We start from the raw sequence: 55578 nt of genomic DNA on the forward strand, positions 1-55578 counted from the left end.
TCATGGCGGTCAGATCCTCTCTCTCAGGTCGGCGAGGATCTCTTCCGCCGGCGTGCCGTAGGACCAGGAGTTCGCAAAGCCTGCCTCCGGATCAAACAAGAAAAGATGCGACGTGTGACCCATCGTATAGCCACCCGGTGCGGCGGCTTGCTCGATCCGCTCATAAAAGATCGGAAAGGTCTCGGATGTCTCGACGATCTGGTCCGGTGTGCCGGTGAGCCCGATGATGCCCGCGTCGAACAGCGGCACATAGTCTGCAAGGGCCATCGGCGTATCCCGTTCGGGATCGATCGTGATGAAGATCGGTTGCACCATTGCCGCATCGTCTCCCAAACCCTCCATCACGGCAGCGACTTCGGACAGCGTTGTCGGGCAGACGTCGGGACAGTTGGTGAAGCCGAAGAAGACCAGCATCCACCGTCCCGCGAAATCCTCCTCTGTCCGGACCATGCCTTGATGATCGGTCAGCTCGAAGTCAGCAGAAAATGGCGGTTCATTCTCGGCTCGGGCTCGGTCGGCGCGGTAGTCGGACCATAGCAGTAGCCAGATGAAAACGAACGCCGCCGCGCCCGCCAAAATCCACAAAATCTTCTGAAGACCTGAAAGTCTCACGCCATCCCGCCCGATATCGATTCTATATTTTGAGCGCGTTTACATCCTCTAGCTACTGTAGGTTCAAGCCTCATTGTCATCGATCGGCCAACAATCACCGATCTGTGAAAGCAAAATGCAGATTGTAGTGCGAGCCGTCAAAAGCTACACCGACTGTAGAATATGTAGAGGGCCTTAAATGCTGACGATTGGGACGCTGGCGAAGAAGACCGGAACGAAAGTTCAGACCATTCGGTATTACGAGCAGATCGGGCTCATGCCGGAACCGGGGAGGACCGAAGGTGGACAGCGGCGCTATGGTGACGCCGAACTCGATCGCTTGTCATTCGTCCGGCACGCGCGCCAACTCGGATTTTCGCTTGATGCGATCCGTGAACTGCTCGACCTCAGCGATCATCCTGACAAGTCTTGCGCCGAGGCGGATGCAATCGCCCGTCGACAACTCAAACAGGTCGAGCAACGATTGGCCCGGCTCGAAGCGTTGCGCACAGAATTAAAGCGAATGGTGCGTGAGTGCAGCGGCGGACAGACTTCCGATTGCCGCGTGCTGGAGGTGCTGCGAGATCATTCCGAATGCCTGACTGAGCACCAGGACATTGGCGCCTGAGATGCCCGCTGCGCTTGTCTATCCGCTTGCGGCGCTGGCTGAAATTGCGGGGTGCTTCGCCATCTGGGCCTGGTGGCGTCTCGGTGCCTCCGCACTTTGGATCGTACCGGGCGTTGCTACCCTCGTGGTGTTCGCCTGGTTGCTGGCGCAAGTCGAAACAGGTGCCGCCGGCCGCGCGTTCGCCGCCTATGGCGGGGTCTATATTGCGGCCTCGGTGCTTTGGATGTGGCTGGCAGAGGGACACCGACCGGATCGGTGGGACATACTTGGCACCGCTGTCTGTCTGTTAGGAGCCGCAATTATTCTTGCCGCTCCGCGCGGTACATAAGAAAATATTCTTTAGACTATGATTGTAGCTGCAAAATTGACAAGTCTCGCGCCGAATTGGATTCCCTTCGCCCACAGGCAAAACAAATTAATCGAGGAACTACCGGAACAAGAGCCATTGGCTCGAGGTTTGTCTGCGATAAACCAATCGGATTGAATATAGTTTATGACAGACCAACAGAACGCATCAGAAAAACGCACACTCTGGATCGTTCTCGGCCTCAATGCAGGACTTGCCATTGCGTTCTTCGCTTCGGGTGCATTCGGCGATTCCAGTGCGCTTATCGCCAATGGACTCGACAATCTTTCCGACAGTTTTGTCTATGCGATCAGCCTGTTCGCGCTATCCCGTTCCGCCAAATGGAAGCGGGGCGCGGCTAACGTTTCCGGTGGCCTGCTGATCCTCTTTGCCCTTGGCATTCTCTATGACGCCTGGCGCCGCTATGTTGGTGGATCGGATCCTCTCGGTACGATCATGATCGTCATGGCTCTTGCGGCCGCAGCCATCAACACGGTTTGCGTTTGGTTGCTGTCCCGCCTTCGCGACCCGGATGTGAACATCCGTGCGGCGAATACGTTCAGCTGGAACGACTTCGCCGCCAATCTCGGGATCGTCGTCGCAGGCGGACTCGTGGCTTGGCTAGGAACGAACTGGCCTGACCTCGTTGTTGGCGTAATCGTCGCCGGCATCGCGGCCTGGGGCGGTGTAGGAATCCTGAAAGACGCACATGGCGAACATCACAAGGCGGTGCACGACGACGATCAGGAAAAGGGAGACACCGCTTGAAATCAGGGCTTGAAGCTACAGTCACTATAGATACTACATTTCCCCGTAACTGATACGAGGAAAGAGCCTATGGCCCCAGCCATCCGCTACGAAAAAATTGGTGCCGCCTACGACTTCGTCCGAAACGAGATCGCCTTTGACTACAACCGCGCCGACGACATTCCGGCCTCTAAGGTGCCTGCCGATTGGTATGGTGCCGGGACCGATTGCCTGAGCGCACTGCCGATCAGGTGGACGGGGGAGAGCACGTATGTCCGGATCTGCGTCGGCCGGGTCCCACACATTCCCGAAACCGAGCGACCAAATAACATCTACAAGGAGGCTTCTCGTGCCGCATGATCACGGCCATGCTCATATCGACCCCGAGTCCGGAGATCGCCGCGTCTCTATCGCGATCTGGGCAAACGGACTTCTCACAGTCGCGCAGATCGTCGGTGGCATCCTCTCCGGCAGTCTCGCGCTGATCGCCGACGCGCTGCACAACTTCTCCGACATGGCATCGCTGGTCATTGCATTCGCCGCGCGCAAGATCGCGCGGCGACCGGCGGACGAGCGCATGACCTTCGGTTACGGCCGGGTCGAGATCGTCGCCGCGCTCATCAACTACACCACGCTGATCCTGATCGGCTTCTACCTGATCTACGAGGGCGGGATGCGGATGATCGACCCGCCCGAGGTAGCCGGATGGACGGTCGTGATTCTCGGCGGGGTGGCGCTGGTCGTGGACACGCTGACGGCGCTACTCACCTACTCAATGCAGAAGGGCAGCGTGAACATTCGCGCGCTCTTTCTGCATAACCTATCGGACGCGTTGGCATCTGTCGCCGTGATTGTCGCCGGAACGCTCATCATCCTCTACAATATGTGGTGGGTCGATCCGGCGATCACAATCGGCATCGCGCTCTACATTCTCTATCTCGCCTTCACCGAGATCGGTGGGCCCATACGGACGCTAATGCTGGGCAGCCCGCCGGACATGGACAACGAGGCCGTCGTCGAAGCGATGCGCGGCGTGGAAGGGGTCAGCGACGTCCATCATGTGCATCTTTGGCAGATGCAAGAGCACGAGGCCGCGCTCGATTGCCACGTCGTCCTGACGACGGACGGCTGGGACCGTATCGAAGACATCAAGGCCGCGATCAAGGACCGGCTGAAGGATGATTTCGGGATCGGCCATTCCAGCCTCGAGTTCGAGCACATGGACCGCGCGCACGCAAACGCCGACCTCTATGGCCACGGCAAACCCGAAGGAAAGGAAGAGACTCATGTTCACCGAGACACAGACAACGCATGACGACGTGATCGGCCTCGCTTGCGAGGGCAAGCTGAGCGAGAGCGATCTGAAGCGGATGCACGCCTTGCTCCACGAGCGGCTGCAAGGGGCGAGCAAGCCCGGCCTCGTCCTCGATCTCACGAGGTTCGAAGGCTACGAGGGGCCGTCAGCGCTGCTGGAGGATTTGAAGATCGACACTGCCCATACAAACGGCTTCCATCGCGTCGCCGTGGTGGGCGAGGGAGCTCTCATGGATTGGGGCACCAAGCTCGCCAATTTTCTGACCAAAGCGGAGCTTGGTCAGTTCGACCCGGAGGAAATGGAGGCCGCGGTCGCCTGGGTGCGTGAAATGTGAGCGATACCTGAACCGCGACTCCTATTGGCGTTGAGGGTAGGGCGCTTTGGCTGGCGGGCCGAGACCGCATACACTCTGTGGGGCGTCCCGCTGGTGTCGATCGACGAATGCGGCATCTTTCGGATCGAGGAAAGCCGGCGAGGCAACGGCTTTCGGGTCTCACACCGGGTCTGGGGCGACTTCCCGGCCACACTTTATGGCCGGGTGCTCAGCTGGATCGCGGTCGCCCTGCTCGACATGGAAACCGACGCAGAGCGACACACGCGCGTGGAGCTCGAATATTTCGAACGACGTCTGGACGACGATCAGGATGGCTGAAGGTGGCACCTTTGCGGTCCTCGGCGGCTATGGGCAACTGGGGCGGGCGGTGGCAGAGTTGCTCGTTCGCGAGGGTGATGCACAAGTCGCAATCGTCGGGCGTGATATGAAGAAGGCGCACGGTGTCGCGCAGGACCTTGCTCGAACTTCAGCCTCGGCTTCGGTGAGGCCGATGCGCGCCGATGTGAACGACGCCGTCACGCTGGAGCGGTTGCTTGCCGAACATGATGTACTGATCCATGCCGCGCCTCTGGCGAAACCGGCTACGGAAGCCCTGCTCTCTGCGCTCTTACGGACAGGCGGACGGACAGTTCTCATCAGTCATGATGTCACCGCGACCAACACCCTTCAAGCGGCACAGGACGAATTGATCGGTGCCGATGCCTCAGTCATTTTAGACGCTGGGGCTGATCCGGGGCTGCCCGGCCTTGTCGGCCATTTGGCAGCTACAACCCACGGCACCGCGAAAGATGTGGAGCTCGTCGCCCGCTATCGGGCCAAAAGCGTTGGCTGCGCAGGGCTTGCCGACATTCTCGACGGTGCCTCGGATGCGGCGTGGCTCTTCGAGAACACGTGGCGTCGCGCCGGATATTTCGAACTGCAGCGCAAGAGTTTTCCCGGTAAGCTCGAACCTTCGCTGACAATGCCCGTTTATTTGCCGGAACTCGACGCTCTTGTAGATCGGCATGGTCTCAGCCGGCTTGCGCTCTGGCACGGTGGGCTGAACGGACTTGCTGATCTTGCGGTTTCCGTTCGACGACTGACAGGCAAGCTGCTGCCGCGCCACCTTTTCCTTGAGGCTCTCCGGATATCAGTCAACCATTTCAATCCGCCTCCATATGGACTGGGAGTCTCGGCCACCGCGACCGGAGACGAAAAGGCATCCACGGTAAAGGTAAAGTTGACGCATGTGGATTGCTTCACCCCGATAGGTCAGCGACATTGCCAGAAAAAGTCAATCTATCTGTCAAAAAGGGACAAAGTACTGGCCATAAAGGTCAAACTATGTGGCCACCAAGATGCAACAGCGCATACTCGCAGAACAAGTTTGGCGTTCTGCATCGCGGCAAAGCACGTGAGAAATCGCGAATCTCAATAATTGAATTTGCTAAGGCGTTGACAACGCTTCAGGACCGGTCGCAACAATGAGGCCATCGGACATTCAATATAGAAAGTGTGGGTCAAAGAAGTCCAAACCCCAGTTGCATCACCGCATGTTTGAGTTGGCCGATGAGACCATCAGAGCAATAGTTCTCGGTACGGTCATTCATAAACAACATCACTATGCGGTGCCGCTGACCACCTCGGAGTAATATCTCCGGTGTTCCATTCGTAGAGCCAGCCAACAAGCTCGCCGGTTTGGCGGTCATAGATGCGTTTGACCGCCTGAGCATGGAGACGCTCTTCGCAGTCGCACTTCTTAACCCTGCGTGCAGCGAAAATCGGCTTTGTCTTGATCTTGACGACTGAAGTCACGTCGCACCCTCCGGTTCATGAAAACGAATACCTGTGAGTCTCGAAACCGAGACCGCCCTGAGGCAGTGGCCAGTTTCAGCCAAAATCCGCCACTCGGAATAGTTGAGCTTACCTGTCTGCTGTGATCACGATAAAATATGCAGCGGGGCGCAAAAGAACGAAAACTTGGCGCGGAAGCTTTTGATCAGAAATGGAAAATATTTTGTTGCACCGCAGGAAACGGACGAGGATTTCAAGCGGCTTTTTGCTCGTCTAGCGTCAGCAGGTGCGGGTAGACCGGTTGATCTTCACGGCTTCCCTGACGGACCGTGGACACCGGAAACCTTGGCCAACGCAATTTCCTCGATCGAGGCCAATCGCAACGGAATCGAACTCCGGACCGTCCAGGTCTGGTTTCAAGACAATGACAATGGGATCAGCAGCGATAACATCAGATGGCTGGCACGAATCTTTGGTTGTGGTGATCCCGAGGCGGTGAGCGAGTGGCAGACAGCGCTCAGCGCCGCTCGATCCAGGCTGGATGCCAAACGGCGCGAGAAGCGCGGAGCGAAGGATGCGCCAACCACGTCCGCTACGGAATTGGACCAGAGCAGCCCCGCTGGCGAAATCAGGCCAGAAGGTATACCGTCCGCAGTGCCGAAGCCGAAGATGGCCGCCCGCCAGACACCGCGTTCGGGGCTTGCTCGGGCAACGGAGGCAGTGTTTAGCGGATCACCACTGAACCTGCCGGCCTCGGTCTTCGCAGGCGCCGTGGCGCTGCAGTTTACCTCCTACTTCCTCGGTATACACGAAGTGACTTTCGAGGCCCCCGACGGTCTCACCAAGCAAGTCGGATTCCTCTGGGCCCCCAACTGGACGTTCCTGTTTCTCGCGTTCATGCCCCTGTTCTTTGCGGCTACCGCTGAATTGCTCCTATTCTGGAAAGAGACAGGCCGACCAAAGATCGCGAACGAGGTATCTCTTGCAGAGAGCCATCGCGACTGGTCGCGCAATCTGGACGCCTCGTCTTACACATTTTGGGCCGTATTTCTCATATGCGTTCTGTTCGCGGGAGTCTTCCAGTGGATCAGCGTCCGGCTGCTCCCGCTGTTGCGCGGCGGAGGGGACTTCGCGATCGATTGGGGCTCGCTGGCGATCATTAGTCCGGAGATCATTACGGTGCCCGAAACGATGGCCTTCACGGGCTTTGCGTATCTCTACATGTGCATTTCCTTCTACCTGTTCTTCGCGGCCCTCATTCTGCTCTACTGCGTTGCGCAGGACTTTGGAAATATCCAGAAGACCAACCCCGGCAACGGCGATGCGGCCAACAACGAGGTGATCAGCGTGGTCGGCGCCAGAGTGATAGGGGCGATTTTCCGCTGTGCTGTACTGGCGATCTTCGTCGCGGTCTGTATGAAACTGCAAAGTGCCTACCTGACATCTAGCGGCACGAACATCGCTCGCTGGTTGATGAACGACATGTGGGCGGTTTTCTCTTCAGGCGACCGGCCGCAAAGCTTGGGAGAGTACAGCGCGCCCAATCACTTCACCAGCCTGCTGATCGTCCTGTCTTCGATTTTTGTGTTCCTTCATGGCGCGTCTCGGGTGGCCGGTGGGGGTCGCGTGAATAGCAGACTTGGGATGATGGTTGCAACCGTGGGACTTCTGAGCACGGCCTATCTGTTAATCGGCGCGTTCGCGGGTTTCTCGGTTTTGCTGTTTGCCGCGGTGTTACTTGCAACCTTCGCACTCTATGATCCGGACTTCGGTTTTGGGAGCGCGAGCGAAGAGCGGAGAGATTAGCGTGTATCTGAGTTGGCTGGATCGGTGGGATGAGAAGCGCGTTCAAAGAGGAAATGCGCTGAAGGCACGATCTGAACTCATCCTTGACGCCGACCGGGCTTTCCCGGGGACGGAGCACGATGTCACGCTCGCGGACTTCTGTACCCTTGCGGAACACGCGTCCGACGATCCGACATTCTTTGAGCGCCCTGCGACGCCAACTCTCGACGTTGAGCAGGTGGAAGATCGCCTGACGTTTCCGTCAGACATTCAAACCGACATCGATGAGAACAACACGGTTTGGGCCCGCGCGACGGAAAGCGGAACGTTGGAGCAGGCGCTGATCGTCTTTCATCACTGGAATGCTCAAAAGCATCAGCGCCACCTCGCGAACTACTTCTCGAAACGCGGTATCACCGTGATCGAGATGGCAATGCCCTATCATTTCGAGCGCCGTCGATCAGGCTCGGTCTATGCGGACTACATGCTCAGCGCCAATATCGGTCGAACCGTCCAGTCTGTCAGGCAAGCTGTTCTCGATGGCCGAAAGCTCGTCGCGTGGCTGAAAGGTGAAGGCTATGGGGAAGTATCCGTCCTCGGGATGAGCCTAGGATCATGGGTGGCCGGCTTGGTCGCGGCCCATGATGAAAACGTCTCGAAAGCCTCGCTCTTTCTGACGGCCGGCAGCCTTGCGGATATGGTCTGGACCGGACGGGCAACGGAGGCGATCCGGCAAAGCCTTCAGCCCGGCATGGAGCTCGCAGACCTGAGGATGGCGTGGAGTCCGATCAACCAGGAGACCTACGCCCGACAACTCGCTCGGCCAGGGCTGGACCTGCAGCTTGTTCTGGCGAAACGGGATACAGTTGTTGTCCCGGAGCTGTCACACAAGTTCATTCAGAAATTGCGGGCCTCGGGCGCGCATCCCGACGTATTGGAGCTTAACTGCGGCCACTACTCGCTGGCCCTGCCGCCGCACGTCCTATTTGCCGGACTTCGATTGCGCGGGTTGCTCAAAGGTCGTCCGACATCCCGTCAGAATGTGTAGCTGACCTGCAGGCCCGCCGAGACGCCATCATTCCCTGAAAATGCGGTGACGGAGGAGTCCGCACTGCCAAGTTCGAAATACGTAAGACCGGTTGTCACTTGCCAGCTTTGGACCTCATAGGACACGGCCACGCTATAGCTGACGTAGCCGTCCGTGCCCGAGAAGTTCCCGACGGTGTCACCAAGATCGCGCTCATAGCCTATGGCCATGGCCCCACTCCAGTTCTCGGTGAATTGGCGTCCTATCCCAAGCTCATAGGTCCAGATATCGCTCGTCCCACTGGCGATCGGAGTATTGACGGGGCCGACGCCCGGAACCAGGGAAAAGAAATCGGCGGGCTGAACCTTGAACTCGGACCACTCGCGCCACCGGATCGATCCGAAGAGGAGCGTGTCAGCGGCGATCCCGGTTTGCGCATGAACAGTGACGACCTGCGGGATTTCAACCTCGAATGGCGACCCGCCATTGTCGCGAAACTCGTGCCTTGTCCGCGACTCGTAGGTGGCGGCGGTCCGAAAAGCGATGTCCGGGATCTCATAGGCCACGCCAGCAAGATAACCGAACTGATAGTCTCTGCTGACGCTCAGGCTGTAGGGGCTCGGCATGGATGCGGGCGAAACAACAGTGATGGTCCCATCGACACCGATCAGTCGCAGACCGCCGTAGACGCTGATCCTGTCGCTGATTTCATACCTGGCGAGCGCGGTGTAGGCGATCGACGAAACCTCTGCGCTGGAGCCGCCGAAGAATGCGAGCGCATTTGAATAGGCCAATGACGCTCCTACTGGCTCATCGATAACAAACGCCAGTGTCATCCGGTCGCTCAAATCGCGTTTGTACCCAAGGGCATATGACTGGTAGCTGTTGGCGATGTTACCCGTTGGCCCTGCCGGGATGCCAGACAGAGGAACCCCCGACACCGTTGGCTTCACCGTTCCGACGGAAAACTCGAGATAGTCCCGTCCCTCCTCGAACAGGATCTGCGATGGGTCGCCGCGCCGCTCGATGCCACCAGCAAAGGCAGTGGAAGAAACAACGAAAATCAGGCCCGTCAACAATGCTGCGTTCTTCAGTTCATTGGGAATCATCTGAACCTCGAAATCTGCTTTCCAATGTTTCGAAACATAGCTCTTGAGAATGCGACCGTGGCGGGATCGGCCATTTCACGCTGATTGCAAGCTGAGATACCCGCGCCGACGCTACGCTTGGACGCTCCAGCCCATCTGACCCTGCCCGCAATGCAGGGACAGCCGCATGGGTGCAGGACAAAGCATTTGTCAAAACCGTAGGATAATGTCAATACTGTGCTATTGATTCATCATCATGTGTGCATCGAGGAGGTTTCATGTTGAATGCCCTCAGAACGACCGCCTTGACCGTAGCAACGCTGACGGTTGTCGCGTTTGCCATGACCTCCGAACGAGCCAGAGCCCAATCCTATCAGATCGACTGCGCAATCCTTCTCTGCCTGTCGGGCGGATGGCCAGCGTCCGTCCCCTGCGCCCGCGCGCGTGCCGAGTTCATCCGCCGCATCACACCCTGGCCCGTGGAGCCTCCACTGCAAATCTGGCGCTGTCCAATGGGCGCGGCCTATCCGGTTGATCCGGATGCTCTCACCAGCGAACGTATCTACGAGATCCTCTTGGAGCTCGATCAGACAGCCCCGCTTCAGTCCTTCCCGGTCGATGACGCCGGAAACCTAGTCACGGGACTCGACGGAAGCCTTGCGGGCACCCCTGCTACAACATTTCCGAAACCACAACCTGCTGTCCTCCAGGTTGCGGATAGCGACACGACTCCACTGTCAGAAAGGTTTTCACTGCAGCTCGCGCAGGATCGCGCCGATATCGACATCAGCGGTCCGGAGTTCAACTTCGTCCGCTCGATCCGCGTCTTTCAGACTCAGGCACGTCAATGGGAAAGTGGCGGAGAGGACGGTGGCGAGTGCAATCGCTACGCGAGCGTGCGACTCGGCAGCTACGGCACGCAGGGCGACTACGGTTGGAGGCGGAGCAGCATCGGTGCTCTTCCCGACGCCCATATCGGCGTCGAGCGCTACGGCGATAGTTGTCCGGGTATCTGGCATCGTTCGGTTTTCGTGGAGTGGCACGACTACGAAGGCGACTACGGTTACGAACAGGTCAACTACTAAGCAACAGGTGGAACTCGCGGACCGGAGCTTGCACAAAGTGCGCGAAATCCCTTTTCACTGATCCAGCCACCCAACCGCGCACTTTTCATTCTCCCGAATGTATCGAGGTTCCCTACCCGTCTTGCCCCTGCAGAGTGGCACGCAGAACGTTACAGGCATACATGCCAATCTCGCTGCCCGTTTCGTCGTAGGCGATCATCGTGCCGTCGAGTACTTCCTGCCCAGACGGCACGTCCATCGCACGGATTTCAGCGTTCTTATCTACCGCTTGGAAGGCGTCCAACGCCGCTGCATGGCAGGCTGCATCACCCTTGAAGTCCATGCGAGTCTCCACTTCAGAACCGGTTTCGAAGTTGAAGACTACGATGATCAGCAAGACCTTCATGATCATCCCCCCACGGAAAATCGTGATCCGAAACCAAGCGATAATTCCGCAACCTGCGATCTCCACATTGCTAGGCATCACTCAACGCAGCTGTTTGCCCGGCTAGCCGTCTGTGTGTCACTGACCCAACACTTGCAGAAACCGCCCGTAATCCTCACTGACCTCGCGTGCCTCCTCGAAGGCCCGCGCTCGCTCCTCCTCGAGGCAGCGGAAATATGCCTGGATGTCCTGGATGTAGAGCTCAAAGTCAGACCGAATCAGGTCTCCATACTCGCGAATGTCTTCGGCGTCGGTCGGCACGAAGGGCCGCTCCGGTGCGTAGCAGGTTTGTGCCATCGCAACCCCCGGAAGCCATAATAACAATAATACAGCGACAGAGCAGATACAGGTGATCTGTTTGCGCATGAGAACAGGCCCTCGATGCTTGAGGAAAGCGACCAGCCATGCGTAATAATGGCGTCGAGCGAAAGCTTGCGCAAGACAAAACCGCATCTTGCACACAAAACAGTATAATTGTAATCATGGCTCATCGGAACCAATGGCTCCGGTGCGCCCAGAGACGAAAGAGCGCGCCGTGGCGATAGATTTGCAAAAAGAAGCGCCGAATGTGGTTACAGAAGCGGGATTCAAGATGCTCGTTGAATCCGGATACAGCGTCGAAGTCGTCTGCAAGCAGGATGCCTACCGGAAAAACTCCGTGTGGCATGGCATCTGGCTCTTGCGCGCCGTTGACGACGACGGCGTCGAGAAGGAACTTGTCACCGCCCGGGCGCGTCCCGATGGGGAATTTATCCAGCTCCGGACCTTCAAGACGGTCACCGGACTCGTCTCCTTCCTTATCGATCTCGGCTTTTCGGTGGTGGCCTTCCCGGTCTACGAAGGCCAGCGCTGGACATACACCTTGGCGGATACGCCAGACGACGACAGCGACAGCTAGCGCCGTCCTGCTGCTCGCGGCCCATGCCGCGTCGGCGCAAATGGTCTACACGATAGAAAGCGACGGATCGCTTTCCCCCTCGAACTCCCAAGACGCCTTCGCACGCAACTACAATGACGGGATCGGTCAAGGCGATCCCGACGCACCGCTAAATATCTTTGGGAGCGACCGCGAGGCTGAGACAGAAGGCGACGATGGCACGTTCCGCGTCGCAGCGGTCGCCCCACGCATCGCGGTCCCGCGCCCGGATATCCTCGCCGCCATAGACGAGACGGCGCTCCGTTATGCCGCGCATCAGGGTTTGCGTACTTCCGGCCTCTCGGTGACAGAGTGGCGTCTCCTCTTTCGCGCCAATATCGAAATCGAAAGTGCCTACAATCCGAACGCCCGGTCGCGGGTCGGCGCCATTGGCCTTGGTCAGCTTATGCCGGGAACCGCCGACATCCTCGGCGTTGATGCCTCTGACTGGCGGGCCAATCTCGATGGCTCGGCACGCTATCTCGCCGCACAGCTCGAGACTTTCCGGGACACGCGGCTGGCGCTTGCCGCTTACAATGCCGGGCCGGAGGCGGTCCGAGAGCATGGCGGTATTCCCCCTTACCGAGAGACGCAAACCCACGTTCAGCGGGTGCTGGCCGTGTTCAACAGGCTGGAAGGAGAGAATTCATGAGGCCCCTACCCCTATTACTGACCGTTCTGACGGTCTTCGTTGCCTTGGGCGAACCCGCCATGGCGCAGAGCATCGACCTGTCGCCTATTCAGGACCTTCTGCAAGGTATTGTCGATGCGCTCACCGGCCCGCTTGGTGTGGTGATCGCAACCCTCGCGGTGATCGGCGTGTTCCTGAGCTGGTTCTTCAACATCATCGACTTGCGGCAGGCCCTCTGGGTCTTGGTCGGTATCGCCGGTGTCGCTGCCGCACCCACGATCGTGGCCGCGGTCTTCAGTTGAGGAGTTTGGCGTGGCGGAACGGTCCCCCCTTTTTCTTGGCCTCGTACGCCCGCCGAAACTCTTCGGTCTGCCGATCATGTATGCCGTGGTCTGGCTCTTCGGCTCCGTCCTTCTCTTCGTCTGGATCCAGAGCTTTGTCGTCCTGGGCATCGCAGCCGTTCTCTATCCTCTGCTTTGGAAAGCCGCAGATTGGGATCCGCGCTTCATCGATGTGGCGATGACCACGCTTCAGGAAACACCTCCGACCCGAAACCGCAAAATCCACTTAGGCGACAGCTATGCCCCGTGATGATGTGAAGGAACGTGACGAGCGCACGCTGATGCCCAACTGGTTTCAGCATGAGAAGCATCTGGCACATATGCTGCCCTACGTGAGTCTCGTCGATGATCGCACGGTCCGCACGCGGGTGAACGAACTCTTCCAATCCATCCGGATCACAGGGGTCAACAGCTACACGACAGATCATGAATACCTCGATAAAGTCCGCGCGCTCTTCGCGCGGATCGTGGCGCAGCTTGGTGAAGAATTCAGTTACTACGTCCACAAGGTCTCGAAGGGCATCAAGGTGGACCTCGAGCCCGTCGACGGCGACAGTTTCGCCGCCATGGTGGACGCGCAATGGTGCGACAACATGAATACCAGGGGGCTTCGGGACAAGACGCTCACACTGACAGTCATCCACCGCCCGCCAAACAAAAGCTTCCTGAGCTTCATGCGCAGCCCTTCGCCCGAGCGCCTGAAGGATGAGACGGTCAAGCGGCTGCGGCGATTGAATGAAGCCGTCGGCATATTCACCTCCGGTCTGGCGGAGCTGAAGCCGTCCGTGCTCTCAGCTGAGACCGGGGACCTGGTCGGCTTCCTCGGTGCCCTGAACACCGGCCAGGAGCGCCCGCTCTACCATACCTCGCAGTTCGGATTTCTGGCCTCCTCGGCCGCGAACACCCGCGTGACGTTCTTCGGGGATCATTTCGAGCTGAGCGAGGGCGTAGCAGGTCGCCGTTTTGGCAAGAGCTACTCCATCAAGGATTACTCCGAACAGACAAGCTGCACCATGTTCGATACGCTCAACCTGCCCGTCGATATGATCGTCACGCATTCCTTCACACCCGTAAACACGAACATGACGATCTCGCGGATCAAGCGGCAGGTGAAGCAGATGCAGGCCGCCGATGATGCCGCAGTCTCGCTCCGCGAACACCTTTCCTTCCTGGCCGACGATCTCGAAGCCAAGCGCGCCAGCATGGGCGATCACCATATGGTGGTCACTGTCTTCGCCGAAACGCTCGATGGGCTCGAAACCCTCGGCGCCGAGATCGTGAACGCCGCCGCCTCCGAAGGCGTGACGATGGTCAGCGATCGGTTCGGGGCAAACACGCATTTCTTCAGCCAGCACCCCGGCAACCAGCCAAAGCGTTTGCGCCCCAGCACGGTCACCAATCGCAACTTTGCCGATTTCGCTGCCTTCCACCGGACGCAGCTCGGCAAGCGAGCCGACGAAGTATCCTGGGGCAAGGTCATCTCGCTTTTTCCCACGCCAGAAAAGAGCGCCTACCGCTTCTCCTTCCACGAGGCCGGGTCTCCTGGGAAGGAACCCACGAGTGGTCACACGCTCATCATGGGTCGCCCCGGTTCAGGCAAGTCGGTCCTTGCCGCCTTTCTGATGACCCAGGCCAAACGCGCGGGGGCGCGGGTCTTTGTCTTCGACTATCGCCAGGGGATGGAAATGGCCGTCCGCGCCAATGGCGGGCGCTACACCACCATCCAGGGCGGCATGCCCACGGGTCTCAATCCCCTCTGGACCGAGACCGACAGCCGCGGCATTGCCTGGCTGGCCGACTGGTTCGGCACCCTGCTCCACCGCGAAGACAAGCCCCTCACCCCGGCGCAAACCAACCGCATCATGGAGTGTGTGCGCCAGAACGCCCAGGCCACCGACCCGGGCCTTCGCGACTGGCAAAACTTCGCATCGCTCTTCATGTCGATGGATGATGACGGGGATCTGAACCAGCGGGTTCTCGAATGGGCCGAGAAGGGCCGGTTCGGATGGATCTTCGGCCACAGCCTCGAGGACACGTTCTCGCTCGATGGCGACATGGTTGGTTTTGATCTGACGGGCATTCTAGACAGTGAAAGCGACAAGGAGCGCATGGCGGTCCTGAGCTATCTCTTCCGCCGGATCGAGCGGAAGATCGAGGACCGCCGCCCGACGATCATCATCATCGACGAGGCCTGGAAGGCGCTCGACAACGCGTATTTCGCGGAGCGATTGTCGCAATGGCTCGTCACGGCCCGGAAACAGAACACCGTGGCCGTGATGATGACGCAATATGCCAGCCAGCTCGAGCGGACCCGCACCGGCAAGACCATCGTCGAGGCGGTCCCGACACAAGTGCTTCTCCCAAACATCCGGGCCAATGCCTCGGACTACGCGATGCTCAATCTCTTCCAGAAAGAGCTCGATACGCTCCTGAACACAGGCACGAACTCCCGGCTCGCGCTCATTCGCGATGACCAGGGATCGGTGGTCGTCGACGCCGATCTGAGCGCCCTCGGACACAACCTGACCATCCTCGGCGGCATGGAGGCCGGCGAAAAACTCGTCGGCCAGGATTACCGCGCCCGTCCCGATTTCTGGAGACTACAGCCATGAAAACATTCTCGCTCGCTTTACTGATCTGCACTCTCGCTGCTTGCTCCAACTACCGCGAACCTGAGGCGAACTGCTTCAGCTTCGTCGCGCGTGGCGATGCGCCAATTGATTGCCACTTTGACACGCTCGGTGGTGCTGACTTCGAGGACCTCGCCTATGAGTAGGCCGCTTTTCGCCACGTTGCTTTTGATCGGCGCGGCTTCGACCGCGCTGGCACAAGGCGTGCCGGTGAATGACAGCGGCTTGACCGCACGCGATCTGATCGAGACTGCGGACCGCGAAGCTGATCTTGCGGTGCAACGGGAAACGCTCACGGTCCAGGAACAGATTTCTGCGATCGAACGCGAACAGCTCGCCGTCCTCGATGCGATCCTCGACGCACAGACCAGTTTCGACAGCGCGGCCATCACCGGCATGGTCACGGACCTTGAGGGCGGTAACGGCGACACAGACCGCTCCGCCGAAGCCGTCTACGGAACAGCCGACATTGATCCAAACCCCGCCGGAGTTCAGATGTTCGGGGACGCGGCGGAGAATATCGAGCAGCTGATCATCCGGGTTGCCCAGGAAACCCACGGGCGGCCCGGGGTCTCTGCCGCCGGTCTCTCGGTTGTCCAGTGGCGCGCGCTCCTTCAGGCTCTGATCTGGCAGGAGAGTCGCTTCGTGATCCGCGCGGAAAGCCCCGTGGGTGCCTACGGGCTCACACAGATCATGCCCGGGACCGCCAACGATCTCGGGATCAACCCGGAATACCGCACGAGCCCCTATCTGCAGGTCGATGGCGGCGCGCGCTATCTCTCGGACCAACTGGCGCGCTTTGATGGCAACATCATCTTCGGGCTTGCGGCCTACAACGCAGGCCCTGGCCGCGTCATCGAGTATGGCGGCGTGCCGCCCTTCCAGGAAACCCAGCACTACGTCACCGTCATCCCGCAGCAATACAATGCGTACCTTGCGCGGATCGGCGGGATCGAGGCGCTCGGCACCATCGACCCGGCGCTTCTCGCGAACTCGAACCTTTCGCTGACCGGCGCGGGCGCGGCCTTCTACGGCAGCAATTCCCCGACCGCGATCCGGCAAGCCACCCTCCGCGTCCGCGATATCGTAACCCGTATCGGGACCACGTCGGATGTGCAGGAATCGATGGCGCTCAACACCTACGCTAGGGCCGAGCTGGTCCGGCTCATCGCGGCCATGACCAGGCTCCAGGCCGCGCGCACCCAGCCATTCAGCGCCGAACAGATGCGTCTCGCCGCTGCGCGCATGCAGGAACAAGACTTCATGACATTCATCATAGAGGAGCTGGACTGATGCCCGCCCAACTGCTTTGCAAATCGCTGCGCGCTCTCACCCTGTCAACCCTACTGACGCTTGGTGGCATCGCCGCGCCGGTCGCACTTCTGCCGGTAGCCGCAGCGGCCCAAGGCGTGCCTGTTATCGACACCCAAAACATCGCCCAAAACATCCAGCAATTGCGCCAGATGATCGAGGATGAACTCCTGCAGAACGAACAGCTTCTGCAGCTGCGCGAACAACTCACTACACTCACGGACCAACTGGCCGAATTGCAGCGGACCTATGAGGCCCTGACGCGGCTTGCGGAACTCCCCGAAATCATCGCCACGGAAATGGAGGCCGAGTTGAACGGCATCCTCGATCAGGAATTCGGCGATATCCAGGCGACTATTCAGGCCATCCGTACCGGCGACTTCTCGGGCCTCAGCGGCTCCGGCGCCGCCGAGATCGAAACCCAAATGGACCGCGTGTTGGCCGAGCTTGGCTTTGATGACGATACGCTCCGCGAGATGGCAACCAGCGGCAATGCCGGGGCGGAACGGATCGCCACCCAAGCGACCACAGGTGCGCTTGTCTCGGCCGCCGCACAGAACAGCTACGACGATGCGGGCCAGTCCCTCGAACGGGTGGAGCGCCTCGTCGGTCTTATCGACGACATGGATGAGCTCAAGGAGAGCGTCGATCTCAACACGCGTGTGACCGCCGAACTCGCCATCGCGCTTGTCGCCATGTGGCAGCTCGAGGCCGTCCAGACGGTGGGCGATGGCACCGGTGGCGTGATCGATGCCGCTACCATCGCCGAAGAACAGAACTTCATGGAGTTCACCATTCCGGATTTGGGCGACTGAGTTTCGAGGCATATGACGTTGAACAGTGAACGCGAAATCATCGAGGAGGAACTGGTCTACGGGGCGCTCCGCCGGGAGCGGCTCTGGCAACGGCTTGGTCTCCTCGGGATGATTTTCGGGTTGATCGGCTCCCTTGGTGCGGTGATGGTTGCCATCCTCGATGTCGACCCGCCGCCGGTGGTTGTCCCCTACGATCCAGAGACCGGATTTGCCCTGCCCGAAGCCTCGGTCGGCGCCACGCACGTCACCGGGAATCAGGCCGTCATCGAGGCGGAGATCTTCCGCTATGTAACGGACCGCGAGGTTTACAATCAGCTCGACAATGACGTGCGTATCCGCAGCGTTCTTCAGCGTTCCGATGGCCGGGCGGAAGCCTCCGTCACGGCGCAGTGGAACAGCGCAAACCCTGAGTACCCTCCGACCGTCTACGGGGCCAACTCCACACTCGATGTCGAAGTCCTCAGCATCAACCTGATCGGTGAGAACCGCGCCACGGTGCGTCTTCGCAAGCGCCTCACCTCCATCCAGGGCATCCAGGCGGGCCTCTTCACCGCGACGCTGCTTTTCGAGTTCCGACCCGAGGAAGCGCGCACGATCGATCAGGTCTGGACCAACCCCTTCGGCTTCACCGTGCTCGAGTATTCGATCCGGTCCGACAGATTGGAGAACTGATATGCAGCGGCTTGGACCTGGCATTCTGATCCTGATCTTCACGGCCTCGAACGTCCTCGCGGAAGCAACGCCAAGGCGCGGCCCCAACGATGCTCGGGTCCGGATCGCAACCTATCAGGAAGGCCAGGTCTTCCGCCTTAACGTCTCGCTCACCCATGTGACGACCATCGAGTTCGGGACAGGCGAAACCATCCGCTCGATCCTGGCCGGAGACACCGAAGGCTTCGAGCTCGACGGCGTCCCCGGCGGCCAGGCCTTCGCGATCAAGCCGCTGGCCCGCGGCGTCCATACCAACGTCACCGTCTATACCAACCGGCGCAGCTACTATTTCAACGTCCAGGAGGTCTCGACGCCGACCTTCTACGTGGTGCAATTCCATTATCCCGATGAAGAGCGTCGCCCCCGGAACGCCGTCGCGGCCCAGGCCCCGAACTACAACTACGGGGCCAGCGACCGCACGGAAATCACCCCCGCGCGCGTCTGGGATGACGGGACCTTCACCTATTTCCAGTTCGCCCGCAACGCGCCGGTCCCCGCGATCTTCCGCTATTCGAACGGGCGCGAGCGCACCGTCAATACGCAAGCCACCGAACCCGGCGTGATCCGGCTCTCGGGCGTGAATGCCCAGTGGGTGCTGCGCCTCGGCGATACCGTTGTCTGCATTCAAGCCAATTCGCTGACGGGAGGCACGTGATGAGCGACAAGCCGAACCAACCTGACATGTCCGAACGCCTCGCCCGGCTTGAGGCGAGCGCCTCGGGCAGCCCGGGGACCACAACCCGCCGCTCGCCTCTGACGGCCCTTCTTGTCGTCGCGCTCGTCGGTCTCGGCGGCACCGTCCTGTACCTGTTGAACCAGCCAGAAGAAGAAGTGGCCCTCCCCACGGCGACACCGGATGAATTCCAACCCGAAGGCGACGGGTTCGGCACTATCGAGCCCTTCGTACCCCCTGCCCCGCCGGAACCGGAAGTCGTGGAGGTCCCCGCCCCGGCACCGGAACCCAACGCCGAACTGCTCGCCCAGATCGCGGCGCTCCAAGCGCAGATCGAAGCCATTCAGAACGCCCCGGACCCGATGGTTGAAGAAGACACGGCGGCGGCGGAGGCCATTAACGCGTTGACCGCCAAGCTCACCGAGTTGCAAGCGGCCTCCGAAGCCGCGCAACAGCAATTTACCGAAGAACTGCAAGCCCGCGACCGCGAACTGCAACAGCTGCGCATGGACCTCGATCTGGCGCGTCTTGAGGCCCAACAGCCCACCCCTGCTCCGACGGGTCCGACCGACGAAGAGCTTCGGCGCATGGAGGAGGAACGGCGGCGGCAAGAGGAAGAAGCGCGCCGTCTCGCCGAGTTGCAACGCCGTGCCGAGGAAGAGCGCGCCTTCCAGGAACGTCGCATCCTCTCTTCCGTCATTGCCTTCGGGGGGGCCACAGGCGACTCGGAAGGAACGGAACTCGCGGAGCGCACCTTGAGTGATGCGGCCGACTTCGTCCTGAATGGGGCCTTCCCAAGCCCCGTCACCCAATCCGAGGTCATCGCGAACCCTGCGAACACTGTCATCCAGGGTACGGTCATCCAAGCCGCTCTGGAAACGGCGATCACGAGCGAACTGGCCGGCCAGGTCCGCGCGATTACCTCGGAGAATGTCTACAGCTATGATGGCACGCGGCTTCTGATCCCCGCCGGGTCCCGGCTGATCGGGCGATACCGCTCAGGTGCGGATATCGCGCAGCGACGGCTCACGATCACCTGGGACCGGATCATCCTGCCGAACGATCAGACGGTCCAGATCAGCGCGTTTGGGGCCGATGAGCTTGGCCGTTCCGGCACCACGGGTTTCGTCGACACCCGCTTTACCGAACGCTTCGGCTCGGCCGCGCTCATCTCGCTGATTTCGGCCGCGCCGACCGTCGCGGCGAATGAGACGCAGGATGAACTCGCAGAGGATGTCCTGGAAGACATTGGAGATGATCTCGCCGACGCCACCGACAGCGTGATCGGAGAATATCTTTCCATCGGCCCAGTCATCTATGTCGATCAGGGCGCGCGGATTACCGTCATGGTGGACCGGGATCTGGAGATCTTCTGAACTCATGACGCTCAGCTATCTCCAGGCCTCCATCGACAAACTGGAAGACGCCAAACGCGAGGAGGTCATCGAGATCTGCATCAACCCGGACGGGTCCTGCTGGGGGGAGTTTCAGGGGGACCATTTCATGCATCGTCTCAATCAGACGCTTACCGAGGATCAGATCAAGGATCTCGGAAACCAGATCGCTTCGGATGCAGCGACCCCTCTCTCAAAGGACCGGCCCATCGTGTCGGTCTCGATCACCTATCGTGAACGGCCGATCCGGGCTCAGGTCATCACACCGCCTGCGGTCAACCGCGGCATGTCGATCAGTCTGCGCTTCTTCTCCAGCCTTCCGATTGAATCCATCGAATTGGGCTTCCTCTATGGGAAAGAGCGCAAGCTGGAAGAGCTTCGACAGGAGAAGAACCGCCAGCTTCGTGAGGTGGTGGCCAGCGGCGACATCGACGCCGCGATCCGGCATTGCGTCGAGCACAAGCTCAACATGATCGTCTCCGGCGGCACCTCCACCGGGAAGACCGTCGCCGCTCGGAAGATCCTTTCCTACGTCAGCGACGGGGAACGGATTCTGACCATCGAAGAGGCATCCGAGCTTCTCCCGAAACAGCCGAATGCCGTCACCCTGATCTCAAACAGGGATGCCTTGAACCAGACAGCCGACGTCCTGTTGACCGCGAGCCTGCGCATGCGGCCCGACCGCATCATTCTGGGCGAGGTTCGCGGGAAAGAGGCCATGACCTTCCTTGAGGCCATCAATACCGGCCACGGTGGCTCGATGACCACGCTGCACGCCGAAACGCCCCAGTTGGCGGTTCAGCGCCTAGCCATCGCTGCGCTCAAGACCGAAGTCCCGATCCCCTACCGCGATATGATAGACTACATCGAAAGCTCCATTGACGTGATCATACAAGCCGGCCGCGAAGACGGGAAACGCGGAATTACGGAGTTCTATTTGCCCGGCACCGAATTGGAAATGGAGGCAAGCCAATGAAACGGTATTCGCCCAAGATCCTGACCTTCTCTCCCAACAAGAAAAATGACTATCGAGACATGGAAGATGTAATTGCTTCCTACACATTGGAAGGCTGGGAAATCGTCTCAATGACACATCTACAGGGAATGCAACCCGTCTACACCGTTCTCTTGCAGTATGAAATTACTGAAGAGGAGTATCAGAAATCGACGGAGAAAAGCGCGTGAAGATACCCATGTCAGTCTTCATCTTCGCTATTGCGATGGCCCCAACTCTGGCGTCGCCACAAAGTCCATCGATAACGCTGGACAACGGCTTTGACATTTGTCCGGATCGGCCATCACAACCTGAATGGATAGACAGACTGCCGTCTCGCGATGCATTCCAGGGCGCGGTGATCCAAATGATCTATCGGGCGCAAAGCTACAAGAATGTGATTGAGGCCGGCGAATGTTCGTGTGCGATCCGTTTCCCAAGTTGGAAGCGTTCGGTTCAACAGTTCAACGATAATTATCTAGGCGCTGATCGGAACGGCCTCCGGGACGCGAGGAATGAGTATCGAGCGCAAGCCAATGAGACGCGGGAGGCCGCTAAAGCATTGTGTGAAGACGCGGGCAACTGGTGATATAGGAGCGGAGAATGAGCGTTGTTTCTTGGATCGTGGACGACGCCCAGGGGTTTTTAGACGAGGCAGCGGAGACACAGTTTGGAGCGGTGGCCGCTACAGTTGGAACAATTACGACGCTCGGTGCGACGTTGGTCCTAGTCCTCGTGGCAATAAACATGGTCTATCAGTATCGAGCTATGGATGGGCGGACTGCGTTTTGGCTAGGTGTCAAATTCGTTCTGATTGGCATTTTCGCACAAAACTGGACCCAGTTTAACGCTTTGTCCGCTTCCATTCTGAACGGGATCGATAGCATTGCCGGTTCACTCATCGCCGCAGTTGGGGGAGGGACACCGGGGCCTTCAGGCACCTACGCGGAGGAATTCGACAGTATGATCGCCGATTTTGGTGATTACCTTAACGCCGCCGGTGAAGAACTGAACTGGATGGCCGGGGCGATTCTTTCCAATCTTGGCGTGTTCCTTCTTTCGCTACTCGGCGCGCTTGCCGCTTTCTTGATGGTCGCTTCGCGCTTGATGATCGCACTCCTACTCGGGCTCGCCCCGATCATGATCTTCCTGACACTCTTCGATGTCACCAAAGACTATTTTGCACGGTGGCTTTCGGCGGTAGTCTCGTTTGCAATGTATCCGATTATAATTGCTGGGATTTTTTCAACCATAACCGGCATATCCGGCTCTTTGATCACTGAGCTCGGAGATCCGGAAGGCGCGCCGAACATTGGTGCACTTCTGCCTTTCTTCATGATGGTTCTTATGGCGAAAGGTTTCATCATCGCAACACCGTTCATCGTGCGGGCGATTTCCGGTAATATAATGATGCCGGCACTTTCCGGAGGACTTGGCGGTACGTATACGTTCGGACGGGCTGTCTTCGGCTCACAACAAGCGCAAAATCGTTACCTGATGGGCTCAGCAACCGGTGCGGAGTACGCGGCTTTACGCGCAAGGGCCTTGTTGGGTATCGCTCCGATGCCGGTTCGCGGCAGCTACGCGCAACCACGACCGGTGAAGGCAACCCAAGGCGCTACGGCAAAAGACGCTGGCACGGCGCCGGATTATCAGGCGCAGATTGACCGAAATCGACGCATTGGTCGGTAAGCCATGAAACATCCCGACGCTTGATGCCGGTACTCAAAATGCTTGGGTGTGTCTATAAAGCTGCATAGTTCTGTGATGTCCGGCTGGGTCAGCGCGCCCTTGTGATCAACGCGCTACCAGACGTCCACCGGACGCCGATTCTTCGGCGATCTGCCCCTCGAGACGATCTAAATCACTGAGCGCATCCTGAACCATGGCCATGTCATCTTCGCTAGCAGCCTCGACATCAAGCTCCGCCCGTGCCCCGAAATCCATCTCGAACTGGCCCTGATCATCCACGATGGCTGCGGCGCGTACCCGCCGCGCATCCGAAGCAGTGCCGGGGTTGACACGCGAGTTTCCGCTGTGCTCGCCAAACCCCATCCTGGCCTCGAAATCGCGTTCCGTCAGACCTGACCCGCGCGGGGCCGTCGGCATTGCCCGGACGCTCAACGGCAGTTCGCCCATTGGTGCAACAGGGCCGTCCGGAAACGGCAGATCGCCTTCCTGCGCCGCGTGGATGCCCTTGAAGAACGGGTCCTCGAAATACACCACCCGCTTCGCCCGGACCGGCATCTGCGCATCGACCACGACGACGATCTCGTCGAGCGGCAGGCGCCGCGCCTCGTCTTCGGGCAGGAGCGAGACCTCTTCGGTCCGTTCCGACTGGCTACGCCCCTCGAAGGGGTTCTTGCCGATGGCGCGGGAGCGCGTCACGACGGTCTTCGTGGTCTTGCCGACAGCCTTGCTCAGCTCTTCGACCGTCTTTTCGTCCGAAGGCGTCAGGTAGAGCTTGATGCCGGCATTACCTTGCAGAGCGCGCCGCGTGTTCTCGCCGTAGATCTCGTCGATGGCCGGAATGGTTTGGGTGACGATCGCGAGATGCCCGCGATATTGGCGCAGGATCTCGATGCTCTCGGCCACGATGGGCATCTTGCCGAGGCGGTTGAATTCGTCGAGCAGGATCATCACGGGCCAGGGCTCGTCCGGGCCCGGCTCCTTTTCCTGCATCGCCGAGAGCAGGTCCGAGAAGAAGAGCCGGATCAGGGGCGCCAGGGGTTTTACCATGAGCGGCTGGACCACGAGATAGACGCTGAACGGCTTCTTGCGGATCGTCCGGAAGTCGAAATCCGACACCGACGTGGCCTCGTCGATCGCCGGGTTCTGCCATTGATCGAGCCCAGACGTCATCAGCAGCGACACATAGGAGGTCAAGGTGTCGTTGTTGGTCGACGCGAGCCGGGTGAATATCAGCCGTGCGGCCGGGTTCCAGACTTCGTGAGCGCGCGCGAGATATTCTCTCTGCTTATGCCCGCCCGATGCGGCGATGCGGTAAATCTCCCCAAGCGTTGGTCGCTGCCGTTGGAAGGCCAGGAGCCCCGCGGCGACGAAGAGATCGATGCCGCCCTTCAGGAGGCCTTGCACCCGGTCGTTGTCGTTCTGAAGGAAGAGCGTCGCGAGGAGCAGCAGCTCCATCTGCTGGCGTGCCGAGTCTTTCAACTCGTAGATGCGCAGAAGCGGATTGTAGCGATGGGTGCGTTTGGTCTCCCAATCGGTTGGCGCGAAGCGGTAGACCGTATCGCCAGCCGCGGCGCGGTGGCGGGCCGAGGCCTCGTAGCATTCACCCTTCACGTCGAGGACGACAGCCGAACCCTGCCAGGTAAGCAGGTTCGGAATGACGAAGCCGGTTGTCTTTCCGCGCCCAGTGGGCGCCACGATGAGAGCGTGCGGAAAGGTCTTCGAGCAGAGGAATGGCGCGCGCGACGTCGGCTTGCCGAGCTTGCCGAGCACGAAGCCCGTGCCCGGGGCGCCGAAGAACCCGTTCCGCTTCATCTCCCGGCGGGTCTGCCAGTGGGTGTAGCCGAAGCTGGTGAGCGCCGAGCCGGACATCGCGAGGCTCATCAGGAGACCCAGGACCCCTGCCCCGCACATGATCAGGTTGATCAGTCGGAAGTCGTCCGGCCTGGCATGTCGAAACGCGAGGTAGTTCTCGGCAATGTAGAAGAAGTCGATATCCGCCTGGAACCCCAGATCGCGAAAGGTCAGAACGGCAGAGGCGATCACATAGCCGATGGCGACGGCGACGAGGGTCACCAGCACCACACCGACAGCGAGCCGACCTCTCCCCATGCCGCCCATCAGTGAGTCTCCCCGCGCTCTTTGTCGCCGTCGGTGAGATCGGCCCTCTGGAGCTCGTATTCGCGGTCGGCGATCTCCGCGACGACAGCGCGGGCCGCCTCGCTGTTGGCTGTCGCCTCGTCGGACTGAAGGTAAACTTTCGCCGCATAGAGCCGGTCGAGACGATCCGAGATCTGCTCCCGGAGGACGTCCGTGTCGCCGTCCCGCAGCCGCTCGATCTGCTCCGCATCGAGTTCCCGCTCGACGGCCTCCCGATAGGCCAGCCGCTGTTCTGCATCTGCGAAGGGCGCGGTCATCTCGCCGGCCCGCTCATGGTACAGAACCCGTCGCAGCTCCGGGTCGAGACTGGGTCCCGGGGCGATTTCCGCCGCCCCGCGCGCCTCCGTCCGGGACACCGCGTGGTCGGCCAACCGCGCGTCAGGCTCCGCCTCAATCACACCGTCCTGGCGGAGCACCTCGTTACGTTCGAGCGTGATGCCAAGCTGGACATGAGCCCGGTTCAGCGCCTCGCGCGCGGTCTCAAGATCGGCGCGGCGCTCGAGGTTGAGCCCGTCGGTCTCCGCCACCCGCGCCAGATCGTCTGCGATCCACTGCCGCTCGAGGGCGGCATTCTGCGCGCCGGTCTCCATTCGCGCGATCACAACTGACGACCGGATCCCGGTGCCTCTGAGCGCCGTGTCGATCTGCGCCCGGACATCCGGTTCCTGCAGCCGCATGAGCTGGTCCCGGTCGATATTCGCATCGGAATAAACCCCACCGTCCGACGGCCGCTCGGTCAGCGTCACGGATCGCAGCCCGAGGGGCTGCATGTGGGCGAGCCGCGCCTGGATCTCGTTGAGGCTGCGCTCGAGGCGCGGACGTTCGGCCTCGGGTTTCTCGGCGATCATGCCCTGGACGCGCGCGACCTGATCAGCATAGCGGGTCCTCAACTCATCGAACGATTGTTCCTCGGCCATGTAGACGTCTCCTTGAAGGGTGAGTTTGCCGCCCTGCGCCAGAAGTTCACCGGCCCGGAACAGGGCGTCCGAGATGTCTACCCGGGCCTCACGAGAAGCCTCCGAGGCGAGAGCATGGAACACGGTTCGCGTGTTGGCGATCTCCGCGAGCGCGCGCTCCAGATCGGCGCCGACGCGGGGCCTCGGCTCCGGTACCCGGCCCTCGTCCTTCGCTGCATAGACCTCACGGGTCCGCGGTGGATAATGCACCACCCCCCGGTCAAGCCGCCGGGTGGCTTCCAGCCGCACCCCGAACCTCTCTGCCTCCTCCACCATGGCGAGGCGGAAGTCGTCGTAGTTGAACCGGTGATCCCGACCAAGGAAGAAGAACTCGCCTTCCTGGGACCGGCGGTTCAGAACGATGTGGGCATGCGGGTGCGCGCGGTCCTCGTGAACCGCGATGATGTAGTCGAAGTGGCTCGCATCGGTCTGGAAGAACCGCTCGGCAACATTCGCAGTGATGTCGCGGACGTCCTCACCCCGCGTGCCGATCGGAAAGGACATGAGCATGTGTGTCGTCTGCCCGAGCTTCGGCTTGAACCCGGCACTCCAGCGCTTCGCAAAGCGCTCGGTGAGGTCCTTGATCTCCTTGCTGTCGAGCTTCGCCTTGCCGTCCAGGAATCCGGAACTGTCCACGATATGGGTGGACTTCGTGGTGAGGTAGCCGAGCTGGTTCGAGAGCTCGGATTTGGAATGGGTGCCCCCGCCCCGGATGGCCTTGAAGACCGCCGCGCGGTGACCTGCCGCCGCGCGGATCAGCTGCCTCTGTTTTGCGACGTGAAGCCCCTGCATGGAGCCCCGGATCCGGCTCCAGCCGTCCCGGAAGACCTCGCCGGTCACGTCATGGACGGCATCATTCAGCCGCATGGGCGAACTCCCTCAAGGCGGCGGTGGCCGCGAGTTGCATCGCGTCCCGGCGGCGGCGGACCAGCAGGTCGATCTCATCGGCAGAGTCCAGTACGAACCGCGCCAGTCCCCGCATCTGCGCCAACCTGAGATCGGAGAACTCGGCCGCCGCTTGCCCCGTCCGGTTGGCCTCAGCCATGCGCTTCGTGAGCTGCGCAACCCCGTTCCCGACCTCGTTCAACAACGCCCTGTAGCGCGCCATCTCGGCTGCCAGCGCCACGTCCGGAACGAAGGTCCCGCCGGCGGCCTGGATGAGCCGTCTCAGCCCCTCTGTCCGGGTCTCGATCCCCGCCGCGGAGAACACCGCATCCAGCGCCTCGAGCTCCTCCGGCGTCAGCTTCACGGTCACGGCTGCCGTCGCCACGGCGGTGTCCTTCTGCCGCTCCGCATCGGCTTTGAGTGTGTACTGGATGGCCCTCTGGGAGACACCAAACCGCTCGGCCAGGTCCGACGTCGAGACGCTCTCTGCGGCCTCGCGCACGATCTCCATCTTCTCGGTAGCGGTCAGTCGTTTCATCTGGGACACGCGAAGAAAGCCCCCCTATTTCCTGCCACCTTCAGCAGCGACCCCTTCACATTCACAAAGCTAATGGTCTTTGTCAATGCCGTATTATTGATCCTCAACAGGATTTCTGTTTCTGAGCTGGTTCTCGCCGAGTGCCCAAGGGGTGAAGCCGTCATCGGAAAGACGAGCTTCAAACCGTCTCATGTCCGCGACGCTGCCTTCCGCGCCTCAGGACCACCGCCCGGCCTTCCTCCTGCCCGCGCCAGAGGTTCTGACCGAACACGCATGTGTTCGGACGGAAGCGAGGGGGCGGCGCAAACCCTCTCCGATGGGGCGGTCCGGCGGGGTCAAGGAGGGCCAGATTTGGTCCCCAAATCTCTGCCGGAAAAACCCGGCAGGCGTAGCCGAAGGGTTATTCCGGATGGCCCCCTTGAGGCCGCCGGACCGCCCTGTCACGGACCAACTCGTCCGTCGACCGGGACCGCAAGCGGTCCCGGTCCACCATGACTTGAGCCGGGCCACCGGCCCGGCTCTCCTTCCCTCGCGCAGCGGTCCTGGCAACGGGCCAGGGCCGCCCGTGGGCGGCCCATCCTCGTGAGAAAATTACTCTTGCGGTTCCTTCGAGCTCGGCGGAAACATCACGACCTCCTGGACCGCGACCGGGAAGTCGAGCTTGAGGCTGAAGAACTCCGAGCCGTCCCCGTTGCGGGTGTTGCGGAACATCGCGCCGACGCGCTGGAAGCGGGTGCGTTCCTGGCCGTCACTGTCGGTGAACTTGACGGGGACGGTGGCGACGTAGTGGTTGGTCATTTGGGTCTCTCCTTTTTTGCGATGGGGATCTCACAGCACGGGGGCAAGAGGATCGGTCGCAAGCGCAAATGCGGAGGGTCCGCGGCCCCCGGCGTGGAAGCCGTATTTGTGCTTGCCGGAGCGCAAGCGGAGGGCACGGACGGGCCGACCCCGTGCGATCCACACTAGGGTGGCCACTGAGACCATGCAAACGCCATCGGTCCTGTCGAAGTTTGTGAGATATGGCGAGGTCCGGGCCGCGCTCATCCAAAGAGCCGGTGAGATGGTGCGCCCGCGCCCCATCGGCACAGCGGGGCTCTTCAGCCCCGAGCGCATCCCCGATGTTGCGATCCGGTGCGGATGATGCAGGTCTGGCTTGAGCAGCAGAGGGCCCCCCAGGATGGTCCCCCATCTCCGGGCAGCGCGGTCGATGCGCTGCGCCCGCCCCAGCGATCTGCACCCGAACGGGCGGATCGCGGGATGACTGGCGCGCATGAGGGCAACTCCGCCGGCTGGCTCCGGAGGAGACGGCCGCCGGGGTATGCCGCTCAGCGTGCCCAGGGAGCCCCGTGTTCCGAGTGGAGGCCGGCACGGCCGGAACTTGCGAGCGCGGTGACGGCGGTGCAACCGCCGGCAGGGGCCCATCATGACGCAGACCGAACACGGTTGATCGTGGGGATCTGGCGAACTTGTCTCGGTCGGTTGAAACGCAGAGCAGCCCCGCCCGGCCGCCGGCCGGGCGGGGCTGCTCATGTGTGTGTGTGTTTTGACGGCAGGTTCGCCCGGGCAAACGCCGCGACCGGACGCGGAAGACGGATGAAGCAGCGGGATCGTTTTGCCTCTCAGCAAAACAGACCAAAGCGCAATCCGGCGGAGCGGCCAGGGAACGACATGCTCGCAAGACGGGCAAACCGGGATGCCGGGTGCTGCGCCGCGGTGAGGCCGCATGGGAGAAAGCGCGATCGACCAGGGGCCGGTATCTTACCTGCGAGTAAGCTACCAAGCGGGCACGACCGTCAGGCGCGCATATGGCCGATGGGAAACAACGAAAGGGCCGCCCGAAGGCGACCCTCTCAGTTCATGTCTCTGCGGTCTTCTTCGCCGGGTCGTCCACCCGCATAACCGTCAGGCCTTTTGCTTCCGCCTTCTGCCCGAGGTTCAGCGCGACCCCGTTGCCACCGAAGAGGACAACCCCCGTCGCCGCGAACTTGTCGTCCAGCATCTCGTCGTTGCACTTGAACGGTGCCGCCCGCCCGTGCGCGGACCAGCGCGGATCGAAGCGCGCCTGCGCGACACCCCTTGCCCGGGCCCACCGGGCCGCGATCATCTCCGCCCCGCGCTTGCCACCCTTGTGGCAGAGGAAGATCTCCTGATTGCGGTTCTGTTTGATCCGCTCGCGAACCTTGTCCAGCGTGTTGAAGATCACATCGACATCGGTCCAGTCGGTGGCGCCCGAGACGATCAGAGGCACGCCCTCAACTTTCGACTTCTCGGCGGTCTCGCGGTCATGCTGCTCCAGCAGTTGCCGTGCTTCAAAGACAGCACCTGTCTCCTGGGCCCGGACGCTCGCGCGCGACCCGGATGCCGGGATGAAGGCGTGACCCGTCTCGATCTCGTAGCATTCCGCCGCTGCCTCGCTCATCACCTCGATGGCGCCGACGATCTCGCGCAAGTGCAGAAAACGGGCCTGCGCCTCTTCCAAGGCGGTCTCCGCGATCTCCGATCCGTCATGGGATTTCGCCAGCGCGCCGATTTTGTCGGCGGTGCGGTCGACTTCCTTGCCGAGCGCCACCTTGCGGCGCTGCAGGATCGTGGCGAGGCCATGGGCCAGCGGTTCTATTTCTGCTTCAAGCCCGGTCCCGCGCAGCGGACCGAGCAGAGCCTCGAAGCTCTCGCGGATGATGCGACCGGTCAGGATGTGATCCTCCGGGATCGGAAGCTCAGCGCCCTTCTCCGTCAGCCCGAAAAGCTCGATGGTCTCGTAGGTGTTTGCAGTGTCGTAAGCCATGTCTGGTCTCCAGTGTTCGGTTCCAAGGCCACCACGTGAGTGTGGGGGCATGGCCGAATGCCTGGTTTCCGAATCTGCCCGGGTCAGGGACGGCGCAGCCGCCGGCTTGCCGGGCGCAAAAGTTTTCTGCGCGCAACACCTGCGGCATGCGCGCCATTTCGCTCGGGTCCGCCCCACGCCACGGGCCCCGCGCTCGCCGAAAAGTTTTGCGATCCTTGAGGCGGGCTGATTTGGGGGCCATCCGGAGGATATGCTTCCACGCTCATGTGTGTGTGTTTTGACGGTAGGTTTGCCCGACACGAGCAGGCAAACGGACCGATCGGACGCGGGAGACGGATGAAGCGGCGGGATCGTTTTGCCCCGCAAAACAGACCAGAGCGCAATCCGGCGGAGCGGCCGGGGAGGGGCGTGCTCGCGAGGCGGGCAAACCGGGATGCGGGGCGCAACGCCGCGGTGAGGCCGCATGGCCGAATGCGCGACGGACCGAAGGTCCGTTCTCGCCTGCGACTTGGCTGCCGAGTAGGGGAGGCCGAAGGCAAAGAACGCTCCGGGCCAATTGATGCCGTGGAGGTCTGAAGGTGATACGTTCCGGAGAGCCTGGACCCACCTGCAGAGGAGGCGGAGGTTGAAATATCTGATCCCGATTGCCCTGGTCCTGCCGACATCACCGGCGTCCGCCCAAGTGCAAATACGGGACGCCGACACCATCGTCGTTTCCGGAACACCTGTGCGCCTGAACGGGGTCGATGCGCCCGAACTCGGGACACGGGCAGGCCGGGATGCGCGGCGCTGGATGGTGAACTACCTCGATGGCCGTTCGATTGAATGCGATCTCAATGGCGAGCGAACCCATGACCGATGGGTGGGCATCTGCTACGCCGATGGCGAGGACATCGGCGCCGCGCTGATCGCGGCCGGTCACGCACTCGACTGTCGGCGATATTCCGGGGGGCGGTATGCCCATCTGGAGACACCGGCGGCGCGATCGCGGATCAGACGGGCGGGTTACTGTTAGCGCCTCCTTGGACAAGGGGCCGTTGTAGCGAGCATCAATGCCCATGGGCCTGGCCCGACAGCATGCCCGCCGCCCGCATGCTGAACGCGTACTTCTCCCGCCCGAATCCGACGATGATGTGATCGTGGATGATGATCTCCATTACCTTGCAGGCCTCCAAGATCTTCCGGGTGAGCTCGATATCGGTCTGGCTCGGATGCGGATCGCCGGACGGGTGATTGTGGCAGAGGATGAGGGCAGAGGCATCGAGAACGAGGGCGGAGCGGAGAACCTCGCCGACATAGACCGGAACGTGATCGATGCTGCCTCGCGTCATGACCCTGTCGCGGATCAGCTTGTTCTTCCGGTCGAGTAGTAGCACCCGAAACACCTCGACCCGTTCTTGAATGGCGTTGAAAGCCAGGTAGTCGGTCAGCATGCTCCAGGACTGCAGGGCGGCGGTGGACCGGGCGTGCCTGCGCAGGATCGCCCGGGCGGCGTCGATGGTCGCAATGTCGGCCTCGGAGAAGCCGGGCAAACGCCACTCGGTGATCTGGTCGGGGTTATGCACGGTCATGCTGCGTCCAATCGCTTAAGGGTTTCGCGGAGGTTCGTCCCATCGGGACGGAGTGTGTGGCCGATCTCCTGCTCGAGCGCGATGTAGGTGGAGAGAAGGTCCGGTCGCAGCCGCGCGGCACATTGCAGATCGGCGAGCGAGGACATGATGCAGAAGCTGCAGGACAGACGGGACATGCCAGCGCCATAGGCCCAGTGCGGCTCCTGCCCCGCCGCGGCGATGGTGTCGAACACCTCCCGCCTGGTGAGGCTATGGATCGGCAGCCAGTCGATCCAGGTTCGGCCCGCCACGCTGTTGCGAGCGTTCCGGCTGACGACAGAACGGCCTCGGCGTGCGGCACTCTCCTCGGCGCGCATCCCCATCGCGCTGACGATGCGCCCGGCGAAGCGGGGGTTGGCCGCGAGATAGCGACGCAACTCGCGCTCGATCGGACCCCGTTTCTGGTCGGATGTGCATTGGCGATATCGTGGGGACGGGAACATGCCGCGTGCCCGGACCATCTCGAAGAACGACCTTCGGGGTCGTGCGATCACCAGCGGCAGGCCGAACGTGGTCTTCCGGATATGGCCGATCGTGCCGGGCCAATCGATGTGACCGAGGGTGGCGTGGACGATGAGGAGCTGATCACGCGGGATGCCGGCCTCGACCAGCCTGATCGTCATGGCCTGGCTGTCCTTGCCACCGGAATGGTTGATCGCGACGAGGGCGCCGCGCTCGATCATATCGGTGATGTCAGTCGGAATGCGCATCGGAGCCTCCGAACATGGCCGCCCAGTTGTCTCCGGCGGCCTTTTCGTCCCGGCGTTTCAGGATGGCGAGACGGTTCATCAGATCCATGATGACGGGCGTGGTCGGGTGGTTGGCGCGATGGCCTCTCTGCGGCCGGGCGAGGCTGGGATGTCCGTATTTGAGGAGGTGAAGCGCCGCTTCAAGCAATGGCGCATGCGTCTCACGGTCGATGAGTTCGCGGGGCAGAGCCGCCGCATGGGCGGCGTAGGCCCTGTTGCGCGCCGCACTCAACTGGCGCCTGCCGATCCGGTGGGCCGCATCGACCCATTCGCTGATGTCGGACCAGGTAAGCCGCGTGCCGGGAGTGGTGTATCTATGATGTGTCATGGGAAGCTCTCGATCATTTCCACTCAGATCATCCCGGCGATGACGAGGCCGGATTTCATGGAAGCGCGACCGCAGGCCTCGCAAAAGCCGGCGCGCTGATCGGGCTCGAGATCGGCGGTGTGGTCGCAATCGGGTGCCATGCAGATCGCGGGCACGACGCTGCCCATCGCATGGTCTTCCAGGAAATCCGCGACCTCGGCGTAGCCTTCGGATTCAACGAGCGTGACCAGCTTGGGGTGGGCGAGATTGAACATGGGTGTCGTCCTTCTGTCGGGGTGAAAGGAAAAGAGGGGAGCCGCGCTGAAGCGGCTCCCCTCACGGGTCCTGCCTCTCGGGGACAGGAGGCGCGGGCCGGTCGGAGACGTGCCGACAGCGCTCGCTCAGGCCTGTTTCATGGGAGGAGGATCAGGACTGCACGGCCGAAAGGCGCCCCGGTTCCCCGGGACGCCCTCTCGCTGCGGTAACGCTTTGTGTCAGCCCACCAGGGCGAGGCCGGTGTTGTCCGACCGTTCCTGGCCGGCGCTCTCGACGAAGGGAATGATCGAGAAGGTCTTGCCGCCGCGCTGCTCCTCGTTCTGCACGGCGTTCACCCGCAGATCGCCATCGGGCGTGTTGATGAGAAGCGACAGGTAGTCGTTGCCGGTCCGGCTGCTTTTCGCCATCCACGCCGAGCCCACGCGGATCGGGTGGCCCTTGGGCGAACTGACCTCGATCCGGTAATCGGGGTGGGTCTCCTCGGTTTTGAACGTGTTTTCGATCAGCATGAAGTCGAGGTCGAACATCATGTTGGCGATGTAGCCGGCAAAGGCGTTGTCGGCATCCATCGCGGTCAACTCGCCCGAGATCGAGCCTGACTTCATGGCGGTGTTCGAGACGAGCGGGATGATCTCGAATTCGCCCGTCATCGCTTCGCGCGCTTCCTTGGTCTGCACGGCGTTGACCCGGAAGGGCCCGAGGCCGACATCGATCTGCATCGAGATGTAGGGATTGCCGGTGGTGTTGCCGGTCTCGTTCCAGGCCGTGCCGATGCGCACCTTGCGGCCGGACTTGTTCACCGCCGTCACGTCATAGTCCGGGCTCCGCTCGGACATCTTCGTCCGGATTTCGAGCTGAATGGCGATGTCGAACCGGGTGGAGTGGATCATACCGGAATAGGCAGTGGCTGCGGTCTCGGCGTTTTTGGTCAGGGTTCCTGCGAACATGGGTCTTCTCCTTGGGTTTGCCCGTGCCCGGCTTCCTGCCAGAGCACGCGGGATTGCTTTTCGACCCCTCATGGGATCGCAAAACCCCAAAGCCCCCTTTCCTTTCTCTCCTGCCTGTCAGCCCGGCCCGGCGCCGGAACGGGTATCCGACGTTGCCTCTCTCGCCTCCCTCCCCTGCTCCGCCGCAGCACCATGGCTCGGCTCCGAAATGAAGAAGTCAGCCTCGGCCCCGTTCAGGTAGCGGCCGCTCCGGTCGGTCAGACCGATGGTGCTACCGTTGCGCACAAAGGTGATGAGGTATTGGCCAAGGCCATCCCGGTGAACCCGGTAACCTTCGTTCGCCCAATGAACGGTGTGTCCGGCATCCACGGCGGCCTTGATCTCCGCGATATTCATATGGATCTCCAGTTCAGATGGTTCGCCTGAGAGTCATAGAGGCCCGATCTTCTGATCGGGCTTCTGCGCAACCTCACGTTTCCTACCAGTCAAAGACCTCGAGATAGGCGACGGGCGGGACGTCCCGATCGAACAGGACGTAGTCGCACCCGGCATCCATCGCCAACGCCATGAACGTCTTGAAGGCGTCGCAGCCAACCCCTTCCGGCAAATCGGCGAGCGTTTCGGGGACCGAGAACAGCCAGCCATAGTCGTTCTGCATGGTGGGCGATTTGGCGAAGAGCCCGTTTTCGATGGCCTGGGCGGTTTGCTCGGGCAGATGTGCGGTGCTACAATCGTAGAACCTGCGGACGTTGCGCATCATCAACCCCTTTCATCCATCCAGTCCCTGAGGCCGAGGATCGTCTTGCCGGCTGCCACCTCGGTCATCCACGCGCGTTTTGGGTCTCCGATGTCGCCGGGCGGATCGTTGTCGATCCGCCCATTCGCCATCCATGGCTCGGGCCGGATCCGCATTAGCCAGTCGGCGAGCGACGGAATGCGGCCCTGACAATCCTCCCGGACATGCTGCTCGCCGATCCAGCGGATCGGAATGACGCGGCCCGCGCTGTTTGTCAGCGATCGGCCGAACTGGCGCTCGAGTTCGAATATCCCGAGGGCATGATGACGGTGGGCGCGGTGAACAAAGAGCGCGAGGTGCTCTTTGGATGAGTCGAACCAATCATGCAGGCATTGATAGTCGGACGGCTTTCCGCCGAATTTCCGCGCGGAGCTTTCGGCATGGTGGAGGGGATGAGCCATGTCAGAGCCCATCGTCATGGCTGTGCGAGCACTCGACATAGCGATCAGCGTGGTCGAGCGTGATGCTGTCGCCGGTGATATCCCAGGTCAGTGTGCCATAGCCGCCCTCGTTGTTCTCGAACCCCGGATGCTGGTGATAGGCGACGGACCAGGCGAAGTCGCCAAACGTACTGGAGAGTTCGTCGGGGAGCTCGATGCCTGCGGGCTGGACCGTCACGTCTTCGATATTGCCGGAATCGCCATAGCCTTCGTATTCGGCAATCACTTCTGTGACGCCGAGGGCCCGCAATTGCGGGAGCAGTTTGTTCCGGGCGGCCTTATTGGCGGCCTCGCGCTCGGCCTGCCATTTCGCCATCGTCTCGGCGAAGTTGATCTGGGGATCGGTCATGGATCTCGTCCTTTTGTCTGGGATTGGGGGACAGCGCCGAGGGGTCGGCAGACCCGCCACGGCACCGGAACGCGAACGGGCCAAAGCACCCTTTCGCGTTCCCCCGACCCATGGCCCGCTTTCTCTTTCAGGCGGCCTTGTTGGCCGCCGTCGGAGACCCATCCCCCACGATCCGGCCCAGGATCGCGGCAGTCTCGACACCTTCCCCGTGCGGCACGAAGACCCGGAGCTGGAAGGCGATGATCTCCGTGAAGCACCCCATGGCCTTCAGCCCGTCGATCATATCGCGGTCGGCGCCGTCGATTTCGAGGCGAGCTGCGCCCGCGACGCGGCGGCGCGTGAGCGTGAGCCCCCGGCCCAGATCGATCGGTGCGCTCGACCCCAACGCGGCGGTGAGCATTTCCTGCGTCGTCGTTGGGCTGCCGACCATGAACCGGGCTCTGAGCGCCGCGGCACCGTCCTCGCTGACAGTGCGACCAATCATGCTCCCCTGCCCCTCCGGCGTGACCCGGTAGATGCGCTCGTTGCCGGACGGAATGTCCTTCCAGATCGGCAGCAACAGCCCGGTCAAGAGGTAGAGCTTTGTCGTGGTCACCTTGGGCAGGCTGTCGGCCTCCTTGTCCCAGAGGCGCCGGAACTCGGACGGCTCGATTTCTTCCCAGGCAGAATTTCCGAACTTTGCTTCTTCCACGTATGTGGAGCCGGTCGGCCGCACCACCTTGCGCATGAGCGTGACGAACTCCTCGTCATACATCTGCATCGGACACGACGAGATCAGCGCCGCCCGGCCCGACGCGCGGTTGATCATCGGCTGCTTGTCCGGATTCCGATCCAGAACCTCTTCGGCGGAGAGCACATGAACCGGATCCGTCACTTCCAGCCCGATGATGCGTGTCACGGCCCCGGAACGCGGACAGGTCCAGAGGTCCTCTGCCGAGACCTGCTCGATCTTCTCGCCGCGCAGCGTCTCCACCCCGAGATCGAGCGTGCCGGCGGCCCGGGCCCGCTCGCTCTGATCGGCGATCCGCGCCATGAACTCGGCAAAGAGCGCATTCTGCATGTGGATCGGCAGCGCCAGGACGCGGTTGAGGAAGCGCTGGATCGGTGGAAGCTCTTCCAGGAGCACGCCGTCCTGATCGATGAGCCGCAGAGCCGTCCAGTCCGCGAAGCGCTCGTAGCTCATCGCCCCGGCACGTCCGGCGGCCAGATCGGCGTAGTAGCCCCGGAGCGCCGCCCGCGCCATCGGGCTCTCGAGATTGTCCTCATCCCGGAACATACCTTGCGAGCCGGTCTCGCGCTGACCCTTCGTGAGGGCCCCCAGTTGATCGAGCCGCCGGGCGATTGTGGAGGTGAAGCGTTTCTCGCCGTGCACATCCGAGGTGCAGACTCGGAAGAACGGCGCTGACACTTGAGCCGAGCGATGCGTGCGGCCGAGCCCCTGGATCGCGGCATCGGCGCGCCAGCCGGGCTCCAGCAGGTAATGCCGTCGCCGTTTCTGGTTCTTTGCTGTCTCTGCGGCATGGTAAGAGCGTCCCGTCCCGCCGGCATCGGAAAAAACCAGGATGTCCTTTTCGCCGTCCATGAAGGCGCGGGTTTCCGAGGAATTGCTACTCGCGCTGCGCTTCTCGATGAAGAGCGCGCCGTCCTGCGATTTCAGCGGCCGGATGGAGCGTCCCGTCACCTCGGCCACGGCCTCGTCCCCGAAGGCCCAGAGGATCTGGTCGAGGGCCGCGGGGATCGGTGCCAGGGACATCAGCTCCATCATCGCCGCGTCGCGCAGGGCTTCGGCCTCGCACGAGACGACGAGGGCGCCATTGGCATCCCGGAGCGGTTCGGCCACGACATTCCCATCGATCTCCACGAGCTTCTGGGCATAGATCGGGAACGCCTGTTCGAGGTAACTGACGACGTAATCCCGAGGCGTGAGCGCCCCTTCGACGAGTTCATCTTCCGGGTCCATCGCCTCAAGCCGGCGTTTCAGCAGGCTTTCGCCCGTGGAGACAACCTGGATGACGCAGGCATAACCCGCCTCCAGATCCTCCTCGATGGCGCGGATCACGGTCGGGGCCTTCATGCCCATCAGGAGATGGTTGAAGAAGCGTTGCTTGGTGCTCTCGAAGCGCGACTTGGCCGAGGCCTTGGCCGCCGACGCATTGGTCTGACCGGAGGCATCGTTGACGCCGGTCGCAGTCAATGCCGCCTCGAGATTGTGATGGATCGTCCGGAACGCACCGGCAAAGGCGTCGTAGATCTCGATCTGCGCCGGTGTCAGCGCATGTTCGAGCACGTCATATTCCACGCCGTCGAAGCTGAGCGCCCGCGCCGTATAGAAGCCGAGCGTCTTGAGGTCCCGCGCCACGACTTCCATCGCGGCAACGCCGCCAGCCTCCATCGCGGAGACGAAACTCTCGCGGCTCGGGAAGGGATATTCGGGCCCCTGGCCCCAGAGGCCGAGCCGGGAGGCATAAGCCAGGTTGTGAACGCTGGTGGCCCCGGTCGCGGAAACATAGAAGACCCGCGCCCGCGGGGCGGCGAGCTGCAGGCGAAGCCCGGCAAGACCCTGCTGGGAGGGCTTGACCCCCCGGCCCTCGTCCGAGCCGGCGGCGTTCTGCATGGCATGGGCTTCGTCGAAGGCCAGAACGCCGTCGAAATCCTCGCCCATCCAGTCGAGAACCTGGCCGAGGCGGGTCGTGCCGCATTTGCCAGCGGACCGCAGCGTCGCGTAGGTCACGAACAGGATGCCATCGCCCATCGGGATGGGCAGGTCGGGCTTCCATTTCGAAAGCGGCTGAATATCGGCAGGCGATCCGCCGAGATCGGTCCAGTCGCGGATCGCGTCCTCAATCAACGTGGCGGATTTGGAGATCCAGACCGCCTTGCGACGGCCCGCAAGCCAGTTCACCAGGATGAGCCCGGCGCATTCCCGGCCCTTGCCGCAACCGGTGCCGTCGCCGAGGAAATATCCGAGGCGATAGGCGCGGGCTTGCGCGTCATCGTCGGCGCGGGTCATCCGGGTCTGGTCTTCGTCGATGGTGAACAGGCCCGGCAGGTCGCGCGCATGCGCATCGTTCGCCATGAGGATGGTTTCGAGCTGAGCCTCGGAGAGATGGCCCTCCTCGATCAGGCGGCCGGGCAGGCGCAGGTTCGCGGCGGCCTCGCTCGAAGGCACAGGTGGGGCCACCGAAGCCATGGCAATGCTCTCGACCAACGGCGTGGGATGTTCCTGCGCCTCCGCGATCTCAATCCGCTGTGGACGATAGCGGGCGTAGATGTCGGAGACGGGGGTGTTTTCGCGCGGGGTGTCGAGCGTGGTAAAGACGAGTGGAATGGCGGCATGTGTTGCCGGTTTGGCGGTGGAGCTTGCGGTGACAGGGCGCTTGCGCGCAAGGGGAACTCCGACCCGGCGTGGCCCACGCAGTGCCTGCGGACCGCTCTGGATCAACGGAGTGGCTGGCCGTGTCGCAGCGACGCCATCGATTTGTTCCAGGGCCTCATCCAGATCGTCGATAACCGTGCGAACGATCTCGACCTCGTCTTGCACCTTGTCGAAGACCATGAGTTGGGTTTCGACGCTGGTGCCGAGCTTACGGTACACATGACCCGGGATCGTGAGTGCGAGACGCGGTCTTGCAATGGCTGAGGTCCGTGCCCAATGTGCCGGGTCCCGCTCCGGTGTGAATCCCATCGGCATGATCGCCACGAGACGCCCGCCGGGCGCGAGACGCTTGGCGGCGCCGATCAGATGTTTCGCAGCGATGTGTTTGTCCCGCGACCGATCGACCGAAGAGGCGAAGGGCGGGTTCATCACGACGGCGCCCGGAAGATCGGGCTCCGTCAGAAGATCGTCGATATGCTCGGCGTCGAAACCTGTCACCTCGTTCCCGAACACCGCCTCGAGAAGCGCCCGGCGGAAGGGATCGATCTCGTTGAGCATCGGCTTGCCGCCCGCGCGAATGGCAAAAGCGGCGAGCGCACCGGTGCCGGCCGAGGGTTCCAGAAAGGATTCGCCGGGGCGGATTGCGGCCGCACGCGCAGCCAGTGCCGCATAGGGCAGCGGCGTGGAAAACTGCTGGAGCCGGATCTGCTGCTCGGAGCGCCGCGTCTCCGTCAGAAGCCGTGTGGCGAGCATCTTCGCACCTGAGAGCGCCTCCAGACTGCTCTCCCGCACCAACTGCATCACCGCGGCGGCCTGCATCATGTCATAGGCCATGCGCCAGGACCACGCCCCGCCGGCATCGCTGCCATGATACGTCTCGCGCATGATCCGCGCCAGCGACGAACTTTTGAGGGGCTGGTCTTCGATCTCCCTGGCGATCTCTGACAAAGCCTTCCGGAGTCGGGCTTGTGATGGGATATCGGGTCCGTACTTGGGGCTTTGATCGGCCATGTCGTCTGTCCTTCAAGTCAGGTTGCGGGTCTGACAGGACAGAAAGCCTCCTTTCCACTTTTCAGGAGGTGGAGGCAGCTGAAAGTTCGGAAATTGGGCAGGTCAGAGAGATCGGACCCCGGTCTCCCGCGAAGTCGGCGAGACCGGCGCGTCCGTTTGCCAGTGTTCGGGAATCAGGTCCGGCTCGACAGCGTCAGCCCGCTGGCAGCGCGAAGGCGCTGCACCTCGCGCAGGATCGCGTCTGTGAAGGCCGGGCTGAACGATCCGCGCGGCGAGCGCTCTTCGAGCGTATAGGAATTCTCGAGAATGTCGGCGTTCAACTCGTCCAGAACGACCCAGAGCGGTATGTCGCTCTCGAGACTCGCTCGCCGCGCCTCGGTCTCGGGGATCTCCATGGCCGTCCGTCCCGGACCCGGGGCCTTGCTGGTGATCGGCGCGATGAACATGACGTGAAGTCCGGCCTGGTTCGTGACGACGATCACCACGCAGCTCGGCCGTTTCTTCCGACCTTCCGTCTCCCCGCGATCGGCCTGCCACTTCCACAGATAGTGGTAATCGAAGACCTGACCGGCGGCGGGGAAATCAACGGTCACGGAAATGCTCTTCGATGCCCTGGTCGAGAAGGTCTCCCAGCTCATCGGGCATGTCGGCCACATCGAGGGCCACCTGCGACCCGCGCCCGGCCGTCAGGGCCTGGAAGCGCTCCATCGACATGACCACGAAGCGCGGCTTACGGTGCTTGGTGATTGCGACCGGGGCGACGGTCGCCGCCTCGAAGAGATCGCCTGTGTTGCGGGTCAGATCCCCTGCTGCAAACTGTTTCATCCTGGCTCTCCACGAGCTTTCTGCTTTAATAGGAATATACAGAATCTCTTAATATTCTGCAAGAGGCCGGATTGAAAGGAGTTCACTCCCTCAAGATGGCCCGTCGTCAGAGCCCCGCCCAGAGAAGAACTCGGCCAGAACCGGGCTCGCATCGCCCTTTGCGGAGCTGAGGAGTTCGGATCCTGCGAGAGAGGCTTTCGACAGACGCACGAGCCCGCCGGTTTCCTCGATGCGGTAGCACCGGCGTTTTTGCCCTCCGCGTCGGTAATGGGTGGCGGTCACGATCTGGCAGGTGCTGCCATCGCTCAGCGCAACCGGTGCTGCGAGTTTGATCTTATCGCCCTCCTCGTAGTCAGGGATTGCTGCCCAGTCCCTGCAGCGCTGACGCCAGGCATGGGCGTAGCTGTCGGGATCGTTCAGCTCGGAAAGCAGGGCCAGAAGGCTGGCTGGCGCTCGCGATCCCACCGGCCCGGCGCTCTCCTCCATGTCCTTGTAGCCCCAGCAACCCTCGTCGTAGCGGGTGAGGAAGACGGCACCGAAAGTAATGGAGCCGTCCTCGTCCGTGACGTAGGTCGCGTCCTCGACTGGCGAGCCGTCGAGATTCGTGAGCCTCAAAGCGGCGTACCAGGTCGAGCCGACCTTGCAGGCCTTGACCAGCACCGTCTTGCGGATGTCGCTTTGATACGTGCAGAGCCGGGCGATTTCCGCTTTCTCGTCGGCGTAGCTCTTCACGCGGCGGTCGGTGTAGAAAAGCCAGCCCACTATGCCACCCTCCGATCATCGATTTCGATGAGCGCATCGAGCGGCACCCGGTAGGGCAGCATCTCGTCGAAATCCTCGCAATTGCCGCTGTTCTGCACGATCGCATGGGTGTCGGTGGCGTCCTTGAGGATCACCCGGAACGTCCCACCGAGACCTGAGGGGACGTCATAGGTGCCGCCGATCAGGTAATCTGCCGCGCGGCGCAGGAAGACTCGGATCGTGTGGCCATCGGTCGCCAGCCGGATGGTGTCGTGACCACGGTCGATGAGCATCTGCACGTCATCGAGAATGTCGGTATAGAATTGACCGGTCAGGTCGCGGAAGGCGGCTTGTCGGGTCGCCATCCAGTCGACGTCCTGAAACGGGTCGATGCCGTCGGCAAAGGCATGGGAGGGGTCGGCGCGTTCAGTAGTGACGATCCGCGTGGTCGTGCCGTCGATCCCGTTCGAGCGAAGGTGGACGCCAGTGCCGACGATCAGGATCAGGGCGGGTTTGCCGACCGGACCGTTCCAGTTCGGCAGGAAGGTGGAGCAGCCGCGCGCATGCGCGATCTGGGCCGCGACGCTCGCGGCGGTGAAGCTGAGAAGTGCCATGGGATCTACCTGTGAGTTTGAGAGAGGTGCGACCCGTACCGGCGCTGCGGTGCGGGTCGCCTGAAGGGTCAGGCCGCTTCCGCGACCTCGGTTTTGTCTTCGGGCGTCTCGGCCTCGGGAGCTTCGACCGGCTCGGTTCCAGCCGTCTGCATCATCGGCGGGCACCAGGACGCGACCGCCGCCCGCTGTGCATCCGTCAAGGTGGCGAAGGGCTCGGCGAAGAGCTTGTCGCAGAAGGCCACGACCTCTTTCTTGGTCGAGGAGGCCAGCGTCACTGCTTCCTGCGCGAGCCCGAGTTCCTCGCCGAGAATCTTCAGGAGCCACGCCTTCTTGAAACGGTTGAAGAGCGCCGCGTTGGGTGTCCAGTGCGCCCGGATGTCCGGCATGATCTCGACCTCGAAGTCGTGCATCAGACTGTCACGCTGCCGGTCCCGTTTGAGGCAGGACTGCGTGGTTGCCGCCGTGGCGTAGGCCACGAGCTTTGCCTTCTCGCCCACATCGAGCGCCCGGAAGAGGGCGAACTGGTCGGCCGGCGATTTTGCGTCATCGGCCCAGGAGAGATCGAGCGCGTCATGGGCCTCGGCCACCTGTTCGAGCGAGGTGCCGTCGATCTCGTCCATTTTCGCGTGGCTGCGATATTCCTGGCGGGCCTCGACCTTGATTGCTTGCGTCACACCCATGCCGTGGCCCAGCACATCGGTGACCAGCTTGAAGAGCGTGAGATCCAGCGTGGCCTCCGGATGCATCGCCATGGCGGCGCCAAGCGCCATCGCCCGCTCGGTCTTGAGGTCTTCGGTCAGCGAAGCGGGATAGGTGATCTCGTCGCTGTCCGCCGCGCCTTTCTCGCCCGCCGCGGCGGAAACCTTGCCGGAACTCTCCGCCTTGTCTTCAGGACGCACGAGGCCGACATGCAAGGTCACCTGCCCGTTCGACCAGGACGCGATCACGCCGGATCGCGCAAGATCCTCGGCGTCATAGGCCTCCTGCAGATCCCGTGCCTCGGCTTCCAGCACGTCCACCCGTTCGTAGAGATCGTTGTAGGCCTCATCCTCGAGGCCCTCGTTCTCCATCTCGCGCTCGAGGGTCTCCAGCTCGGCGGTGATCTCGTCGACGCGCTTCTGGCCTTTCTCATCGGGCTCGACCGGGCCGGGATAGACCCGGCCGTAGTCCGCCATGGCGGCGTAATCGTACTGGACCACCGCGTCGGCCCAGGCAAAGCCGATCTCGGCGCGAGCCACTTCGGCGGCTGCGGTGAGCTTTTCGAGGAGGATCGTTTCGACCAGCGCGGAATCCTCGAGCACCGAATGCTCGTCCAGGAGATCGGCCGCGATGGCGCCCCCGCGCGCCTCGTAATCCTTCCGCACGAAGGCCCCGATATCGTCACTGACCTGAACGCCACGGGACTTCAGCGCATTCCGGACCGTATAGGCCTGCAGGTAGCTGTCTTCCTTGGTGAGCGCCTCGAAGACCTCGCGTTGCACCTCCTGGCTCGGGTGATCGGCGAAGGCCTTCATCGTGTCGAGGGTGATCGACTTGGCGCGCGCCGCGGTGCGGATGTCGGGATGGATGAGCCCGTAGCGCAGACGGCCTTTCACGGCGGCGACGGTGGTGCCGAAGGTTTTTGCGATGGTCTCGGGTGTCTGCCCGTCGACCTCCATCATCCGCGCGAAGGCCTCGAACTCGTCGATGGCGTTCATCGGCGCCTGGGTGATGTTCTCCGCCAGCGACAGCGCGGTGGTCACATCGCAATCGTCCGGGACCAGGCGGCAGTCGATCTTCGTGCGGCTGGTGAACCCCTTGGCGGTCTTGTCCGCGACGAGCTCCAGGAGCGCCGCGTGGCGCCGGCCCCCGGCGAGAACGCCGAACTTGCCGTCGATTTTCTGGACGAGCAGCGGTTGCAGGAGACCCAGCACGGCGATGCTGGCCTTCAGATGCGCGATGTTCTCGGAGGCATAGGTTTCGGGGGAATTGGTTCGCACATTGGCCGGATGTGCGACGAGATCGCCGATGGCGACGGAGACGGGTTTGAGGGCTTGTGTCATGGGATGTCCTTTTCTGGTATCTGCACCACCCGGATGGTCCGGACGGCCTGACCGATCCCCGGATCCGGGAATCAACAGGACAACAGGCCCACTTTCCCTTTCGTGGGGTCAGCGGGCCTGTCGGTGGTGAACGGTTGGCGCACGCCCTGCCCTACCAGTCGTGCGCCATCATGATGGTCAGCACGCGCATCGTGGTCTCGGGGTTGTCGGGTGCCTCGGCCCCGTATCGGAAGTCCGAGTCGGCCTCGAACAGATCGATTTTCCAGAACACGGTCTCGCCGCGGATCGTGACCGCCCCGAAATCGTGCCAGCCCTCGGGATCGTTGTCGGGCTCGAACGTGTCAAACTCACCGGTAGCCTTCACCGCCTCGGCCATGAACCCGTCACCGGCCTCCATCAAGGAGCGCGTGACGTGCATGCGGCCCTGGATCGGTTGATCCGGGACAATGCCAAGGCAGGCAAACCTACGGAAGGCGTCGTTCTGGGATGCGATGACAGCCGCGTTCGGACGCGGATAATCTGCGGGTTCAGGATGGCTCATGGGTCTGTCCTTTCCGGATGGGTTGAAACCACCAGACCCGAAGCCTTCTTGCTCTGAGGCATCACCTCACGCGGCCCGATCGGCATCCCTCGCCCTGCCCGCCTGCGACCGGGCGATCAGATAGTCGCATGCCCGCTGCGCGTCCGCCGCATGCTTGAAAATCGCATTGGTATCCGAGCGCAGGACGCGGAGCCAGTTGTAGAGGTACGCCGCATTCATCTCGAGCGTATGCGCCGTGAAACCGAGCTGCTGGCCCAGGAAACATGACGTCAGCTCGGCGACAATTTCTTCGCGTGCGTAAGCCGTGTTTCCAAACCGGGACAGGCCGTAGTTGCGGTTCAGGCGATGCGGCGCCTTTGTGGCATGAGAATATTCGTGCGCCCAAACGCCGTAGAATTTTCGCGGATCCTGAAACCGGGAGATGGGCGGCATATAGACCTTGTCGACAGCAGGCATGTAATAGGCCTCGTCGCCCGCGAACACCGTGGTGATGTCGATGGCCTCGAAAAAGGCCTGCATATGCGGGATCGGCTCTGCGATCGGATGATCCGGCACGGGCTCGGGGTCGGGATGGAAACTGTCCGGGAGCCCTTCGATCTGACAGGCGTTGAAGACCCGGTAAGATTTCTGGAAACGCAAGACGCGGGCATCGTCAGTCTCGCCATCGTCAGCCCCTTCACCCCCCTCCCCTTGTTTCCGGCTCTGCCCGTAATAGACCACCAGAGAGGATTTCTCGCCTTTACGGATCCTGGCGTCCATGGCGTTGGCCTGTGGCATCGTCATCCAGAAGGGCGAGCGGTAGCCTGCAATCATTGTCCCCATGGTCAGCAGGAAGTTGTTGACGCCCTGGTAGGGCTCGCCGCTCACGCGCAGAGGCCGGGAACTGCCACCTGCCGTCCAGGGCTTGCGCCACGGCATGACTCCGCGTTCGATGATCCGGATGAGCTCGTTCGTGATCGACGCAGCGGCGTCGAATTTGGGTTTGGATTTGGCCATGGTTGGTCTCCGATATCAGAAGGAGCGCACGGTAACCGTGCGCGGACCGGAGAACGGTTTTGGAAAGCAGTTTCCCGGTGGGAGAGCAGGATCCCTCCGGAACCCCGCCTGACCCCTTCCCGCCTTCTCCGGATCCAACCGGACCCAAAGCCAGCTTTCACTTTCTGAAGGTATGAAAGTCCAAGAATGAAGGTGGCTCTCACGAGTGAAGTGGATCGGCGCTCCCGACCAGACCCTCGCTGTGGTCCGCCTGAACGACTGCTTTCGCCAAGTCGACCGGAGCGCTTGCCAATTCCGACCACACTTTCCAGACGTCAGTTGTTCTGTCATTGTTCTCAATCGAAACCCTGTTCCGATTCCCGAGCGTACCGCAGATGTGCAACCTCTACTCCCAGACCAAGAGCCAGGACGCGATGCGCCACCTGTTCGACGATATGCTCGAGGAGGATGAGGAACTTGTAGACAGCACCGGGAACCTGCCGCCTCAACCTGGCATCTGGCCTGATTATCCGGCACCGATTATCCGACATGGCGAAAGCACAGCATGGCAGCTGGCCATGGCCCGCTGGGGCATGCCGACGCCTGCGAAATTTCTCGAGGGCAAACGCACCGACAAGGGCGTGACCAATATCCGCAATGTGGCCTCACCCCATTGGCGGCGCTGGCTCGGTGTCGAACATCGCTGTCTGGTGCCATTCACCAGCTTCTCTGAAATCGACGGGCGACGAGGTGCTCCGCGCAATTCACCTGTCTGGTTCGCTTTGGGCGAGGACCGGCCGCTTGCCTTCTTCGCCGGGTTGCGGACGACGTGGACCTCGGTGCGCAAGCTGAAGGAAGGCGAGGTGACGACGGAGATCTTCGGCTTCCTGACCTGCCCGCCCAATGCCGAGGTGGCGCCGATCCACCCCAAAGCCATGCCCGTCATTCTTACCCGGCCCGAAGACTGGCGGCGCTGGCTGACTGCGTCGGCCGAGGACGCCCTGAAGCTGCAGCGCCCGTTACCGAACGGGATGCTGAAGATCGTTGCCGAGGGGGTGCGCGAGGATGCGGTTTGATCCGGCGCCGAGCGAGTTCTTTGCGCTGGCCAGGCATCGGGTCCATGAGGCCGAAGGTCCAGGTCGGCGCAGCTTCGCCTTGTTACAGGCCGCACGGCATGATGACGCGTTGATCTGGATCATTCCTGGGCATGCCCCACACCAGCCGATGCTCCGGGGTCTGCCCGAAGGTGTCGGGGAGCGGCTGCATCTCATCCGCCCCGCGAGCGAGACCGACCTGCTCTGGACCGCCGAGGAAGCGCTGCGCTCTGAAGGCGTCGGACTGGTGATCGCGGAGCCGGAAAAGCCCCTCTCCCTGATCGCCGGACGACGCCTGCAATTGGCCGCGGAAGCCGGTCGAACCACCGGGCTCATGCTGATCCGCGAAGGTCAGGGCAGCAACGCCGCCGAGACGCGATGGCGTTGCAATCCAATCGCTTCCGAGCGCCGGGACTCGACTCTGCATCAATGGGCCCTTAATAAGAACAAAAAGGGAACATTGGGAACCTGGATTGTGCATTGGAATGGCAAGACGGCTGCTGTCCATCCGGTTTCCGCGGCTGGCAAGCGACACGAGCCTGCGGAGACGTCCCGTTGAGGGACCGTTCGCCCTGATCCATCGATCAGGGAATGCCGATCATGTGCATTGTCTGAATCAAGCCGCCGAGGCGCGGGGATTGCATCAGGGCATGGCGGCGGCCGACGCCCGCGCCATTTGCCCCGATCTGATGACCCGGCCGGCCGATCTTGCGCGGGAAGCGGCGGCGCTGGCGAGCCTCAGACGGTGGGCGGGGCGCTATTCGCCGATGGTGGCGCGGGACGGCCCGGACGGGCTCATCGCCGATATCTCCGGCGTGCCGCATCTCTTTGGCGGCGAGGTCGAGATGCGGGCCGACCTTCATGCGCGGCTGGAACGGGTCGGCCTGACCCTCTCGAGCGCCATCGCAGAAACCCGAGGCGCGGCCCAGGCGCTGGCCCGCCATGGTGGAGGCATCCTGCTCGAGGGCGCGGCGAAGGACGGTATCGCGGGCCTGCCCGTCTCGGCGCTGAGGATCGGGAGCGATGTGGCCGAGGGACTCGCCCGGATGGGGCTGAACAGGATCGGCGATCTCACCGATCTGCCGCGGACGCCGCTCGCGCGTCGGTTCGGCCCGGGGCTTGTGCTGCGGCTCGACCAGGCGCTCGGCCTTCAACCGGAGCCGGTCTCCCCGGAGCCAGATGCACCGCATTTCGGGGTGCGGATGACGATGCCGGAACCCATCGGTCTTGAGGCCGATGTCATGTCGGGCCTCGCACGCCTGCTCGACCGGCTCTGCAGCACACTGGCCCAACATCATCGTGGCGCTCGAAGGCTACGGCTTGAACTGCACCGGGTCGACCGGGAAACCGCGCGGGTCGAGATCGGGCTGGCCCGGCCGATGCGCGATCCCGAGCGCATTGCGGCGCTCTTCGCAAAGGGCGTGTCGGAGGTCGAAGCCGGGTTCGGCATTGAGGCGATGCGCCTCATGGCCCATGTGACCGAGGACCTGCCTCCTGACCAGACCGGCGGGTCCAGGACGATCCGCGACGAGGATGCCCTGGCTGATCTGTTCTCGCGGCTCGGCAACCGCATTGGCTTTGACCGGGTGCTACGGCTCCTGCCCGCCACCAGCACAATCCCCGAGCGAAGCTTTCTCGTGGCGCCGGCCGCCTACAGCGCGGCGGAATCTCGGCCGCCGCATCGGGGTCCGGATCGCCCGATCATCATCTTTCCGCCCGAGCCGGTCACGACGAAAGGACTGGGCCAACCCGGTCATCCCCCGGCTCGGTTCGCCTGGCGGCGCATGTCTTTCACCACCCTGCGTGCGGACGGGCCGGAGAGGATCACGCCGGAATGGTGGTTCGACGATCCGGCCTGGCGTTCGGGCCTGCGGGATTACTGGCGGGTCGAAACCCGCGAAGGGGCTCGGCTCTGGCTCTTCCATACGCCGCAGGCACCGGCCTGGCCCGGGCAAAACTGGTATGCGCAGGGAGAGTTCGCATGACCGGCTATGCGGAGCTCTGTGTGACCAGCAATTTCACCTTCCTGACCGGGGCCTCGCATCCCGAAGAACTGGTCACGCGGGCCGCCGAACTGGGCCTGGCGGCCATCGCCATCACGGACCGCAATTCTGTGGCAGGGGTAGTCCGGGCCTTCTCGGCCTTGAAGGAGCTGGCCCAACTGCACGAGGAGGCCCGTGCAGCGAGTGACGGGGCCGAGGCCGGTCCGGCAATCCGATCCCGGCAGGTGACCGATCATTCCAGCCGCCAGACGATGCAGCACATGCCGGCAGGCGATGCGCCCCGGATTCCGCCGGACATGGTGTTGCCGAAGCTGATCCCCGGCACCCGAGTCGTGCTGACCGACAGCCCGGTCGATTGGCTCGCCCTGCCCACGGATGTCGCGGCCTGGTCGCGGCTGACCCGGCTCCTGTCCCTCGGCAAGCGGCGGGCCACGAAAGGCGAATGTCATCTGACGCGCAAGGATCTGCTGGATTGGGGTCAGGGCATGGTGCTGATCGCGCTGCCGCCCGACCCGATGGAGCACGCGGCCCGGGCGTCTTCCAGCGACCTGCGGCACATGCTGCGCACCTTTCCCGGCCAGTGCTTTCTTGGGGCGGCACCGCGTTATGACGGCCGCGACCCAACCCGCCTCGACCAGCTGGCCCGGATCGCCCTGGACACCTGCCTGCCGCTCGTGGCCCTCGGCGAGGTGATGATGCATCGCTCGTCCAGACGTCCGCTCGCCGATGTCCTGACCTGCCTGCGGATCGGCTGCACGATCGACACGATCGGAGAGCGCCGGCTGACCAATGGCGAACACAGGCTCAAATCCCCGGAAGAGATGGCACGGATGTTCCATCGTTATCCGGCGGCGATCCGGCGCACGCTGGAGATCGCCGACCGCTGCGCCTTCCGGCTCGATGATCTGCGCTACCAGTATCCCGACGAAGCACGAGACGGCGAGCCCGCGCAGACCCGCCTCGAACGACTGTCGCGAGACGGGTTGCATTGGCGCTATCCAGAGGGACCGCCCGCCCGGATCGTCACGCGGGTCGAGAAGGAACTGAAGCTCATCGGCGAGATGGGCTATGCGCCGTATTTCCTGACGGTCCATGACATCGTGGCTTTCGCGCGCTCGAAGGGCATTCTTTGCCAGGGCCGCGGGTCTGCGGCCAACTCGGTCGTCTGCTACCTGCTCGGCGTGACCGAAGTGCCCCCCGAGAGCATCACCCTGATTTTCGAGCGGTTCATCTCCAAGGAACGCGGCGAGCCGCCGGATATCGACGTGGATTTCGAGCACGAACGCCGCGAGGAGGTGATCCAATGGATCTATGAGCGCTATGGCCGTCATCGCGCCGGGCTGACCGCGACCGTGATCCATTTCCGCTCTCGCGCCGCGATCCGCGAGGTCGGCAAGGTCATGGGATTGAGCCAGGACGTGATCGCCCGGCTTTCGGGACAAATCTGGGGCTGGTCGTCCAGCGCACCGGGCGAGGACCGCATGCGCGATGCCGGGATCGATCCGGCGGACGGGCGCGTGGCGTTGGCGGCGAAACTGATCGGGGAGATCATTGGGTTTCCCCGGCATCTGAGCCAGCATGTCGGCGGCTTCGTCATCACCCACGGCCGGCTCGACGAGCTCTGCCCCATCGAGAACGCGGCAATGGAGGATCGCACGGTCATCGAATGGGACAAGGACGACATCGACGCGCTCGGTCTGCTGAAGGTCGATGTGCTGGCGCTCGGCATGCTGACCTGCATCCGCAAGGCCTTCGGGCTGCTGGAGGATCACCGCCATCTGCAGTTGACGCTCGCCAATGTGCCGCCCGAAGACCCGGTGGTCTATGACATGCTCTGCAAGGCCGATGCAATCGGGGTCTTCCAGGTCGAGAGCCGGGCACAGCTCAACTTCCTGCCGCGCATGCAGCCGCGGAAATTCTACGATCTGGTCTGTGAGGTTGCGATCATCCGCCCCGGTCCGATCCAGGGCGGCATGGTTCATCCCTTCATCAACCGCCGCCAGGGCAAGGAGAAGGTGGAGGACTTGGGAGCGGCCATGATGGAGGTGCTGGGGCGCACCTATGGCGTCCCCCTGTTTCAGGAGCAGGCCATGCAGATCGCGGTGGTCGCGGCCGGGTTCTCGGCGGCCGAGGCCGACTGGCTGCGCCGCTCGCTTGCGACGTTCAAGCGGATGGGCACTATCGGTGCGTTCCGCGAGCGGTTCATCTCCGGGATGCTGGCCCGCGGCTATGAAGCGGGGTTCGCGGAACGGTGTTTTGCTCAGATCGAGGGCTTCGGCAGTTATGGCTTCCCCGAAAGTCATGCGGCGAGTTTTGCGCGACTGGTCTATATCTCGGCCTGGCTGAAATGCCATCACCCCGCCGTCTTCACCTGCGCGCTGCTAAACAGTCAGCCGATGGGATTTTACGCCCCAGCCCAGCTGGTGCGCGATGCGCGCGAACATGGTGTAGAAATCCGCCCGATCTCGGTCAACCATTCGGTCTGGGATTGCACGCTGGAGCCCCGCAATGACGGACAGCTTGCCCTGCGGCTGGGGTTCCGTCAGATCAAAGGGCTGCGCGAGGAAGACGCGGTGTGGATCGCAGCCGCGCGTGGCAATGGGTATCCGGATGTTGAAAGCTTGTGGCGGCGGGCGGGTGTGCGGCCGGACACGCTGGAAAGGCTGGCCGAAGGAGATGCCTTTGCAGCCCTCGGGCTCTCTCGCCGCGACGCGCTCTGGGCTGCCCGGGCGTTGCGAGGGCCCAAGCCCCTGCCCCTCTTCGGGGCCGACGGTGAGGGCGGAACAGAACCGGCGGTCTCGCTTCCGGCGATGACGCTCGGCCAGGAGGTGATCGAGGATTACCTGGCGCTGCGGCTTTCCCTCCGCGCCCACCCGATGGAGTTGCTGCGGCCGCGCCTGCCAGAAAGCCTACCCCATGAGCGGCTGGACCGGGCCACCGGGCGCATCACCGTAACCGGTCTCGTGATCACGCGGCAGCGGCCCGGCACGGCATCGGGCGTGATTTTCCTGACGCTCGAGGACGAAACCGGCGTGTCCAACGTGGTGGTCTGGAGCCGGGTTTACGAGGCATTCCGGAAGGCGGTGATTGCCGGGCGGCTCCTACGCGTCACCGGCAGGATCGAACGCGAGGGGCTGGTCGTTCATGTGATTGCCGAGCGGATCGAGGATATCTCGCCGATGCTTTCGAGCCTTGGACGGCCAGCGACCGATGCAGGTGATCGTCAGCTCGGTGGAACGCACCAGCCCGTGCGCGGTGGCGCAGGATCGACCGCCCGGCATCCGCGCGAACAGGCCAAGAAGTTGTTTCCGAGCCGGGATTTCCACTAAGGAACCGCACGAGCAAGGTACATGGCGAGGGACGATAATGCGGGTCCACTATCATTTCAGACCCGTCACAAAACTCTGACCGCGCAGTGTCGCAACCTGAATCAGGGCAGCGATCGCGGAGATCACGAAGACCGAAACGACACCCAGGACGGAGACGATTGCCCCACCCACCAGCGGCAGAACGAAGGCCGGCGCGGTCAGCGCATTGAAATAGCCGCTGTAGGCCGGGCGCCGATCGTCCGGCGAGATTTCCATCAAGAGGCCGATGACGGCGATGGTCAGCCCGTTGGCGATCGCCCCGAGCAGAAAGAAGACCGCTGCGAAAGGCACGAGACTGCCTTGCGCCTCGGTCGGGACGGTCAGAAGTCCGAGCAGCGCGACGGGCGGCACCAGCCGCGCAATTGCGATACCGCGCATCAGGCTGAGCTTTCCGAGCCGGTCGCCCCACCAGCCCCAGAGCGGGTTGGCGGCGAGCGCACCGGCTGTCTGCGCAGCAAGCAAGAGGGCTACGTTCTCGAGGCCAATCCGAATCTCGCTGGCCGCGACGACGTAGAACGGCGCGGCGATCAGCACACCGCCGCCCGCCCATTGGGCGAAGACGAAGCGGCGGAACACCGGGTCGTCGCGGAACACCGTTCGCCCTTCCTGCAAGTATGCCAAAAAGCTGGCGGTGGACTTGGCGGGCGCATTGCGAGACGGCTCGCCCATGGCGACGAAGATGATCGACGAGGCAAGCATCAACCCCGCAGCAATGCCGAGAATCGCAGCATAGGAGAGGGGCGGGTCGAGTGCGCGCACGAGGCGGTCGGCGATCGCCGCCACGCCGAGCGCAGCGACCCCGCCGCCGAAGAAGCGCCAGGCAAGCATCCGGCTGCGTTGTTCCGATTGCACGGACCGGGCGACGATGTCGTTGTAGGGCACGCCGACGATCCCGCTGAGACCGGCATAAACGGTCCACAGCACCAGGGTCGCCGCTCCCAGTGCGGTGAAGGACCACCCGGCCGTTCCGCCAAGCCACAAAACCGTGGCGAGTATCGCGATTGCCAATGTCCGCCCGAATGCGCCAATAACGTAAAAGGGCATCGACGATCCAGCCTTTCCGGCGAGGTAGCCCACGACGATCTGCGGCAGGAGCCAGCCCAGCCGCAGGATCGTCGGGACCGCACCGACCGCTATGGCGCTGCCTGTCAGCTGATGGACCAAAGCCGACATGACCGTGGCGCTGTCGACCGCGGACGAGCCGGCCTGGAACGCCGCCCCGGCCCCGGCCACGTGCCAGAACCTGCGGCGCGGCGTCACGTCTCGCTCCAGTCCGCCGGATCGACATAGAGGCCGAACCAAATCGACCAGAGACCCAAAAGGACGAACAGAGCACCAAGGATCCAGCGGCGGACCCGTAGCCAGTCGGCGAGCCAGGAAAGCCGTGTTGCGAGGCCGGGCCAGAGGGTCAGCGGCACAAGCGGCAGCGAAAGCGCGAGGGCAAACGTGCCCATCAGCAGCATGCCCGACACCGCGGATCCCGAGAGTGTCGCCGCACCGATCAAGGCGAAGATGATCGGCGCTGCGCAAGCCGGGATGTTAAACCCGAACGCGAGGCCCTGCAGGACCGGATTGCCAGCCGTGCGCCACCGCTCCGGCGCGGGTTCTATGCGATGCCGCAGAACGCGATCCAAGCGGAACAGCATCGCGACACCGAGCGTCAGATACACCGCCCCGAACACCAGCCAGAATCCCGTCTGTATTCCGATGGCACGCTGCCCGAGGTAAACGATCGCTCCGCCAAACCCGGCCATGACGACGAGACGTGCCACGATGAAGCTGCCGGCGGCCGTCAACCGTCGCGAGGCAGGGCGTGCCAGTTGTCGGTCCAGAAAGAGGAGATGCGCGCCAATCGTGCACGGTTCGACAAAGCCCAGAAGGCCAAGTCCGAATGCCAGCGCAACAGTTTGATAGGGCAGGTCCAAATTTGCTTCCAATCAGATACCTATCTGAACTCTACCTCTTCCACCGACTGGAAGCTCAAGTCGCTCAATATCACCCCGCGCAGCAGCTGAGCGCCGCCACGTCCTTCTCAAAGGTCTGGGCGGCGAGTTTCAGTCCCTCGACCGTTGTAAGATAGGGAAAGATCATCGCGCCCAGGTCCTCGTAGGTCATGCCCGCTTTCAGAGCCATGACGGCGGTCTGGATGCTGTCAGCGCCCTCGGGGGCGAGGATGTGTGCGCCGAGGAGTCGCTTGGACGACCGGTCGGCCACCAGCTTGATCAGTCCCCTTGTGTCGCGCGCCGCAAGGGCCCTTGGCACGGCGGTGAGCGGCAGGACCGAGGTGCGCACGTCATGGCCGGCCGCTTTTGCCGAGGCTTCGGTCAGGCCGACGCTTGCGAGCTGCGGATCCGAGAAGACCACCGCCGGCATCGCGGCATTGTCGTAAACGAGGCTGTCGCCGTTCAGTGCGTTCTTCGTCGCGAGCTTGGCGCCGTAGGCCGCCATGTAGACGAACTGGTCCTGTCCAGTGACATCGCCGGCGGCATAGACGCCGGACCGGGTCGTCCGCATCCGGTCGTCGACCTTGATGCCGCCGCGGGCGCAGGTCTCAATCCCGGCACGTGCGAGCGAAAGGCTCTCTGTGTTCGGCACGCGGCCGGTCGCGAGCAGCAATTCTTCGGCGCGAAGCATCTCTTCGCCGTCCTCGGCTTGCACGGTCAGCGTGATCCCGGCCTCGTTGTGTGTCACGCGGAGGTAGGACGTCACGGTCCGGACTGTGATGCCTTCGTCTTCGAGAGCGCGCGTCAGCGCCTTGCCGATTTCGGGCTCGGCTTCGGGCAGAAGACCGCGGCGCGTGGCGATAGTGACGCGCGCACCGGCCCGCGCAAAGACCTGCGCCAGTTCGACACCGACATAGCCGCCGCCCATGACGATCAGGGACGAGGGCAACTGCTCGAGTTCGAGGATCGACGTGCTGTCGTGATGGCGAACGCTCTCCA

The 55578-nt window shown here is 62.4% G+C and carries 61 protein-coding genes and 1 pseudogene (2 of these 62 cut by a window edge); 31 read left to right on the forward strand and 31 right to left on the reverse strand.

Going from position 1 to position 55578, the window contains the following annotated elements:
* Together D6850_RS17675 and D6850_RS17680 are read right to left on the reverse strand one after the other, a co-directional pair.
* On the reverse strand, positions 1–4 hold the beginning of the coding sequence (locus tag D6850_RS17675) for a disulfide bond formation protein B (RefSeq protein WP_121168943.1). 419 nt of this gene lie to the left of the window's left edge; only the first 4 of its 423 coding nucleotides appear in the window; its start codon is at positions 2–4; its stop codon lies off the left edge, out of view.
* A 5-nt stretch (positions 5–9) separates the two neighbouring features.
* Positions 10–576, reverse strand: coding sequence for an SCO family protein (locus tag D6850_RS17680; protein WP_121168944.1), 567 nt, complete (start codon positions 574–576; stop codon positions 10–12).
* Positions 577–790: 214 nt separating this feature from the next.
* Between D6850_RS17680 and D6850_RS17685 the strand changes: the two genes are divergently transcribed.
* From D6850_RS17685 to D6850_RS17715, 8 genes and pseudogenes are all read left to right on the forward strand, one after another.
* Positions 791–1219: a MerR family transcriptional regulator gene (locus tag D6850_RS17685; RefSeq protein ID WP_121168945.1), complete on the forward strand. Its 429-nt coding sequence runs from the start codon at positions 791–793 to the stop codon at positions 1217–1219.
* A 1-nt stretch (position 1220) separates the two neighbouring features.
* The gene (locus D6850_RS17690) at positions 1221–1547 is read left to right on the forward strand and encodes a YnfA family protein (protein ID WP_121168946.1); all 327 of its coding nucleotides are present in this window, start codon (positions 1221–1223) and stop codon (positions 1545–1547) included.
* 165 nt (positions 1548–1712) lie between these two features.
* Positions 1713–2333 (forward strand): cation efflux transmembrane domain-containing protein, encoded by a 621-nt coding sequence (locus tag D6850_RS17695; protein ID WP_121168947.1) that lies wholly within the window; start codon positions 1713–1715, stop codon positions 2331–2333.
* A gap of 87 nt (positions 2334–2420) precedes the next feature.
* Positions 2421–2528: pseudogene (locus D6850_RS19960) on the forward strand (transglutaminase); the annotation flags it as partial.
* A 133-nt stretch (positions 2529–2661) separates the two neighbouring features.
* Positions 2662–3627, forward strand: coding sequence for a cation diffusion facilitator family transporter (locus D6850_RS17705; RefSeq protein ID WP_121168948.1), 966 nt, complete (start codon positions 2662–2664; stop codon positions 3625–3627).
* A complete protein-coding gene (locus tag D6850_RS17710) occupies positions 3599–3961 on the forward strand; it encodes a SpoIIAA family protein (protein ID WP_121168949.1) in 363 nt (120 codons plus the stop codon). Before D6850_RS17705 ends, D6850_RS17710 begins: the two co-directional genes overlap by 29 nt.
* A 93-nt stretch (positions 3962–4054) precedes the next feature.
* The gene (locus D6850_RS19580) at positions 4055–4279 is read left to right on the forward strand and encodes a hypothetical protein (protein ID WP_166434119.1); all 225 of its coding nucleotides are present in this window, start codon (positions 4055–4057) and stop codon (positions 4277–4279) included.
* A complete protein-coding gene (locus D6850_RS17715) occupies positions 4272–5378 on the forward strand; it encodes a saccharopine dehydrogenase NADP-binding domain-containing protein (protein ID WP_166434120.1) in 1107 nt (368 codons plus the stop codon). The genes D6850_RS19580 and D6850_RS17715 overlap by 8 nt, the downstream gene beginning before the upstream one ends.
* A 164-nt stretch (positions 5379–5542) precedes the next feature.
* On the opposite strand, the gene D6850_RS19335 is transcribed toward D6850_RS17715, so the two are convergent.
* Positions 5543–5755 carry a hypothetical protein gene (locus D6850_RS19335; protein ID WP_147438925.1) on the reverse strand — a complete coding sequence of 71 codons (213 nt, stop codon included), beginning with the start codon at positions 5753–5755 and terminating at the stop codon, positions 5543–5545.
* Positions 5756–5920: 165 nt separating this feature from the next.
* On the opposite strand from D6850_RS19335, the gene D6850_RS17720 reads away from it, so the two are divergent.
* On the forward strand, positions 5921–7540 hold the full coding sequence (locus D6850_RS17720) for an RcgA family putative transporter (protein WP_206019316.1): 1620 nt from the start codon (positions 5921–5923) through the stop codon (positions 7538–7540).
* A gap of 1 nt (position 7541) precedes the next feature.
* The gene (locus D6850_RS17725; protein ID WP_121168951.1) at positions 7542–8567 is read left to right on the forward strand and encodes an RcgR family putative quorum lactone hydrolase; all 1026 of its coding nucleotides are present in this window, start codon (positions 7542–7544) and stop codon (positions 8565–8567) included.
* Here the strand turns inward: D6850_RS17725 and D6850_RS17730 are convergent.
* The gene (locus D6850_RS17730; RefSeq protein WP_121168952.1) at positions 8555–9655 is read right to left on the reverse strand and encodes a hypothetical protein; all 1101 of its coding nucleotides are present in this window, start codon (positions 9653–9655) and stop codon (positions 8555–8557) included. The genes D6850_RS17725 and D6850_RS17730 overlap by 13 nt on opposite strands.
* A gap of 257 nt (positions 9656–9912) precedes the next feature.
* On the opposite strand from D6850_RS17730, the gene D6850_RS17735 reads away from it, so the two are divergent.
* The gene (locus D6850_RS17735; RefSeq protein ID WP_206019317.1) at positions 9913–10719 is read left to right on the forward strand and encodes a hypothetical protein; all 807 of its coding nucleotides are present in this window, start codon (positions 9913–9915) and stop codon (positions 10717–10719) included.
* Between the two features lie 112 nt (positions 10720–10831).
* Here the strand turns inward: D6850_RS17735 and D6850_RS17740 are convergent, their stop codons facing one another.
* Complete coding sequence (locus tag D6850_RS17740; RefSeq protein WP_147438926.1) at positions 10832–11104, reverse strand: hypothetical protein; 273 nt, start codon at positions 11102–11104, stop codon at positions 10832–10834.
* A gap of 117 nt (positions 11105–11221) precedes the next feature.
* A complete protein-coding gene (locus D6850_RS17745) occupies positions 11222–11509 on the reverse strand; it encodes a hypothetical protein (protein ID WP_121168954.1) in 288 nt (95 codons plus the stop codon).
* Between the two features lie 133 nt (positions 11510–11642).
* Between D6850_RS17745 and D6850_RS17750 the strand changes: the two genes are divergently transcribed.
* From D6850_RS17750 to D6850_RS17810, 15 genes are read left to right on the forward strand one after another with little or no spacing between them, the layout of a single operon-like run.
* A complete protein-coding gene (locus D6850_RS17750; protein WP_245964251.1) occupies positions 11643–12041 on the forward strand; it encodes a hypothetical protein in 399 nt (132 codons plus the stop codon).
* Positions 12042–12081: 40 nt separating this feature from the next.
* Complete coding sequence (locus D6850_RS17755; RefSeq protein ID WP_121168955.1) at positions 12082–12711, forward strand: lytic transglycosylase domain-containing protein; 630 nt, start codon at positions 12082–12084, stop codon at positions 12709–12711.
* On the forward strand, positions 12708–12992 hold the full coding sequence (locus tag D6850_RS17760; protein WP_121168956.1) for a TrbC/VirB2 family protein: 285 nt from the start codon (positions 12708–12710) through the stop codon (positions 12990–12992). The genes D6850_RS17755 and D6850_RS17760 overlap by 4 nt, the downstream gene beginning before the upstream one ends.
* 10 nt (positions 12993–13002) lie before the next feature.
* Positions 13003–13281, forward strand: coding sequence for a VirB3 family type IV secretion system protein (locus tag D6850_RS17765; RefSeq protein WP_121168957.1), 279 nt, complete (start codon positions 13003–13005; stop codon positions 13279–13281).
* Positions 13271–15643: a VirB4 family type IV secretion/conjugal transfer ATPase gene (locus D6850_RS17770; RefSeq protein WP_121168958.1), complete on the forward strand. Its 2373-nt coding sequence runs from the start codon at positions 13271–13273 to the stop codon at positions 15641–15643. The genes D6850_RS17765 and D6850_RS17770 overlap by 11 nt, the downstream gene beginning before the upstream one ends.
* Positions 15640–15807 carry a hypothetical protein gene (locus D6850_RS19585; protein ID WP_166434121.1) on the forward strand — a complete coding sequence of 56 codons (168 nt, stop codon included), beginning with the start codon at positions 15640–15642 and terminating at the stop codon, positions 15805–15807. The genes D6850_RS17770 and D6850_RS19585 overlap by 4 nt, the downstream gene beginning before the upstream one ends.
* A gap of 58 nt (positions 15808–15865) precedes the next feature.
* Complete coding sequence (locus D6850_RS17775) at positions 15866–16954, forward strand: lytic transglycosylase domain-containing protein (RefSeq protein ID WP_121169006.1); 1089 nt, start codon at positions 15866–15868, stop codon at positions 16952–16954.
* Entirely contained in the window at positions 16954–17787 is an 834-nt protein-coding gene (locus D6850_RS17780; protein ID WP_166434122.1) for a type IV secretion system protein, read from the forward strand. Before D6850_RS17775 ends, D6850_RS17780 begins: the two co-directional genes overlap by 1 nt.
* An 18-nt stretch (positions 17788–17805) precedes the next feature.
* Entirely contained in the window at positions 17806–18459 is a 654-nt protein-coding gene (locus D6850_RS17785; protein WP_121169008.1) for a VirB8 family type IV secretion system protein, read from the forward strand.
* Between the two features lies 1 nt (position 18460).
* Complete coding sequence (locus D6850_RS17790; RefSeq protein WP_121168959.1) at positions 18461–19153, forward strand: TrbG/VirB9 family P-type conjugative transfer protein; 693 nt, start codon at positions 18461–18463, stop codon at positions 19151–19153.
* On the forward strand, positions 19153–20547 hold the full coding sequence (locus tag D6850_RS17795; RefSeq protein ID WP_121168960.1) for a TraB/TrbI/VirB10 family type IV secretion system protein: 1395 nt from the start codon (positions 19153–19155) through the stop codon (positions 20545–20547). Before D6850_RS17790 ends, D6850_RS17795 begins: the two co-directional genes overlap by 1 nt.
* Before the next feature lie 4 nt (positions 20548–20551).
* Positions 20552–21541: an ATPase, T2SS/T4P/T4SS family gene (locus tag D6850_RS17800; protein ID WP_121168961.1), complete on the forward strand. Its 990-nt coding sequence runs from the start codon at positions 20552–20554 to the stop codon at positions 21539–21541.
* Positions 21538–21750 carry a hypothetical protein gene (locus tag D6850_RS17805; protein WP_121168962.1) on the forward strand — a complete coding sequence of 71 codons (213 nt, stop codon included), beginning with the start codon at positions 21538–21540 and terminating at the stop codon, positions 21748–21750. The genes D6850_RS17800 and D6850_RS17805 overlap by 4 nt, the downstream gene beginning before the upstream one ends.
* Entirely contained in the window at positions 21747–22148 is a 402-nt protein-coding gene (locus tag D6850_RS19340) for a hypothetical protein (RefSeq protein WP_166434123.1), read from the forward strand. The genes D6850_RS17805 and D6850_RS19340 overlap by 4 nt, the downstream gene beginning before the upstream one ends.
* 14 nt (positions 22149–22162) lie before the next feature.
* Entirely contained in the window at positions 22163–23251 is a 1089-nt protein-coding gene (locus D6850_RS17810; RefSeq protein ID WP_121168963.1) for a TrbL/VirB6 family protein, read from the forward strand.
* Between the two features lie 105 nt (positions 23252–23356).
* Here D6850_RS17810 and D6850_RS17815 read toward each other — a convergent pair whose 3' ends face one another.
* The 5 genes from D6850_RS17815 to D6850_RS17835 all read right to left on the reverse strand — a co-directional run bounded on the left by D6850_RS17815 (position 23357) and on the right by D6850_RS17835 (position 30572).
* A complete protein-coding gene (locus D6850_RS17815; protein ID WP_121169009.1) occupies positions 23357–25360 on the reverse strand; it encodes a type IV secretory system conjugative DNA transfer family protein in 2004 nt (667 codons plus the stop codon).
* Between the two features lie 8 nt (positions 25361–25368).
* Positions 25369–27231 carry a relaxase/mobilization nuclease domain-containing protein gene (locus D6850_RS17820; RefSeq protein WP_121168964.1) on the reverse strand — a complete coding sequence of 621 codons (1863 nt, stop codon included), beginning with the start codon at positions 27229–27231 and terminating at the stop codon, positions 25369–25371.
* The gene (locus tag D6850_RS17825) at positions 27218–27796 is read right to left on the reverse strand and encodes a transposase (protein ID WP_121168965.1); all 579 of its coding nucleotides are present in this window, start codon (positions 27794–27796) and stop codon (positions 27218–27220) included. Before D6850_RS17825 ends, D6850_RS17820 begins: the two co-directional genes overlap by 14 nt.
* A gap of 582 nt (positions 27797–28378) precedes the next feature.
* On the reverse strand, positions 28379–28585 hold the full coding sequence (locus D6850_RS17830; protein WP_121168966.1) for a hypothetical protein: 207 nt from the start codon (positions 28583–28585) through the stop codon (positions 28379–28381).
* Between the two features lie 1057 nt (positions 28586–29642).
* Complete coding sequence (locus D6850_RS17835; protein WP_121168967.1) at positions 29643–30572, reverse strand: DUF2493 domain-containing protein; 930 nt, start codon at positions 30570–30572, stop codon at positions 29643–29645.
* Between the two features lie 625 nt (positions 30573–31197).
* On the opposite strand from D6850_RS17835, the gene D6850_RS17840 reads away from it, so the two are divergent.
* On the forward strand, positions 31198–31587 hold the full coding sequence (locus tag D6850_RS17840; RefSeq protein WP_245964253.1) for a thermonuclease family protein: 390 nt from the start codon (positions 31198–31200) through the stop codon (positions 31585–31587).
* A 34-nt stretch (positions 31588–31621) separates the two neighbouring features.
* On the opposite strand, the gene D6850_RS17845 is transcribed toward D6850_RS17840, so the two are convergent.
* The 17 genes from D6850_RS17845 to D6850_RS17925 form a co-directional block, all read right to left on the reverse strand.
* Positions 31622–32143: a JAB domain-containing protein gene (locus D6850_RS17845; protein ID WP_121168969.1), complete on the reverse strand. Its 522-nt coding sequence runs from the start codon at positions 32141–32143 to the stop codon at positions 31622–31624.
* Positions 32140–32892, reverse strand: a complete 753-nt coding sequence (locus D6850_RS17850; protein WP_121168970.1) for a phosphoadenosine phosphosulfate reductase domain-containing protein — start codon at positions 32890–32892, stop codon at positions 32140–32142. The genes D6850_RS17845 and D6850_RS17850 overlap by 4 nt, the downstream gene beginning before the upstream one ends.
* Complete coding sequence (locus D6850_RS17855) at positions 32876–33259, reverse strand: hypothetical protein (RefSeq protein WP_121168971.1); 384 nt, start codon at positions 33257–33259, stop codon at positions 32876–32878. The genes D6850_RS17850 and D6850_RS17855 overlap by 17 nt, the downstream gene beginning before the upstream one ends.
* Positions 33260–33282: 23 nt before the next feature.
* Positions 33283–33513, reverse strand: a complete 231-nt coding sequence (locus D6850_RS17860) for a hypothetical protein (RefSeq protein ID WP_121168972.1) — start codon at positions 33511–33513, stop codon at positions 33283–33285.
* 219 nt (positions 33514–33732) lie between these two features.
* Positions 33733–34461 carry a DUF736 family protein gene (locus D6850_RS17865; RefSeq protein ID WP_121168973.1) on the reverse strand — a complete coding sequence of 243 codons (729 nt, stop codon included), beginning with the start codon at positions 34459–34461 and terminating at the stop codon, positions 33733–33735.
* A 117-nt stretch (positions 34462–34578) separates the two neighbouring features.
* Positions 34579–34857: a hypothetical protein gene (locus tag D6850_RS17870; RefSeq protein WP_121168974.1), complete on the reverse strand. Its 279-nt coding sequence runs from the start codon at positions 34855–34857 to the stop codon at positions 34579–34581.
* A gap of 82 nt (positions 34858–34939) precedes the next feature.
* Complete coding sequence (locus tag D6850_RS17875) at positions 34940–35218, reverse strand: DUF5983 family protein (protein ID WP_147438928.1); 279 nt, start codon at positions 35216–35218, stop codon at positions 34940–34942.
* 2 nt (positions 35219–35220) lie between these two features.
* Positions 35221–35658, reverse strand: coding sequence for a DUF6915 family protein (locus tag D6850_RS17880; protein ID WP_121168976.1), 438 nt, complete (start codon positions 35656–35658; stop codon positions 35221–35223).
* A 1-nt stretch (position 35659) separates the two neighbouring features.
* Complete coding sequence (locus D6850_RS17885; protein WP_121168977.1) at positions 35660–36046, reverse strand: DUF6878 family protein; 387 nt, start codon at positions 36044–36046, stop codon at positions 35660–35662.
* Positions 36047–36173: 127 nt separating this feature from the next.
* A complete protein-coding gene (locus tag D6850_RS17890; protein WP_121168978.1) occupies positions 36174–40433 on the reverse strand; it encodes a bifunctional class I SAM-dependent methyltransferase/DEAD/DEAH box helicase in 4260 nt (1419 codons plus the stop codon).
* Between the two features lie 173 nt (positions 40434–40606).
* Entirely contained in the window at positions 40607–41026 is a 420-nt protein-coding gene (locus D6850_RS17895) for a hypothetical protein (protein ID WP_121168979.1), read from the reverse strand.
* Entirely contained in the window at positions 41016–41258 is a 243-nt protein-coding gene (locus D6850_RS17900) for a type II toxin-antitoxin system Phd/YefM family antitoxin (protein ID WP_121168980.1), read from the reverse strand. Before D6850_RS17900 ends, D6850_RS17895 begins: the two co-directional genes overlap by 11 nt.
* Before the next feature lie 90 nt (positions 41259–41348).
* Positions 41349–42020 (reverse strand): DUF6927 domain-containing protein, encoded by a 672-nt coding sequence (locus D6850_RS17905; protein ID WP_121168981.1) that lies wholly within the window; start codon positions 42018–42020, stop codon positions 41349–41351.
* On the reverse strand, positions 42020–42613 hold the full coding sequence (locus D6850_RS17910; protein ID WP_121168982.1) for a regulator: 594 nt from the start codon (positions 42611–42613) through the stop codon (positions 42020–42022). Before D6850_RS17910 ends, D6850_RS17905 begins: the two co-directional genes overlap by 1 nt.
* A gap of 68 nt (positions 42614–42681) precedes the next feature.
* On the reverse strand, positions 42682–44655 hold the full coding sequence (locus D6850_RS17915) for a ParB/RepB/Spo0J family partition protein (protein ID WP_121168983.1): 1974 nt from the start codon (positions 44653–44655) through the stop codon (positions 42682–42684).
* Positions 44656–44806: 151 nt separating this feature from the next.
* Complete coding sequence (locus D6850_RS17920) at positions 44807–45196, reverse strand: DUF3768 domain-containing protein (protein WP_121168984.1); 390 nt, start codon at positions 45194–45196, stop codon at positions 44807–44809.
* A gap of 66 nt (positions 45197–45262) precedes the next feature.
* On the reverse strand, positions 45263–46192 hold the full coding sequence (locus D6850_RS17925) for an ArdC family protein (protein WP_121168985.1): 930 nt from the start codon (positions 46190–46192) through the stop codon (positions 45263–45265).
* Positions 46193–46566: 374 nt separating this feature from the next.
* On the opposite strand from D6850_RS17925, the gene D6850_RS17930 reads away from it, so the two are divergent.
* From D6850_RS17930 to D6850_RS17945, 4 genes are read left to right on the forward strand one after another with little or no spacing between them, the layout of a single operon-like run.
* Positions 46567–47247, forward strand: a complete 681-nt coding sequence (locus tag D6850_RS17930) for an SOS response-associated peptidase (RefSeq protein WP_121168986.1) — start codon at positions 46567–46569, stop codon at positions 47245–47247.
* The gene (locus D6850_RS17935; RefSeq protein WP_121168987.1) at positions 47237–47824 is read left to right on the forward strand and encodes an ImuA family protein; all 588 of its coding nucleotides are present in this window, start codon (positions 47237–47239) and stop codon (positions 47822–47824) included. Before D6850_RS17930 ends, D6850_RS17935 begins: the two co-directional genes overlap by 11 nt.
* On the forward strand, positions 47751–49250 hold the full coding sequence (locus D6850_RS17940) for a Y-family DNA polymerase (RefSeq protein ID WP_121168988.1): 1500 nt from the start codon (positions 47751–47753) through the stop codon (positions 49248–49250). The genes D6850_RS17935 and D6850_RS17940 overlap by 74 nt, the downstream gene beginning before the upstream one ends.
* Positions 49247–52597, forward strand: a complete 3351-nt coding sequence (locus tag D6850_RS17945; RefSeq protein ID WP_121168989.1) for an error-prone DNA polymerase — start codon at positions 49247–49249, stop codon at positions 52595–52597. Before D6850_RS17940 ends, D6850_RS17945 begins: the two co-directional genes overlap by 4 nt.
* 51 nt (positions 52598–52648) lie before the next feature.
* Here the strand turns inward: D6850_RS17945 and D6850_RS17950 are convergent, their stop codons facing one another.
* From D6850_RS17950 to merA, 3 genes are all read right to left on the reverse strand, one after another.
* Positions 52649–53896 carry an MFS transporter gene (locus tag D6850_RS17950; protein WP_206019318.1) on the reverse strand — a complete coding sequence of 416 codons (1248 nt, stop codon included), beginning with the start codon at positions 53894–53896 and terminating at the stop codon, positions 52649–52651.
* On the reverse strand, positions 53893–54561 hold the full coding sequence (locus D6850_RS17955) for a cytochrome c biogenesis CcdA family protein (RefSeq protein WP_121168990.1): 669 nt from the start codon (positions 54559–54561) through the stop codon (positions 53893–53895). The genes D6850_RS17950 and D6850_RS17955 overlap by 4 nt, the downstream gene beginning before the upstream one ends.
* Positions 54562–54631: 70 nt before the next feature.
* Positions 54632–55578, reverse strand: the 3' portion of a protein-coding gene (gene merA, locus D6850_RS17960) for a mercury(II) reductase (protein ID WP_121168991.1). Its footprint extends 478 nt past the window's final position; 947 of the gene's 1425 nt are visible here — the last part of the coding sequence; its start codon lies off the right edge, out of view; its stop codon occupies positions 54632–54634.

Source organism: Roseovarius spongiae (genome assembly GCF_003651245.1).
Taxonomy (GTDB): Bacteria; Pseudomonadota; Alphaproteobacteria; order Rhodobacterales; family Rhodobacteraceae; genus Roseovarius; species Roseovarius spongiae.

What these genes read in the sequence shown, in the direction of transcription:
- D6850_RS17945 (WP_121168989.1), top strand. Translation starts at nt 49,247, where the DNA reads ATGACCGGCTATGCGGAGCTCTGTGTGACCAGCAATTTCACCTTCCTG.
- D6850_RS17865 (WP_121168973.1), bottom strand. Translation starts at nt 34,461, where the DNA reads ATGTTCGCAGGAACCCTGACCAAAAACGCCGAGACCGCAGCCACTGCC.
- D6850_RS17835 (WP_121168967.1), bottom strand. Translation starts at nt 30,572, where the DNA reads ATGGCTTACGACACTGCAAACACCTACGAGACCATCGAGCTTTTCGGG.
- D6850_RS17910 (WP_121168982.1), bottom strand. Translation starts at nt 42,613, where the DNA reads ATGGCACTTCTCAGCTTCACCGCCGCGAGCGTCGCGGCCCAGATCGCG.
- D6850_RS17815 (WP_121169009.1), bottom strand. Translation starts at nt 25,360, where the DNA reads ATGGGGAGAGGTCGGCTCGCTGTCGGTGTGGTGCTGGTGACCCTCGTC.
- D6850_RS17800 (WP_121168961.1), top strand. Translation starts at nt 20,552, where the DNA reads ATGACGCTCAGCTATCTCCAGGCCTCCATCGACAAACTGGAAGACGCC.
- D6850_RS17790 (WP_121168959.1), top strand. Translation starts at nt 18,461, where the DNA reads ATGCAGCGGCTTGGACCTGGCATTCTGATCCTGATCTTCACGGCCTCG.
- D6850_RS17940 (WP_121168988.1), top strand. Translation starts at nt 47,751, where the DNA reads ATGGCAAGACGGCTGCTGTCCATCCGGTTTCCGCGGCTGGCAAGCGAC.
- D6850_RS17860 (WP_121168972.1), bottom strand. Translation starts at nt 33,513, where the DNA reads ATGTTCAATCTCGCCCACCCCAAGCTGGTCACGCTCGTTGAATCCGAA.
- D6850_RS17770 (WP_121168958.1), top strand. Translation starts at nt 13,271, where the DNA reads ATGCCCCGTGATGATGTGAAGGAACGTGACGAGCGCACGCTGATGCCC.
- D6850_RS17685 (WP_121168945.1), top strand. Translation starts at nt 791, where the DNA reads ATGCTGACGATTGGGACGCTGGCGAAGAAGACCGGAACGAAAGTTCAG.
- D6850_RS17915 (WP_121168983.1), bottom strand. Translation starts at nt 44,655, where the DNA reads ATGACACAAGCCCTCAAACCCGTCTCCGTCGCCATCGGCGATCTCGTC.
- D6850_RS17795 (WP_121168960.1), top strand. Translation starts at nt 19,153, where the DNA reads ATGAGCGACAAGCCGAACCAACCTGACATGTCCGAACGCCTCGCCCGG.
- D6850_RS17875 (WP_147438928.1), bottom strand. Translation starts at nt 35,218, where the DNA reads ATGCGCAACGTCCGCAGGTTCTACGATTGTAGCACCGCACATCTGCCC.
- D6850_RS17925 (WP_121168985.1), bottom strand. Translation starts at nt 46,192, where the DNA reads ATGGCCAAATCCAAACCCAAATTCGACGCCGCTGCGTCGATCACGAAC.
- D6850_RS17780 (WP_166434122.1), top strand. Translation starts at nt 16,954, where the DNA reads ATGCCCGCCCAACTGCTTTGCAAATCGCTGCGCGCTCTCACCCTGTCA.
- D6850_RS17805 (WP_121168962.1), top strand. Translation starts at nt 21,538, where the DNA reads ATGAAACGGTATTCGCCCAAGATCCTGACCTTCTCTCCCAACAAGAAA.
- D6850_RS17880 (WP_121168976.1), bottom strand. Translation starts at nt 35,658, where the DNA reads ATGGCTCATCCCCTCCACCATGCCGAAAGCTCCGCGCGGAAATTCGGC.
- D6850_RS17750 (WP_245964251.1), top strand. Translation starts at nt 11,643, where the DNA reads ATGGCTCCGGTGCGCCCAGAGACGAAAGAGCGCGCCGTGGCGATAGAT.
- D6850_RS17820 (WP_121168964.1), bottom strand. Translation starts at nt 27,231, where the DNA reads ATGCGGCTGAATGATGCCGTCCATGACGTGACCGGCGAGGTCTTCCGG.
- D6850_RS17690 (WP_121168946.1), top strand. Translation starts at nt 1,221, where the DNA reads ATGCCCGCTGCGCTTGTCTATCCGCTTGCGGCGCTGGCTGAAATTGCG.
- D6850_RS17760 (WP_121168956.1), top strand. Translation starts at nt 12,708, where the DNA reads ATGAGGCCCCTACCCCTATTACTGACCGTTCTGACGGTCTTCGTTGCC.
- D6850_RS17890 (WP_121168978.1), bottom strand. Translation starts at nt 40,433, where the DNA reads ATGGCCGATCAAAGCCCCAAGTACGGACCCGATATCCCATCACAAGCC.
- D6850_RS17920 (WP_121168984.1), bottom strand. Translation starts at nt 45,196, where the DNA reads ATGAGCCATCCTGAACCCGCAGATTATCCGCGTCCGAACGCGGCTGTC.
- D6850_RS17745 (WP_121168954.1), bottom strand. Translation starts at nt 11,509, where the DNA reads ATGCGCAAACAGATCACCTGTATCTGCTCTGTCGCTGTATTATTGTTA.
- D6850_RS17695 (WP_121168947.1), top strand. Translation starts at nt 1,713, where the DNA reads ATGACAGACCAACAGAACGCATCAGAAAAACGCACACTCTGGATCGTT.
- D6850_RS17755 (WP_121168955.1), top strand. Translation starts at nt 12,082, where the DNA reads ATGGTCTACACGATAGAAAGCGACGGATCGCTTTCCCCCTCGAACTCC.
- D6850_RS17870 (WP_121168974.1), bottom strand. Translation starts at nt 34,857, where the DNA reads ATGAATATCGCGGAGATCAAGGCCGCCGTGGATGCCGGACACACCGTT.
- D6850_RS17885 (WP_121168977.1), bottom strand. Translation starts at nt 36,046, where the DNA reads ATGACCGATCCCCAGATCAACTTCGCCGAGACGATGGCGAAATGGCAG.
- D6850_RS17845 (WP_121168969.1), bottom strand. Translation starts at nt 32,143, where the DNA reads ATGACCGTGCATAACCCCGACCAGATCACCGAGTGGCGTTTGCCCGGC.
- D6850_RS17810 (WP_121168963.1), top strand. Translation starts at nt 22,163, where the DNA reads ATGAGCGTTGTTTCTTGGATCGTGGACGACGCCCAGGGGTTTTTAGAC.
- D6850_RS17740 (WP_147438926.1), bottom strand. Translation starts at nt 11,104, where the DNA reads ATGAAGGTCTTGCTGATCATCGTAGTCTTCAACTTCGAAACCGGTTCT.
- D6850_RS19585 (WP_166434121.1), top strand. Translation starts at nt 15,640, where the DNA reads ATGAAAACATTCTCGCTCGCTTTACTGATCTGCACTCTCGCTGCTTGC.
- D6850_RS17735 (WP_206019317.1), top strand. Translation starts at nt 9,913, where the DNA reads ATGTTGAATGCCCTCAGAACGACCGCCTTGACCGTAGCAACGCTGACG.
- D6850_RS17850 (WP_121168970.1), bottom strand. Translation starts at nt 32,892, where the DNA reads ATGCGCATTCCGACTGACATCACCGATATGATCGAGCGCGGCGCCCTC.
- D6850_RS17830 (WP_121168966.1), bottom strand. Translation starts at nt 28,585, where the DNA reads ATGACCAACCACTACGTCGCCACCGTCCCCGTCAAGTTCACCGACAGT.
- D6850_RS17930 (WP_121168986.1), top strand. Translation starts at nt 46,567, where the DNA reads ATGTGCAACCTCTACTCCCAGACCAAGAGCCAGGACGCGATGCGCCAC.
- D6850_RS17935 (WP_121168987.1), top strand. Translation starts at nt 47,237, where the DNA reads ATGCGGTTTGATCCGGCGCCGAGCGAGTTCTTTGCGCTGGCCAGGCAT.
- D6850_RS17730 (WP_121168952.1), bottom strand. Translation starts at nt 9,655, where the DNA reads ATGATTCCCAATGAACTGAAGAACGCAGCATTGTTGACGGGCCTGATT.
- D6850_RS17855 (WP_121168971.1), bottom strand. Translation starts at nt 33,259, where the DNA reads ATGACACATCATAGATACACCACTCCCGGCACGCGGCTTACCTGGTCC.
- D6850_RS17715 (WP_166434120.1), top strand. Translation starts at nt 4,272, where the DNA reads ATGGCTGAAGGTGGCACCTTTGCGGTCCTCGGCGGCTATGGGCAACTG.
- D6850_RS17900 (WP_121168980.1), bottom strand. Translation starts at nt 41,258, where the DNA reads ATGAAACAGTTTGCAGCAGGGGATCTGACCCGCAACACAGGCGATCTC.
- D6850_RS17710 (WP_121168949.1), top strand. Translation starts at nt 3,599, where the DNA reads ATGTTCACCGAGACACAGACAACGCATGACGACGTGATCGGCCTCGCT.